A 54,251-nucleotide genomic window follows, 5' to 3' on the forward strand; every position below is an offset into this window, starting at 1 on the left:
TTGCTCGTCGTGCAGCGCGATGAAACCCGCCGCCCGGAGGATGGCCTTTCGCAACCAGCGCAGGCCGAACATCATGAGCAGCACGCCAATGACGAGTTGCAGGGCCTGCAGCGGCACCTGCGTGAGGGCCGGGCCGAGGAGCAGCACCAGCAAGGCGAGCACGCCGAGCGCGCAGCCGGTGCCAGCCAATGCCGGCCGCCAGCCGCGCACCGTGCCGACCGCGAGGACGATGGTGAAGGCCTCGACCACCTCGACCAGCGAGGCGAGGAAGGCGGCGGAAAGTGCCGGAGCAGCCACGGTCCAGCTCATCGGCCACCTCTTGTGAATGATCTCGCTCGCAGGCGACAGCAATCGCTTTTTCTGTCACGGTGGCTTCGTGCCCGAAGGGGCGCAGCAGGATAATATTTGTAACAGCGGTAACATTCAAGAGGTTCGGTGGTGTCGCTCGAATGGTTGCTGCTGACCTACAAGGTTCCGGCCGAGCCGGCGCGCAAGCGCGTTTCCATCTGGCGCAAGCTCAAGGGCATGGGCGCGGTCTATCTGCAGGGCGGGGTCTGCCTCCTGCCGAAGACGGACGACCATCTGCGGCGGCTCAAGATGCTCGAGAACGAGATCGCGGAGGCCGAAGGCGAGGCGCTGTTGCTGGCGACGGTCGGGCTGGACCAGAAGCAGCAGGAGAAGGTGGTCGCCCGCTTCAACGCCGATCGCGACGACGAGTACAAGGAATTCATCGAGAAATGCCTCGCCTTCGAGGCGGAGATCGCCGAGGAGACGCGGGTCTCGCATTTCACCTTCGCCGAGCTGGAGGAGAATGAGCAGGAGCTGATGAAATTCCGGAACTGGATCGAAAAGATCCGCAAGCTGGATTTCTACGGCGCGCCGCGTGCCGGCGAGGCGGCCGAGCGCCTGCAGCGTTCCGAAGCGATCCTCGACGCCTACGCGCATAACGTCTTTGCGGCGCAGGAGGAGAACCGCCCGCCCGACGCATCGAAGCGGCCTTGAACGCAGGAGCAGATCTGTTGCCGACAGGCTTGCGCTTCGCGTCGACATCCCCGATATAGCGCCCGGGAGGTTGGCGAGGGACGTCTCACTCGCCAACCGGGTCAGGTCCGGAAGGAAGCAGCCCTAACGAGACCGAACGGGTCTTCGTCCAGCCTCCCACCTCATGTGCGACGGATGTGCCGAAAGCCGGCGCCGCGCCATTGACCCTCGCCTTCCGATTGGCGAAACCAGCTTTCATGACCGACGCAATCGACGCCGCATCCTCAAACGAACCGGGATTCGCTGGCTTCGATCCGGCGCCCGCGCCGCAGCCTGCTTCCGCAGCTGCGCCGACGCCCTATCGCGTGCTTGCCCGCAAGTACCGCCCGGCGCATTTCGGCGACCTGATCGGCCAGGAAGCGATGGTGCGCACGCTGACCAACGCCTTCGCGGCCGGGCGCATCCCGCAGGCCTGGATGCTGACGGGCGTGCGCGGCGTCGGCAAGACCACGACCGCCCGCATCCTGGCGCGCGCGCTCAACTACCAGACGCCCGACGGGCAGGGCGCGCCGACCACGGATCTCAGCGAATTCGGCGTGCATTGCCGCGAGATCATCGAGGGGCGCCATATCGACGTGATGGAGATCGACGCCGCCTCCAACAACGGCGTGGAGAACATCCGCCAGATCAACGACGCCGTGCGCTACGCACCCGTGTCGGCGCGCTACAAGGTCTATATCGTCGACGAGGTGCACATGCTCTCGACCGGCGCCTTCAACGCCTTCCTGAAGACGCTGGAGGAGCCGCCGCCGCACGCGAAGTTCATTTTCGCGACGACCGAGATCCGCAAGGTGCCGATCACGGTGCTGTCGCGCTGCCAGCGTTTCGACCTGCGCCGCGTCGAGGCCGATGTGCTGGTCGAGCATCTCGCCGGCATCTGCAGGGCCGAGGGCGTCGACGCCGAGCAGGAGGCGCTGGCGGCGGTCGCCCGCGCTGCCGAGGGCTCGGTGCGCGACTCGCTCTCCATCCTCGACCAGGCCATCGCCCATGCGGCGGGCCGGATCACGCTGGACGAGATCCGCTCGATGCTCGGCCTCGCCGACCGGGCCCGCGTCATCGATCTGTTCGAATCGGTGATGAAGGGCGACATCGCCGCGGCGCTGGGCGAGCTGCGCGCGCAGTACGACGCCGGCGCCGATCCGGTCGTGGTGCTCAACGATCTCGCCGAGTTCACCCATCTGGTAACGCGCCTCAAGCTCGTGCCCGAGGCGGTGAAGGACAACAGCCTCGCCCAGGCCGAGCGCGTGCGCGGCGGCGATTTCGCCCAGCGTCTCTCGATCCGCGTTCTGGCCCGGACCTGGCAGATGCTGCTCAAGGGCATTGCCGAGGTGAAGCAGGCCGACCGGCCGGTGATGGCCGCCGAGATGGTGCTGGTGCGTCTCGCCCATGCCGCCGATCTGCCGACGCCGGACGAGGCGCTGAAGATGCTGCGCGACGGCATGGGTGCGGTTCCGGCCGGCAATGGCGGCGGCAACGGTGGTGGGATGCCGCGCCCGCCTTCCGGCGGCGGCAGCACCGCGCTCGCCGCCCGGCCGATCCTGGCCAGCGCCAACCCGGCGCCGGTGCCGGTCGCGCGCGTTGCCGCGGCGCCGGCCGCGATCGTCGCCTCGATCGAGGATGTCGTGGCGCTCGCTTCGCAGAACCGCGACATCACGCTGAAGATCGCGCTGGAGCGCGATGTCCGCCCGGTGCGCTTCGAGCCCGGTCGCATCGAATTCTCGCTCGCCGAGGGTGCCTCGCGCACCCTGGCGCAGGACCTTTCGCGTCGCCTCAAGGAGTGGACCGGCCAGACCTGGATGGTCGCGGTCGTCAATGACGAGGGCGGGGCCACGCTGCGCGAGCAGGCGGCGGCGGCGAAGGACCAGCGCGAGAGCGACGCCGCGGCTCACCCTTCCGTCAAGGCGGTGCTGGAGCGCTTTCCCGGCGCACGCATCGTCGATGTCCGGGACCCCCGCGCCATCGCCGCGGCCGAGAATGCCGCGTCGGTGCCGAACGAGGATGAATACCTGCCCGATGCCGAGCCGCTGTTCGACGATGCCGAACCGGATTTCGACGGCATCGATTTCTGACGATACCGAGGAGGATTTCCCATGCGCGACATGATGGGCCTGATGAAGCAGGCGCAGGCGATGCAGCAGAAGATGGCCGACATGCAGGCCGAGCTCGAGACCATCGAGGTCGAGGGCGCGGCCGGCGGCGGCATGGTTACGGTGACGATGACGGCCAAGGGCGCGCTCAAGGGCATCCGGATCGATCCCAGCCTGATGGTGCCCGACGAGCGCGAGATCCTCGAGGACCTGATCGTCGCTGCCGCCGCGGATGCGCGTGGTCGGTCCGAGCGGGTGATGCAGGAGCGCATGGCCGAGGTCACCAAGGGCCTGCCGATCCCGCCTGGCATGAAGCTGTTTTGACGAAGGGCCGTCATGCCCGGGGCTTGACCCGGGCATCTCATGCCACGAGGGCTTTCCGGCCAGAGATGGTCGGGTCCAGCCCGACCATGACGCTTCCGTCGACGAGTTCACATGTCCCGCGCCATCGCCGGTCCCGAGATCGAAAGGCTGATCCAGCTTCTGGCCAAGCTGCCGGGGCTCGGGCCGCGCTCCGCCCGGCGCGCGGCGCTGCATCTCGTCAAGAAGCGCGAACAGCTGCTCGGCCCCCTCGCCGAGGCGATGGCGGTGGCGCGCGAGCGCATCGTCGTCTGCTCGCGCTGCGGCAATGTCGACACCCGCGACCCCTGCGGCCTCTGCACCGATCCACGCCGCGACGACAGCCTGATCGTGGTCGTCGCCGATATCGCCGATCTCTGGGCGCTGGAGCGCTCCGGCGCGGTCTCCGGCCGCTACCATGTGCTGGGCGGCGTGCTCTCGGCGCTTGATGGCGTGCGGCCCGAGCACCTGACCCTCGATGCGCTGGTAGCGCGCGCCTCCGAACCGGCGGTGAAGGAGGTCATCCTCGCACTCAACGCCACGGTCGACGGCCAGACCACGGCGCATTTCATCACCGATCTCCTGACCCATCTCCCGGTCAAGGTGACGAAGCTCGCCCATGGCGTGCCGGTCGGCGGCGAGCTCGACTATCTCGACGACGGCACGCTCGTGGCGGCGATCCGCCAGCGCACCGGGTTCTGAGGCGGCGCCGCTCTTCGTCATTGCGAGCGTAGCGAAGCAATCCAGAGGACCGGGTGAGGCGTTCAGCCCAGTCCTCTGGATTGCTTCGTCGCTTCGCTCCTCGCAATGACGGCGAGTGGCAGCCGTCAGAACTTGTAGGCGATGCTGGCGCGGGCGCTGTGCGTCGACAGCTCCTGGTCGCCGGTCAGGCCCGGGAAGGCGCCGGAGGTCGCGAAGCGGTTGCGGCCGAAATCGGTGTAGCGGTACTCGGCGCCGAGGATGAGGTTGTCGGTAAAGGCGAAGTTGACGCCGGCGCCGATGTTCCAGCCGGTGCGCGCGCTGGTCAGCCGCTCGCCGAAGCCGGCGGGATCGAAGACGCGACGCTCATATTCGGTGAAGGAGGCGCCGCCGGCGGCATAGACCATCAGCCGGTCGAAGGCGTATCCGATGCGGGCGCGCGCCGATCCCTGCCAGTCGCGGCTGATGCGGCCGGCGATGCCGACGCCGTCGAAGCGGCTGCGCTCGCCGACGGCCTCGATGTCGCCCTCGACGCCGAGGACGACGGCGCCGAACTGATAGTTGAAGCCGAGATGGGCGCCACCGAAGGCAGAATCGTCGTCGACGCGGAAGCTCATTGGGAAGAAGGGGCCGGCCGGCGCGCCGATCCGGACCCGGTTGCTGCCCCAGGCGTAGCCGCCCTGCAGGCCCGCATAGACACCCGTCCAGGAATAGAGATCGGGCAGCGCCGGAGCCGGTGGCAGCGCCACGCCGCGCAGATCGGCCGCGCCGGCCGTCCCGCAGAACAGGGCGGCGAACGCCGTCAGGGTGAATCGGAGCTTCGTCATCGGGCTTTTCCAGGAACCGTGATGCGCCGCCGGTACCGGTCGGGCTCGCTCATAACGAAGCATTAAGGTTAACAATCGGCTAAGCGCCGGCCGGGCGGGAACGATTGCGGCGCGGCCGGGTTGCTCGCAAGCTGCGAGGCGCCCGAGCGGCAGGGTGCGGCAGCGGAGACCGAAACGCGACATGGCTTTCCTCAAACGGATCACGGGCGCCGCCGGGCTGGGGGTTGCGCTCGGCTATCTGTCGGGGGTGGTCTCCGGCCATCTCGGACGGCGCCGGAACGAGGCCGCGCGCGGGCGGCTGGCGCGGACGCCGCTGCAGATGACCTGGCTCGGCTGGAAGGACGTGCTGCTGCGCTTCGCCGGCAATGTCGCCGAGAACCGGCTGAGCTCGCTTGCCGGTGCGGTCGCCTTCTTCACTTTGCTCTCGCTGGTGCCGGCGCTGTCGCTTCTGGTCACGCTCTATCGCTATTTCACCGATCCGGCGTCGATCGCAGCCCAGCTCGATGCGATCACCACCATGTTCCCGCAGGCGGCCCGCGAGCTGATCCACGAGCAGGCGGTGCGGCTCGCCACCCAGTCCGGCGCCGGGCTGTCGCTGACCTTCCTGGTCAGCTTCCTGGTCGCGGTCTGGTCGGCGAACGCGGCGGTGAAGGCGCTGTTCGACGCGCTCAACATCATCTATCGCGAGAACGAGAAGCGCAGCTTCCTCAAGCTCAACGCGATTTCGCTGTTCACCACCGCAAGCGGCGTCGTCCTCCTCACCGCGGCGCTCACCGCCATCGCCAGCCTGCCGGTGGTGACCGCGCTGTTTCCGTTCCATTCGGAGCTGGAGCGGTTGATCCGCTGGATTCGCTGGCCCGCCTTCTTCGTCATGGCGACGCTGTCGATAGCGGTTCTCTACTGGATCGGGCCGAGCCGCGAGCGCATGCGCTTCGTCTGGGTGATGCCCGGCGCGGTCGCCGCGGCCCTGCTCTGGGGCGCGGCCTCCTATGCCTTCTCATGGTATGTCAGCACGCTCGGCAACTACACGGCCGCCTATGGCTCGCTCGCCACCGTGGTGGTGTTCATGACCTGGCTCTGGCTGTCGGCGACCGTCGTCCTCGCCGGTGCGGAGCTCAATGCCGAGCTCGAGCACCAGACCGCCCACGACACCACGACCGGCCGGCCGAGGCCGCTCGGCCAGCGCGGCGCCACCATGGCCGACCGCGTCGGCCCGCGGAGGGCCGAATGACGCTCGATCCGCAGGCGACGCGGCAGAACGATCTGCGCAGCGGCGCCGGCCCATGGCATGCCGGGCTGCCGCGTCCGCCGGGCCGCCCGCTCGAGCGCGATCTCCGTTGCGATGTCGCCATCGTCGGCAGCGGCATCACCGGGGCCTTGGTCGCCGAGCATCTGAGCGCGATGGGCCTCGATGTCGTGCTGATCGACCGCGAGCGCGAGGGCTTCGGCAGCACAGCGGCCTCGACGGCGATGCTCCAATGGGAGATCGACCTGCCGCTGCGCCGGCTCGCCGCCCTCTACGGATTCGCCTCTGCCACCGATATCTATCGTTTGAGCGTCGCTGCGGTCGACGGGCTCGCCCAGCTGGTCGCCGCGCTGGCGCTACCCTGTGGCTTCGCCCGTCGCCGGACGGTCTATCTTGCTGCGGGCGAGGCGGGTCCGCGCGAACTGCGCGACGAGGCGGATCTGCGCGAACGGGCCGGGCTGCCCGGCAGCTTCGTCGAGCATGCCGCCCTGCGCGATGCCTTCGGTTTCGACCGACAGGCGGCCATCGTCTCGCCGGGCTCGGCCGAGGCCGATCCCTTGAGCCTGTGCCATGCCTTGCTCGCTGTGGCGGCACAGCGCGGGACCCGCCTGATCCGGGACGAGGCGGTGGGCTTCGACGGCGCCGGCCGGTCGGCCGCGGTCAGCCTCGCCGGCGGCCATGTCGTCGAGGCGTCGCACGTCGTCCTGGCGACGGGCTATGTCATGCCCGACATCGTGCAGGACGATCTCCACCGGGTTTCCTCAAGCTGGGCGATCGCGACGCTGCCGCAGCCGGCCCAGGCGCTCTGGCCGGAGCGGGCGCTCGTCTGGGAGGCCTCGGAGGATTACTGCTACTGCCGGAGCACCGCCGATGGCCGCATCGTCTTCGGCGGCGAGGACGAGGAGGTCGACGACCCGGACCGGCGCGAGGCACTTGCCCTGCAGAAGACGCAGGCGCTGCTGCGCCGGCTCCATGCCTTGGTGCCGCGGGCGGTCCTCGATCTCGGTCGCGCCTGGTCGGGCGCCTTCGGGCAGACGGCGGACGGGCTGCCGCTGATCGGCCGCGTGCCGGGACGGCCGCGCCTTCTCGCCGCCTATGGCTATGGCGGCAACGGCATCACGTTCAGTTTCCTGGCCTCGCGGATGATCGGCAGGCTGGTGAGCGGCGGCGAGGAACGCTGGTTCCGTCATTTCGCGATCGATCGTCCGTGCCCCGGCTGAAGCCGGGTTCATTGCATGGGCGCAATCGCGATTTTGCGGGCAGAATGGAAGACATCCGGCGCATCCGGCCCCATCTAGAGGCGAGACGGCCGATGAGGCCGCTCCTGGAAGGATCATGCCATGTCTGCAATCGCGGAAACGACGGCGCCGGCTCGGCTGGAAGCCCATGATGCGCCCTATCACATCGGCGCGGTGACGCTGCGCGCGAACGATCTCGCGAAGCTCACGGCCTATTATCGCGATGCGATCGGGCTGCAACTCGTCGCCCAGGGTCCGGAAGAGGCGGAACTCGGCATCGCCGGGAAGACGCTGGTCCGCCTGCGCAGCGGCGCGACCCGGCCGAGCTCCGCCGCCGGGCTCTTCCACCTCGCCATTCTGCTGCCGTCGCGGCATGACCTCGCCAACTGGCTGCGGCATGCCGCCGAGGCGCGCGTCCCGCTCGAAGGCGCGTCGGACCATCTCGTCAGCGAGGCGCTCTATCTGTCCGATCCCGAGGGCAACGGCATCGAGATCTACCGCGACCGCGCGCGGGCCGAATGGCCGCGCCGCCCGGATGGCGGCATCGCCATGGCGACGGAGCGGCTCGATCTCGACAAGCTGCTCGGCGAGGCCGCCGACGGCTCCTATGCCGGCATGCCCGAGGGAACCGGCATGGGCCATATCCATCTGCGCGTCGGGGATACGGCGGCCGCCGAGGCCTTCTATCGCGACCTGCTCGGCTTCGACCTGATGGTGCGTTATCCGGGGGCGAGCTTCCTCGCCAGCGGCGGCTATCATCACCACATCGCCGGCAATATCTGGGGTAGCCGCGGCGCCGGGCCGCGCCGGCCGGGCGAGGCCGGTCTCGACCGCTTCGAGCTAGTGGCCCGCGGCGAAGCCGATTTCGCCGCCATGCGCGAGCGCATTCTCGCGGCCGGCGGCAGCGAGAGCGAAGGCATTCCGACCATTGCCGATCCCTGGGGCAACGGCCTGGTGCTGGTGCGCTGATCAGGCCTGCTGCCGGGCCGCAGCGTCATTGCGAGCGCAGCGAAGCAATCCAGGGAGACTGGGTTGAACCACTCACCCGGCCTTCCTGGATTGCTTCGTCGCTAACGCTTCTCGCAATGACGCTGGACTGGTCGGCAGCGCTGTTGTTCACGCTCCGCGCGAGAGCAGGTGGGAGCGGCGGGATCCGCCGCTGTCGGGCTGGAAGCCGCTGGCCTCCCAGAAGGCTGCCGCGCGCGGATCGGCGGCCCGCAGCGAAAGCCGCGGCGCCAGCGCCAGCCCTTGCTGAATCAGGGCGGCGGCGAGGCTGCGGCCGATGCCGGCGCTGCGATGCAGCGGCCGGACATAGACATGCCTGACGCGCAGCAGATCGGGCTCGGGATCGTAGGGGTCGGGCGTCACGGCGCCGATGCCGGCGAGCTCCCCCTGATGAAACGCGGCGAAGACCACGAAGCGGTCGTCGTCGCCGGCATAGCGGCCCGCCAGCCACTCCTCGCGCAGCCCCTCGACGAAGCGATAGCTTTCCGCGCTCGCCTCATGGCGCAGCGCCTCGAAATCGTCCGGCAGGCTTTCCGCCAGCCGGACGATCTGGATGCCCGTTCCGGTCACAGACCCTCGAACAGGGCGCTGGAGATGTAGCGCTCGGCGAAGGAGGGGATGATCACCACGATGGTCTTGCCGGCGTTCTCCGGCCGCGCCCCGACTTCGAGTGCCGCCGCGACGGCCGCGCCGGACGAGATGCCGGCCGGGATGCCCTCGCTCTTGGCGAGCGCGCGCGCCGTCTCGAAGGAGGTCTGGTTGCCGACGGTGACGACTTCGTCGATGACGGACCGGTCGAGCACGCCCGGCACGAAGCCGGCACCGATGCCCTGGATCTTGTGCGGGCCCGCCTGTCCGCCGGAGAGGACGGGCGAATCCTCCGGCTCCACCGCGATCATCTTCACACCCGCCTTGCGGGCCTTCAGCACCTGGCCGACGCCGGTGATCGTGCCGCCGGTGCCGACCCCGGAGACGACGATGTCGACCTGGCCGGCGGTGTCGTTCCAAATCTCCTCCGCCGTCGTCTTGCGGTGGATCTCCGGATTATGCGGGTTCTCGAACTGCTGCGGGATGATCGAGCCCGGGATCTCGTTCCGGAGCTCCTCGGCCTTGGCGACGGCGCCGCGCATGCCGCCGGGGCCGGGCGTCAGCACGAGCTCGGCGCCGAGCAAGGCGAGCATCTTGCGCCGCTCCAGCGACATCGTCTCGGGCATGACCAGGATCAGGCGGTAGCCGCGCGCAGCCGCCACGAAGGCGAGCGCGATGCCGGTGTTGCCGGAGGTCGGCTCGATCAGCGTGCCGCCGGGCTTCAGCGCGCCGGAGGCTTCCAGCGCATCGACCATGTTGACGCCGATGCGGTCCTTCACGCTCGAGATCGGGTTGAAGAACTCGAGCTTGGCAAGAATCGTCGCCTTGACGTCGCGCTCGGCGGGCAGGCGGTTGAGCTTGACCAGCGGAGTGTCGCCGATCGTGTCGGTGATCGAGTTGTAGATGCGCCCGCGACCCGGGGCTTTCGTCGACGTCTGTGCTTCAGCCATGGAATGACTCCTCTGGACGGGCTTTCGGTCGTGAAGCTAGGTCAATTCACAGAGATTGTCGATTAAAGAAATAAATAACATCCCTAAATTGTGAAATCGGCTCCGAGCCCCCTCGTGCCGAACACGGCCTTCGTCTGGGCGCGGCGGCACAGCTCCTCCACTGTGACGTCGTCGAGTGCCGCGAGGAAGGCGGCCGAGGCGGCCTCGACCTCGGGCCCGACCACCTCGTCGACCAGCCGCGATTGCGGCAGCGGCCCGAGGCCGTCCTCGCTGGCCTCCTGCATGGCGGCGCGCGCGATGTCGCCGGCCGTGATCTTGCGGCGCTCGCGCGCGAGCTCGTAGCCGCCGCGCGGGCCGCGCACGCCCTTGAGGATGCCGACCCGCACCAGCGTCTGCAGCAGCGTCTCGAGATGGCGCGGCGGCAGCTCATGACGCGCCGCCAGGAGCTTCGCCGCCACGGGCGAGGGCCGGGCATGCAGCGCGATGTCGACCACGGCCGCGATGGCGAGCAGGCTGCGGCGGGACATCAGCATCATGGCGCGTTTCCTTCCGGCCCGCCGGCGCGGCCGGTCGAACCGTAGCCGCCGGCGCCGCGCTCCGTCTCGTCCAGCAGGTCGGTGGCGACGAGCCGCGCATGGCTGACCGGGGCGATCACGAGTTGGGCGATGCGGTCGCCCCGCTCGATCCCGAACGGCTCCGCCCCGTGATTGATCAGCACGACCGAGACCTCGCCGCGATAATCGCTGTCGACCGTGCCGGGCGCGTTCAGCACGGTGACGCCATGGCGAAGGGCCAGGCCGGAGCGGGGCCGCACCTGGGCCTCGTAGCCGGCGGGCAGCTGCAGCGCGATGCCGGTCGGGACCAGCGCCCGCGCGCCCGGCGCAAGCGCCAGCGGCTCGCCGATCGCGGCGCGCAGGTCGAGCCCGGCCGCTCCTTCGGTCTCGTAGCGCGGCAGCGGCAGGTCGGCCCCGTGGGGCAGGCGCTTGAGGGGAACCGTGACCATCGCCGTTACCCCGCGCGGCCGGCCGGAACCAGCCCCGCGATATGCGCGATCAGCCGGGACGCGACCTCGTCCTTGGGCAGGGTCGGCCAGGTCTCGACGCCGTCGGCCGTGACCAGATGCACGGTGTTGGCGTCGCCTCCCATCACGCCGGTGCCGCCGACATCATTGGCGACGATCAGGTCGCAGCCCTTCTTCGCGAGCTTCGCCCTGGCATAGTCGATGACGTTCTGCGTCTCGGCGGCGAAGCCGACGACCAGCGGCGGGCGGCCGCTCTTGCGATGCGCGACGGTGGCGAGGATGTCGGGGTTCTCCACCAGCGCCAGCGGCGGCAGGGCATTGCCGTCCTTCTTCATCTTGTTGGAGGTGGCGTCGGCGACGCGCCAATCGGCGACCGCGGCGGCGAAGATCGCGATGTCGGCCGGCAGGGAGGTCTCGACCGCGTTGAGCATCTCGCGCGCCGATTCGACATGGATGGTCTCGACGCCGGGCGGGTCGGGCAAGGCGACTGGGCCGCTCACCAGCGTCACCCGCGCCCCGGCGGCGGCGGCCGCTGCGGCGATGGCGTGGCCCTGCTTCCCGGAGGAGCGGTTCGCGATGTAGCGCACCGGGTCGATCGGCTCATGCGTCGGTCCCGAGGTGATCAGTACGTGCCGGCCGGCCAGCGCGCCGTGCGGCACTTGATCGCCACCCGGCAGCCGCCCGAGGAAGCCGATCGCGCGCTGCGCGTTGGGCTTCTCGCCGGCCAGCGCGAGTTCGATCGCCGCCAGGAGCTCCAGCGGCTCGGCCATGCGGCCCGGCCCGCTCTCGCCGCGCTCCGCCATGGCGCCCGTATTGGGGCCGACGACGAGGATGCCGTCCTTTTCGAGCTGCGCCATGTTGCGCCGGGTCGCCGGGTGCTGCCACATCCGCGGATTCATCGCCGGGGCGATCAGCACGCGCTTGTCGGTGGCGAGCAGCGCCGTCGAGGCCAAATCGTCGGCAAGCCCGTTGGCCATCTTGGCGATCAGGTCGGCGGTCGCCGGCGCGACCACGATCAGGTCGGTCGAGCGCGACAGCTGGATATGGCCGATATCGGCTTCGTCGGTCAGCGAGAACAGGTCGGTGAAGCAGCGCTCGCCCGCCAGCGACGAGACCGCGAGCGGTGTGACGAACTGCGCGCCGGCCTTGGTCAGGATGCAGCGCGAGGCGATGCCGCGATCCTTCAGGCGGCGGATCAGCTCGAGCACCTTGTAGGCGGCGATGCCGCCGCCGATGATCAGCAGAACGGAGCGGGAAGCGGACAAGGCGGCTCCTCGGGCAGGTCAGGCGTCGGACTGACCGCTTCCTAGCATCCGCGGCGCGGCGCTGTCATGCGCCGCGCGCCCCGCCGCCTTCCTCAGCTGCGTGGCAGGTCCGGCACCTTGTAGGCCGTGGTCGCCTTGATCCGCTCCATGGCGAAGCGCGAGGTGACGTTCTTGAGCGGGATAGTCTCGATCAGCTTCTTGTAGAAGCCGTCATAGGCGGCCATGTCGGCGACGACCACGCGCAACATGTAGTCGACATCGCCGGCCATCCGGTAGAACTCCATGACTTCCGGCATCGCCGCGACCATCTGCGCGAATTTCTCCAGCCAGGGGCCGGAATGGTCCGCCGTCTCGATCTGCACGAAGACGGTGAGGCCGAGCCCGATCTTCTCGGGCGCCACCAGCGCGACGCGCTTCAGGATCACCCCGGCCTGCTCGAGCTTCTGGATGCGCTTCCAGCAGGGCGTCTGCGAAAGCCCGACGCGGTCGGCGAGCTCCGCGATCGAGATGTTCGCGTCGGCCTGCAGGACGGTGAGGATCTTCCGGTCGATGGCATCCATTCTCTCGATCTCGCTATCTGGAGGCGTTCGTTTCATCAATCGGCCATGAAAGAGATGAATTATCTTTTTCTGGCCGATCTATTGCATCCAGATAGAAAATCCTTTTCTCAATCTGTCAATGGGGACGTGTTCGCCCCTGTTTTCGAGAAGGATTCGATCAATGGATCGCCGCCAGTTCCTGCTTGCCGGTTCGAGCCTTGCGGCGACGGCGTCCTTTGCCGGCCTCGCCCGGGCACAGAGCGTCACCGCCCGCGTCGGCTATATTCCGATCGTCGGCACGGCGCCGTTCTTCGTCGCGGCCGGCGAGGGCTGGCTGAAGCAGGGCGGGATCGAGACCGCCGTCACCGTCTTCGAATCCGGCCCGAACATGATCCAGGCGCTCGCTTCCGGCACGATCGATGTCTATGTCGCCGGCGTCGCGCCGCTCGCCGTCGCACGCTCGCGCGGCGTCGACATCCGCGTCGTCGCCTCGACGGCGGTGGGCGAGAACGTCGTCGTCACCGCGCCCTCGCTGACCAGATACTTCACCGACGGCATCGCCCCTGCCGCCGCCTTCAAGGCGTTCCGCGCCGCGACCGGCAAGCCGGCGCGTCTCGCCACGCAGCCGCCGGGCTCGGTGCCGGATACGGTGCTGGAATACTGGCTCTGGGAGGTCGCCAAGGTCGACAAGGCCGATGTCGCGATCGTGCCGATGGGCATCGACGCGACCCAGCAGGCGATCCTGGCCGGCGCGGTCGATGGCGGCACCGTGCGCGAGCCGGCGCTGACGATCCTCCAGAGCCGCAACCCGCAGATCAAGCTCGTCGCCGGCGGCGAGGAGGTCTTCCCGGGCCAGCCCGGCACGGTCGTCGCCGTCTCGGGCGCCTTCGCCACGAAGAACCCCGACGCGGTCCAGGCCATCGTCGCCGGTCTCGTCAAGGCCGCCGCGCTGATCAAGTCCGATCCCGACAAGGCGGCGCCGCATGTCGCCGCCGCGCTCGGCAAGGGCATCGTCGATCCGGCTCTGATCCGTCAGGCGCTGGTCTCGCCGGCGAGCCGCTTCGAGATCGATCCGCGCAGGATCATCGAGCCGGCCCGCGCCATGCAGGCCTATCAGGTCAAGCTCGGCTCGCTCGACAAGGAAGCGCCCTTCGACGGGCTGTTCGAGACCCGGTATTACGAGCGCGCGGTCAAGGCGGGCGGCTGAGATCGTGGCGAAGCTGCGGGCTCCGGCCCTTGCCCTTCTGGGCCTCGTCGCCTTCCTCCTGCTCTGGGAGACGATGCCTTTCTTCGGATGGGTGAACCCGGCCTTCCTGCCGGGGCCGAGCGCCCTGCCGAAGGCCTTCATGCGGGAACTCTCCTCCGGCGCCTGGCTCGCGGCCGTGCTCGGCTCGCTTCAGCATTATTTCGTCGGCCTGTTCGTCGGTTCCGGCCTCGGCATCGCGCTCGGCGTGCTGGTCGGCATGTCGCGCATCGCCGAGGAGGCGACGGCCTGGGTCGTGCGCGTGCTGCGCCCGATCCCGGGCCTCGCCTGGGTTCCGTTCGCGATCATCTGGTTCGGCGTGACGCCGGGCGCCGCGGTCTTCATCATCGCGGTCGGCGTGTTCTGGATCAGCTTCTTCGCGGCCCAGGGCGCGATCCGCGGCGTCGACCGCGATCTCGTCGAGGTGGCGGATGCCTTCGGTTTCCGCTCGCCCTGGGCGCGGCTGTTCAAGATCCTGCTGCCGGCGGCGATGCCCGGCATCCTCGTCGGCTTCCGCACCGCGCTGGGCCAGGCCTGGATGGCCGTGGTCGCGGCCGAGATCTTCGGCGTCGCCGGTGTCGGCCAGCGCATGATGCAGGCCTCGAGCCTGCTCGCGACCGACATCGTCGTCGTCTACATGCTGACGATGGCGGCGCTCTACGGCCTGCTCGACACCGGCTTCGTCGCCTTCCAGACATGGGTGCTGCGTTGGAAAGCGTGATCGAGATTCGGGGCCTGTCGCTGACCTTCACCCGCGACGGCGAGGAGACCGAGGTGCTGCGCAAGCTCGACCTTTCGGTCGGCCGCGGCGAATTTCTCGCCATCGTCGGCCCCTCCGGCGTCGGCAAGTCGACGCTGCTGCGCGTCATCGCCGGCCTGGCCAGGCCGAGCGGCGGCGAGGTCGTCATCAACGCCAGGGACACGACGCGTCGCCCGGTCGCCCTGGTCTTCCAGGATTCGCGCCTGCTGCCCTGGCGCAAGGTCGTCTCGAATGTCGGCTTCGGCCTCGAAGGCCGCGCCTCGCGTCCCGAGCGGCTGGCGAAGGCTACGGCGATGCTCGATCTCGTCGGTCTCGCCCCGCTGGCCCAGCGCTGGCCGCACCAGCTCTCCGGCGGGCAGCGCCAGCGCGTCTCGCTGGCGCGCGCGCTTGCGGTCGAGCCCGAGATCCTGCTGATGGACGAGCCCTTCTCGGCATTGGACGCGCTGACCCGGGAGACCTTGCAGGACGAACTGATCCGGGTCTGGCAGCGCACCGGCAAGACCGTGCTCTTCGTCACCCACGACATCGACGAGGCAGCCTATCTCGCCGACCGGGTGGTGATCCTCTCCGGCGCGCCCGGCCAGATCATCGCCGAGCACCGCATCGACGCCGCTCGTCCCCGCCGTCGCGGCGCCGCGGCCGAGGCGGAGATCGTCCGGGCGGTCCGCCAGGGCCTCGGCGCCGATATCGTCGCGGCGATCTGATTTTCAGGATCTGCAGCTTCAGCGCCTTTCCGCAATTGTCATGCTCGCCCCTGTGGCGAGCGTCCACACCTTGAGCCCCGGGCTCGGTGAGAGAAGACGTGGATGGTCGGGACAAGCCCGACCATGACGGGAAGCATCTCCATCGGCGGCGACATCATGGCGCGCTGCCAGCCGCGGGCGGATCGCCGAGAATGTGTCGTGCACCCGCCTCACCGCCTTGTCATTGGTATGCGAGGCCGGATTGGGGCATGGGGTCCCAGGGTGCAATGGGCCCCGGATGTTGTGAAGGCGGCGACGAGATCATGCGGCGAGTGGACGGTAGGCGTTTCCTGAGCAGGGCCGTTCTGGCACTGGGGCTTCTGGCGCCGAGCCTGGGCCTCGCCGCGGAATCCGAAGCAGTGACCTCGCCGCGCGTGACCGCGACGCTGCTCTCGAGCCGCGACACGGTCGCGCCGGGCGAGCGCTTCCAGGTCGCGCTGGTCCAGAAGCTCGCGCCGCATTGGCATACCTACTGGCTCAATCCCGGCGATTCCGGCGAACCGACCCGGATCAACTGGGACCTGCCCGCCGGCGCTGCCGCCGGTGACATCCGCTGGCCCGCCCCGCAGGCGATCCGGGTCGAGCCGCTGGTCAATTTCGGCTTCGAGGGCACGGTGCTGCTGCCGGTCGAGATCACCGTGCCGGCCGATGCCAAGCCGGGCACGACCTTCGCGCTGAAGGCCGACGCTACCTGGCTCGTCTGCGAGAAGATCTGCATCCCCGAGGAAGGCTCGTTCTCGCTCGAGCTGCCGATCGCCGCCGCCGGTGTCCCCGACCAGTCGGCGCAGGAGCGGATCGATGCCGCACTGGCCGCCCTGCCCGGGCCGGCTCCGTTCCGCGGCAAGCTGCGCGGCGACGGCGAGAAGCTCGCGCTCGAGCTGCCCGGCCTGCCCGCGGGCGTGAGCGATCTGCGCTTCTTCCCCATCTCCGACACGCTGATCGAGCATGCCGCGGAGCAGTCCCTCGCCGCCGGTGCGGCGCCGGTGCTGACGCTGGTCCGTTCGGGCGTCTTCAAGCTTCCGCAGCCGGAGGTCTCCGGCGTGCTGACCTTCCGCGAGGATGGCGAGCCGCGCGCCTTCGCGCTGGCCGCCGATGCCGACCCGGCCCTGGTCGCGGCCGCCGCCCCGGCTGCGTCGGCGGCACGCCCCGCAGTTGTGAAGATCGCGACGCCGCCCGAAGGCGCCGACCTGTCGCTCTGGGCCGCGCTTGCCTTCGCCTTCGCCGGCGGGCTGATCCTGAACCTGATGCCCTGCGTGCTGCCGGTGCTGTTCATCAAGGCGCTCGGCTTCGCCCAGCTCGCCCATGCCAGCCGCGGCGAGGTGCGCGAGCAGGGGCTGCTCTTCCTCTGCGGCGTGCTGTTGACCTTCATGGTGCTGGCCGGAGCGGTGATCGCGCTCGGCGCGCTCGGCAACAGCGTCGGCTGGGGCTTCCAGCTCCAGTCGCCGCCGCTCGTCATCGCGCTGGCGGTGGTAATGGTGCTGATCGGGCTCAACCTGATCGGCGCCTTCGAGATCGGCGGCTCCGTCGTCGGCTTCGGCGACGGCCTCGCCCGCCGGGGCGGGCGCTTCGGCGCCTTCATGACCGGCGTGCTCGCGGTGGTCGTCGCCACGCCCTGCACGGCACCCTTCATGGGGGCGGCGATGGGCTATGCCGTGACGCAGCCGCCGGCGGTGGCGCTCTCCGTCTTCGCGGCCCTGGCGCTGGGCTTCGCGCTGCCGGTGGTGGCGCTCTCCTTCGCGCCCGGCCTGCTGCGCCTGCTGCCGAAGCCGGGCCGGTGGATGCTCGTGCTGAAGCAGGCTTTCGCCTTCCCGATGTTCGCGACCGCGATCTGGCTGATCTGGGTCGCCTCGGTCCAGAGCGGGCCTCAGGGGGTTCTCGCGGCGCTGGTCGCGGTCCTGGCGGCGGGCTTCGTCGTCTGGCTCGTCGGCGTGACGCGCGGCACCCTGCCGCGCCGCGTCTTCGGCGCCGTGCTGGCGGCGCTGGTCGCGCTCGGGGCCGGCTGGTTCACCGTACAGAACGCGGTTCCCGGCGCGACGACCGAGGCCCGCGCCGGCGAGACGGAAGCCTGGTCGCCCGAGCGCGTCGCGGCGCTGCAGGCGCAGGGCAAGCCGGTCTTCGTCAACTTCACCGCCGCCTGGTGCATCACCTGCCTCGCCAATGAGCGCGTCGCGCTCTCGCGGCAGGAGGTGAAGGATGCCTTCGCTCGGCTCGGCATCGTCTATCTCAAGGCCGACTGGACCAATCGCGATGCCCGCATCGCGCAGGCGCTCGGCGAGCAGGGCCGCGCCGGCGTGCCGCTCTACCTGGTCTATCCGGGCCGCGCGGGCGCGCAGGCCGAGGTGCTGCCGCAGCTCCTCACGGCCGACGCCGTGATCGCGGCTGCCGAGCGCGCCGCGGGCCGGGAGGCGAAGACGGCGGCGCCGTGACATCGGCGCCTCCTAGCTGAGGAACGGAACGCCGCCGCTCCGGGGCTCGCCGCTGCGCGATGTCCCGGAACGAGGGCGACGCTCTGTCTTGGGCTGTTACCTTACGAGCGGGGGCCGAGGTCGCGCGGCGCGGCGTTGATCGTGACGATCTGGCCGTTGCGCAGCTCGAGGATCGCCAGCCCGCGCTCCACCTGTCCGTCCGGCCGGAAGCGGAAGACGCCGTCGGCGCCGGCGAAGCCGGAGGCGTTGGTCAGCACCGATTCCGAGAAGCGCTGCGAACCCTGCGTGCGCGCCAGCGCGGCGGCGAGCGAAACGGCATCGTAGGCGAGCGTCGCGGTGCGCGTCGGGGCGCCGTTGAAGCGCTGCTGATAGCGTCCGGCGAAGGCGTTGAAGCCGGCGGTGTCGGGCGAGGCGAACCAGCCGCCCTGGATCGCCGGCACCCGCGCGATGCTGGCGTCGTTCCAGACGCCGGTGCCCAGCGGCTTCACCCGCGATGGGTTATAGCCGGCCTCCTGCAGGGCCTGGCCGAGCGCCGGCATCGTGTCCGCGGCCGCCGGCACGAACAGCGCATCCGCCTGCTGCAGCGACGGCACGAGGCGCTGGGCCGCGCTGCGCATCGCGTTGTGATCGGCGCCGAAGCGCTCGATCGCGACCACGCGCGCGCCTCGGGCGGCGACGGCCTGCTGGAAGGCGGCCTCGACGACCTTGCCATAGGCGGTGTCGGGGACGAGTGCGGCGAAGGATTTGCGCCCCTGCTGCGACGCATAGGCGATGACGCGGTTGACGTCGTTCTCGGGCGGGAAGGACAGCAGATAGACGCCGGGCGCGGCGACGCTGGAATCGCTGGAGAAGGCGATGACCGGGCGGTTGGCGCCGCGCGCCACCTGCCCCGCCGCCTGGACGGAGGGCGCGAAGAGTGGGCCGATGATGAGCTCCGCCCCTTCGGCGAGCGCCTGCTGGGCGGCGGCACGGGCGCCATCCGGCGTGCCGCGATCGTCCTTGACCAGCAGGGTCAGGTCGGCATTGGGGAACTCGGCCAGAGCCATCTCGGCGGCGTTCTTGAGCGAATTGCCGACGACGGCGCCCTGGCCTTCCGCCGTCAGCGGCAGGACGAGGCCGACCTTGACCTTGCCGTTGCCGATGACCTGCCCCGTGGGCGCGGCCGCGTCGGAGGCGGGGGCTCCTGAATCGAAGCCGGGCAGGCCGGAAGTGCCGCCGCCGCAGGCGGCCAGCGCGAGCGGCAGGGCGACCGCAAGCGCCCGTGCCTTGAACCGCAGGATCGGGGCGAAATGCCGATGATGCAACACGGGCGATCTCCAGTCGTGACCGGACCGGCGCGAAGCCCGCCCGGCGATAGGTCCCCATGGAACCGTTCTGCCCCTCGCGGGGACTCGTGCCAGTGCGGAATCCTATTTTCAAGTTGTTAACTATGGGTTGCATTCGTCGAAGACGCTCGCGCCGTGGCGCGACTGCCGCGGCTGTGGCAGCTTGGCGCCATGTCGCATGATGCCGCCGCCCGCTCTTCCAGCTACACCGCCTTCGGCCTGAGGGCCGAGGCCGAGCCGCTGGCGCCGGGGTTGCACATTGTCGCGACGCCGATCGGCAATCTGCGCGACATCTCCTTCCGGGCCCTGGCGACGCTCGCCGCCGCCGATGCGATCCTGGCCGAGGACACCCGCACCTCGAAGACGCTGCTGGCACATTACGGCATCTCGACGCCGCTCCTGCCCTATCACGAGCACAATGCCGCGCAGATGCGGCCCAAGGTGCTGGCGAAGCTCCGCGAGGGCGGCAAGCTCGCCCTGATCTCGGATGCCGGCACGCCGCTCGTCTCCGATCCCGGCTACAAGCTCGTCGCCGAGCTGGTGGCCGAGGGGCTGCCGGTCACCGGCATTCCCGGCCCATCAGCCGTGCTGGCGGCGCTGGTCCTCGCGGGCCTGCCGACCGATCGCTTCTTCTTCGAGGGCTTCCTACCGCCGAAATCGGCGGCGCGGCGCACGCGGCTGACGGAGCTTGCCGCCATTCCCGGCACGCTGGTCTTCTTCGAATCGCCGCGCCGTGTCGCCGAGATGCTGGCCGATGCCGCCGCCGTCCTGGGCGCGCGCACCGGCGCCGTGGCGCGCGAGCTCACCAAATATCACGAGACGGTCCAGCGCGGCACGCTGCCGGAGCTCGCGGCGCATTATGACACGCAGGAGGAGGCGCGGGGCGAGATCGTCGTCATCATCGGCCCGCCGGGCGCCGGCGAGCTGCTGCCCGCCGGAGACGTCATCGACGAGCGGCTGCGGGCCGCGCTCGCCAATGTCTCGCTGAAGGAGGCCGTGGCCCAGGTCGCGGCCGAGACCGGCCAGCCGCGCCGCAAGGTCTATGCCCGCGCCCTTGAACTGACCCGCGACGATCCGTGAGCGGAACGGCGGCCGATCCGGACAAGCGCAGCCGCCGGGCCCGGCGCTCCGGCCTGGCCGGGCGCCGCGCCGAATGGCTCGCCATCCTCTGGCTGTCGGCGAAGGGCTATCGCCTGCTCGAACGCCGCTATGGCGGCAAGGGCGGCGAGATCGACCTCGTGATGAAGCGTGGTCGCACCGTCGCCTTCGTCGAGGTCAAGGCGCGCGGCGAGCTCGATGCGGCGATGCTCGCGATCACGCCGGAGAAGCGCCGCCTCGTCGAGCGGCGGGTGCGGCACTGGCTCTCGCGCAACCCCTGGGCCTCCACCCACTATCTGCGGGCCGATGCGGTCTTCCTCGCGCCCTGGCGCCGGCCGCGCCATGTGCCCGCCGCCTTCGCGCTCCTCCTGTGACGCAACACGATCCCGCGGCCACCCTCTTGCCGGAACCCCGTTCGCGGTCCGATAAGAACCGGCCGCAACAGGAAGGCCTGCCATGACTCTCGCCATCGCCATCCAGATGGACCCGATCGAGCGCATCCGGATCGCCGGGGATACCGGCTTTGCCCTGATGCTGGAGGCGCAGGCGCGCGGTCATACGCTCTACACCTACACCCCCGACAAGCTCTCGATGCGCGACGGCAAGGTCACCGCGCCGATGCGTCCGGTCACGGTGCGCGACGTCGAGGGCGATCATTTCACGGCGGGAGCCGAGGAGAAGATCGATCTCTCGACGCTCGATGTGGTGCTGTTGCGGCAGGACCCGCCCTTCGACATGGCTTATGTCACCACCACCCATATGCTGGAGCGCATCCACCCGAAGACGCTGGTGGTCAACGACCCGACCTCGGTGCGCAACGCGCCGGAAAAGATCCTCGTCACCCATTTCCCCGAGCTGATGCCGCCGACGCTGATCACCCGCGACAAGGCGGAGATCGAGGCCTTCCGCGACGAGCATGGCGAGATCGTCATGAAGCCGCTCTACGGCCATGGCGGCGCGACCGTGTTCAAGACCAGCCGGACCGACCCGAATTTCGGCTCGCTCTTCGACCTGTTCAGCAACCTCTTCCGCGAGCCCTGGGTGGTGCAGGGCTTCATCAAGGAGGTCAGCGAGGGCGACAAGCGCATCATCCTGATCGACGGCAAGGCGGCCGGCGCGGTCAACCGCGTGCCGGCGGTCGGCGATCTGCGTGCCAACATGGTCCGCGGCGGCGCAGCGCGCCCGACCGACCTGTCGAAGCAGGAGCTGGCGATCTGCGAGGCGATCGGCCCGACTCTGCGCGAGCGCGGCCTGCTGCTCGTCGGCATCGACGTGATCCACGGCAAGCTGACCGAGATCAACGTCACCGCGCCGACCGGCGTGCGCGCCATCAAGAAGCTCGGCGGCCCGGACCTGGCGGCGCAGCTCTTCGACGTGATCGAAAGCAAGCGCTGAGCGCTGGGTTGCTCCCTGAGCCCTCATCCTGAGGAGCCATTCCGTTGGGAATGGCGTCTCGAAGGATGGTTCAGGAGGCTCTGGAACCCGCTGGAGCATCCCTCGAGACGCCGCTTTCGCGGCTCCTCAGGATGAGGGCTGCGAATGTCCAGCAGCTTCCGAGGGGGCGATCGCTCGCAATACCGGCGTCAGGCCGCCTTGCCGCTGCCGTTCAGCGAATTCGTCTCGTCCCAGCCATAGCGCAGCATCTCGAAGCGCATCGTCAGCGCATCGAGCAGCAGGAGCTTGCCGACGAGCGGTTCGCCGAAACCCGTGATCGCCCGCACGACCTCCAGCGCCATCAGCGAGCCGATGACGCCCGGCAGCGCGCCGAGCACCCCGGCCTCGGCGCAGGTCGGGATCGCGCCGGGCGGCGGTGCCTCCGGGAACAGGCAGCGCCAGGTCGGGTTGGGGCGCCCGTCCGGTCCGTTCTCATGGGCGCGCACCGTCGTCAGCGAGCCGTCGAAGCGCCCGAGCGCGCCCATGACCACCGGCTTGTGCTCATGGAAGCAGGCGTCGGAAACCGCATAGCGTGTGGCGAAATTGTCCGAGCCCTCCGCCACCACGTCGTAGAAGGCGATCATCGCGCGGGCATTGTGCGGGTCGAGCCGGGTGACATGCTCTTCGACCACCACGTTCGGGTTGAGGTTGCGCACGAAGCGGGCGGCGACCACCGCCTTGTGCGCCCCGATATCCTCGGTGGTGAAGATCGTCTGGCGCTGCAGGTTGGAGAGCGAGACGATGTCGTCGTCGACGATGCCGATCTTGCCGACGCCGGCCGCTGCCAGATACTGGATCAGCGGCGCGCCGAGGCCGCCGGCGCCGACCACCAGCACGCGCGCATTCTTCAGCCGCTGCTGGCCCGGTCCGCCAATCTCCGGCAGGACGATGTGGCGGGCATAGCGCTCGATCTCGTCGTCGTTCAGCATCATGGCGGAAAGGTAAGGCCGATTGCCGTCTTTCGGCAATCGGGACTGCCGCACGGCGGCCTGCGCATCTGACCTTTCGCCAGCTTGGCCGCGCGCTCAAGCCATGCCATCGTGTCCGGATCGAGGGCCGGACAACGGCGCCCGGCGGCTAACAGGGGATCGGTTCGATGCGTCTGGGGTCTTTTGCGGCCGCGCTGGCCGGGGTGGCGCTTTCGGCTGTGGCGGCGCTGGCGCAGCAGCCGATCAAGCCGGCGGTGGTCTACGACAAGGGCGGCAAGTTCGACAAATCCTTCAACGAGGGCGTCTTCATGGGCGCCGAGAAGTTCAGGCAGGAGACCGGGGTCGAGTTCCGCGACTTCGAGCCGACCAACGACGCCCAGATCGAGCAGGCGCTGCGCCGTTTCGCCCGCGACGGTCATTCGCCGATCATCGCCGTCGGCTTCAGCCAGGCGACGGCGCTCAAGAAGGTCGCGGCCGAGTTCCCGGATCTCAAATTCACCATCATCGACATGGTGGTCGAGCTGCCGAACGTGCAGTCGGTCGTGTTCAAGGAGCATGAGGGCTCCTATCTCGTCGGGTTGCTCGCGGCGATGGCCTCGAAGACCGGCAAGGTCGGCTTCGTCGGCGGCATGGATATCCCGCTCATTCGCAAATTCGCCTGCGGCTATGTCCAGGGCGTCAAGGCGGGCAAGGCCGATGCCGAGATCTTCCAGAACATGACCGGCTCGACCCCGGCCGCCTGGAACGACCCGGTCAAGGGCGGCGAGCTCGCCAAGTCGCAGATCGACCGTGGCGCGGACGTCGTCTATCACGCCGCCGGCGGCACCGGCATCGGTGTGCTCCGCGCGGTGGCGGACGCGGGCAAGCTCGGCATCGGCGTCGATTCCAACCAGAACGCGCTGCATCCCGGCAAGGTGCTGACCTCAATGCTGAAGCGCGTCGACGTCGCCGCCTATAACTCCTTCAAGGCGGCGCGCGACGGCGGCTGGAAGCCCGGCCTTTCCGTGCTCGGCCTCAAGGAGGAGGGCATCGACTGGGCGCTGGACGAGAACAACAAGGGCCTGATCTCGCCGGAGATGAAGGCCGCCGCCGACAAGGCCAAGGCCGACATCATCGCCGGCACCGTCAAGGTGCACGACTACATGTCGGACCAGAAGTGCACGATGTGAGGGCCCCGCGCCCGCGATGAACGTCACCATCCTCGGTTCCGGCGACGCCTTCGGCTCCGGAGGGCGCTTCAACACCTGCCTCCGGGTCGAGGCCGGCGGCGAGGCCATGCTGCTCGATTGCGGCGGCTCCAGCATGGTTGCGCTCAATCGGGCCGGCATCGCTCGCAACGGTCTCTCGACCCTGCTGTTCACCCATTTCCATGGCGATCATTTCGGCGGGCTGCCGGCCTTCCTGCTCGATGCGCAGTTCGTCTCCCGCCGTCGCGAGGCACTGACGATCGCCGGCCCGGCCGGCATCGAGCGCCAGGCGCTGCAGGCGCTGGAGGCCGCCTTTCCCGGCTCCTCCGGTAATGCCTGGCGTTTCCCGATCCGCTTCGTCGAGATCGCTCCCGGCCGGCCGGTGACGCTCTCCGGCATCGCGGTCACCGCTTTCCCGATGGTGCATGACGAGCGCGCCGGGCCGTGCCAGGGCTATCGGCTCGGCGCCGGCGACAAGGTCTTCGCCTTCTCCGGCGACACGGCCTGGACCGAGGCGCTGGTCCCGCTCGCCGCCGGGGCGGATGTCCTGCTGGTCGAGTGCTACAGCTACGACGCCAAGCTCCCCAACCATCTCGATTACGAGACCCTGGCCCGGCATCGTGCGAAGCTCGACACGCCGCGCATCATCCTGACCCATATGGGCCCGGGCATGCTGGCGCATGGCGGGGCTCTGCCGGAGGAGCGCGCCCATGACGGCATGCTGGTCACGGTATGACGCAGCCGCGCGCGCCCGCCATCGAACTCCGCGGCATCTCTAAGCGCTTCGGCGCGGTGGCGGCCAACAAGGACGTCTCGCTCTCGGTCGCCGCCGGCTCGATCCACGGCATCGTCGGCGAGAACGGCGCCGGCAAGTCGACGCTGATGTCGATCCTCTACGGCTTCTACGAGGCCGATGCCGGCGAGATCCGGATCGCCGGCGAAGCGCGGCGCATCCGCTCCCCGGCCGATGCGATCGCGGCCGGCATCGGCATGGTCCATCAGCATTTCATGCTGGTCGAAACGCTGAGCGTGGTCGAGAACGTGGTTCTCGGCGCCGAGGGTGGCGCGCGTCTGGGGGGCGGGCTCGCGCGGGCCCGCGCCGAGCTCACCCGGCTCTCGCAGCAATACGGCCTCGCCATCGACCCCGATGCGACCGTCGGCGATCTCTCGGTCGGATTGCAGCAGCGCGTCGAAATCCTCAAGGCGCTCTATCGCGGCGCCGGGATCCTGATCCTCGACGAGCCGACGGCGGTGCTGACGCCGGCCGAGGCCGACCAGCTCTTCGCCTTGCTGCGCGCCCTCAGGACCCAGGGCAAGACGGTGATCCTGATCACCCACAAGCTGCGCGAGATCATGGACGTCACCGACGCGGTCTCGGTGATGCGGCGCGGCGAGATGGTCGCCCATCTCCGCACGGCCGCGACCTCGCCGCCGGAGCTGGCCGAGGCGATGGTCGGCCGGCGCGTGCTGCTGCGGGTCGAGAAGCCGCCGCGCGAGCGCGGCACGCCGGTGCTGGAGGCCGTCGGCCTGTGCTGCCGGGACGCGCGCGGCACCGAGACCCTGCGCGACGTCGGCCTGACCCTCCATGCCGGCGAGATCGTCGGCATCGCCGGTGTCGCCGGCAATGGCCAGAGCGAGCTGCTCGAGGTGCTCGCCGGGTTGATCCAGCCGGATCGCGGCGTGATCCGGCTCGACGGGCAGATCCTCGCGACGGCCGACCGCGATCCGGCGCGGCTGCGCGAACGCGGCCTGATGCACGTCCCCGAGGACCGGCAGCGCAGCGGCCTCGTCGCCGCGTTCTCGGCCGCCGAGAGCGCGATCCTGGGCTATCAGCACGACCCCGCCTTCGGTGCCGGCCCGCTGCTCCAGCCGGCCCGGATCGAGGCCCATGCGCGCGAGGCCTTCGCGGCCTATGACGTGCGCCCGCCCGATCCCGCGCTGAAGACCGCGAAATTCTCCGGCGGCAACCAGCAGAAGATCGTGCTCGCGCGAGAGATCGAGCGGCGCCCGAAAGTGCTGCTCGTCGGCCAGCCGACGCGCGGTGTCGATATCGGCGCGATCGAGTTCATCCATCGCCGGCTGCTGGCGCTGCGCGATGCCGGCGTCGCCATCCTGCTCGTCTCGGTCGAGCTCGAGGAGGTGATGGCGCTCTCCGACCGGATCATCGCCATGTGCGGGGGCCGGATCACCGGCGAGCGCGCGGCGGAGGCCGCCGACGAGCGCGATCTCGGCCTGCTGATGGCCGGCGTCACGGGGGAGGCGGCGTGAGCGCAGCCCCTATCGAGCTGCCGCGCTGGGCCGATGTCGCGCTGGTGCCGCTGGTCTCGGTCGCGGCCGCCCTCCTCGTCGCGGGCCTCGTCGTCATCGGTATCGGCGAGAATCCGCTGGAGGCGACGGCACTGATGTTGCGCGGCGCGCTCGGCAGCGCCGAGGGCATCGGCTTCACCCTCTACTACGCGACGAACTTCATCTTCACCGGCCTCGCCGTGGCCGTCGCCTTCCATGCCGGGTTGTTCAACATCGGCGGTGAGGGGCAGGCGACGGCGGCCGGCATCGCGATGGCGTTCGCCTGTCTCGGCCTGTCCTGGGCGCCGGGCTTCATCGCCGTTCCGCTTGCGATCCTCGCAGCGGCGGCGGGCGGCGCGCTCTGGGCCTTCATCCCGGGCTGGCTGCAGGCGAAGCGCGGCAGCCATGTCGTGATCACCACGATCATGCTGAACTTCGTCGCCGCGACGCTGATCGTCTATCTGCTGCGCGAGGTCATCGGCAAGCCGGGCTCGATGCAGCCCGAGACGCCGGATTTCCCGGCCCAGGCCGTGTTGACGCCGATGCATCAGCTCCTCGCCCCATTCGGGCTCAGGCTGCCCCCGACCCCGCTGAACAGCGCCTTGCTGCTGGCGCTTCTGTCGCTCTTCGCCGTCTGGCTGCTGATCTGGCGCACGCGGCTGGGCTATGCCATCCGCACCGTCGGCGCCAATCCGCGCGCGGCCGCCTATGCCGGCATCTCCCCGGCGGCCGTGACGATGGTCGCCATGGCGATCTCGGGCGCCCTTGCCGGCGGCCTGGCCGTCAACGAGGCGCTCGGCGTGCAGCACCGGCTGGTCCTCGATTTCACCGCCGGCTACGGCTTCGTCGGCATCGCGGTCGCCCTGATGGGGCGCGGCCATCCGGTCGGCGTCGGCCTGGCGGCGCTGCTCTTCGGCGTGCTCTACCAGGGCGGGGCGGAGCTCTCCTTCGACAAGCCGGCGATCACCCGCGACATGGTGGTGGTGATCGGCGGGGTGCTCATCCTCTTCGCCGGCGCGCTCGACGGTCTGTTCCGCCGCCTTGTCGCCGGCGTGCTGCGCAGCGGCCGGAGCGGCGCCTGATGGACTGGCTCCAGACGCTCGCCGTGGTGCTCGATTCGACGATCCGGCTGTCGGTGCCGCTTATCTGCGCGGCGATGGCCGGCCTCTGGTCGGAGCGGGCCGGCGTGGTCGATATCGGCCTCGAGGGCAAGATGCTGATCGCCGCCTTCGCCTCGGCGGTCGCGGCCTTCGCCAGCGGCTCGGCCTGGATCGGGCTCGGGGCCGGCGTCCTCGCGGCGCTGGCGCTGGCGCTCGTCCACGGCTTCGCCGCCATCACCTGGCGCGGCAACCAGATCGTCTCCGGCGTCGCCATCAACATGCTAGCGGCGGGGCTCACCGTGATCCTCGGCAATGCCTGGTACGGGCAGGGCGGGCGCACGCCCTCGCTCGAAGGCGCCGCCCGCTTCGGCGAACTGACGCTGCCCTTCGCCCGCTGGGCGCGCGAGCACGTGCCCATCCTCGGCCTGTTCTATGACGAGGTGATCTCGGGCCACTCGGCGCCGGCCTATCTCGCCTTCCTCTGCGTGCTGCTCACGGCTTTCGTCCTGAAGCGCACGCGCTTCGGCCTGCGCATCCGTGCCGTCGGCGAGAATCCGGCGGCGGTCGATACCGCCGGCATCTCGGTGGCGCGGCTGCGCTATGGAGCGGTGGCGATCTGCGGGCTGCTCTGCGGGCTCGGCGGCACCTATCTCGCCGCCGCGCAATCGGCCGGCTTCCTGCCGCATATGACGGCCGGGCGCGGCTTCATCGCGCTCGCCGCCGTGATCTTCGCCAATTGGCGGCCCTGGCCTGCGCTCGGCGCCTGCCTGCTCTTCGGCCTGCTCGACGCGGTCGCGATCCGCCTGCAGGGCGTGACCCTGCCCGGCATCGGGCTGGTTCCGGTGGAAGCGATCCAGGCCCTGCCCTATGTCATGACCGTCGTGCTGCTCGCCGGCTTCATCGGCAAGGCGACGCCGCCCAGGGCGTCCGGCCTGCCCTATGTCAAGGAACGCTGACGAGGATCGCCATGGCGGACCAGCCCGATTTCGACGCCCTCTTCGCCGCCGCCGCGACGGTCCAGCCGCGAGCCTACGCGCCCTATTCGTGTTTCAAGGTCGGCGCGGCCCTGCTCGGCGATGACGGCGCCGTCTATGCCGGCTGCAATGTCGAGAACGCGGCCTACCCGGTCGGCGCCTGCGCCGAGGCCGGCGCGATCTCGGCGATGATCGCTGGCGGCGCGAAGGCGATCCGCGCCATTCTCGTCTTCGGCGAGGGCGGGGAGCTGGTCACGCCCTGCGGCGGCTGCCGGCAGCGCATCCGCGAATTCGCCGCCCCCGAGACCCCGGTCGCGATCGCCGGGCCCGGCGGCATCCGCGCGCGCTTCACCCTGGCGGAGCTGTTGCCAGCATCCTTCGGACCGGCCAATTTGCCGCGGTGATTTGCGAGCGGCCGCGGGGCGGCCGGGGAGAGAGGATCCGATGGCGGCCGATCCGGCCTTCGACGCGGCGGCATCCGTATTGGCCGAGCGCGGCATCGACACGATCGATTGCGCGCTCGTCCTTGGCACCGGGCTCGGCGCCATCGCCGAGGATGTGCAGGATGCCCTGCGTATCCCCTATGCCGATCTGCCCGGTTTCCCGCGTGGCGAGGTGTCCGGCCATGCCCGCCAGCTCTGCTACGGCACGCTGCATGGCCGCAAGGTGCTGATCTATCAGGGCCGCGCCCATTACTACGAGGGCGGCGATCCGGCGGTGATGCGCGTGCCGCTCGGTGTGCTGACGGCCTTCGGCTCGCCGCCGCTGATCCTGACCAATGCGGCAGGCTCGCTTTCGGCGGAGATGCGGCCCGGAAGCCTCGCCCTGATCACCGATCACATCAACCTGAACGGGCCCAACCCGCTGGTCGGCGACCATGGCGACGGCCGTTTCGTGCCGATGGTCGATGCCTATGACCCGCATCTGCGCGGCCGGCTGAAGCGCGCGGCACAGAAGGTCGCCGTGTCGCTCGGCGAGGGCGTCTATATGTGGTTCTCCGGGCCGAGTTTCGAGACGCCGGCCGAGATCCGCATGGCGAAGCTGCTGGGTGCCGATCTGGTCGGCATGTCGACCGTGCCGGAGGTGATCCTGGCGCGGCGGCATGACATCCGCGTCGCCGGGCTGTCGATCGTCACCAATATGGGCGCGGGCCTGCATGGCGGCGCGCCGCATCACGCCGAGACGCGCGATGTCGCAGCCGTGGCCGCCGGCGCGTTGCGGCGCCTGCTGCGCGCCTTTCTCTCGGAGCACTGAGCCATGTCGGACGCCGATATCGCCAGGCGCGCCCTGGCCTTGCTCGATCTCACCGATCTCGCCGATGACGCCACTACGGAGGGCGCGCGCGCGCTGTGTGGCCGCGCCGTCTCCGGCCCGGTTCCGGTCGCGGCGGTCTGCCTCTGGCCGCGCTTCGTCGCGACGGCGCGGGCCGAGCTCGGCGATGGGCCCGTCCGCATCGCGACCGTCGTCAACTTCCCCGATGGCGGCACCCCGATCGCGCCGGTGCTCTGCGAGACCGAGGAGGCGCTGGAAGCCGGCGCCGACGAGATCGACCTCGTCCTGCCCTGGCGCGCCGTCCTGGCCGGCCAGACCACGGCGGCGACGGCCATGGTCCGCAACGTCAAGATGCGCTGCGGCGACAGGTTGCTGAAGGTGATCCTCGAGACCGGGGAATATCCCGACCTCGACAAGGTCCGGGCCGCATCCGAGCTCGCCATCGGCGCCGGCGCCGACTTCATCAAGACCTCGACCGGCAAGACCGCCCGCTCCGCCAGCATCCCGGCGGCGCGCGTCATGCTCGGCGTGATTGGCATGACGGCGCGGCCGGTCGGGCTCAAGCCATCCGGCGGCATCCGCACGCTTGCCGATGCGAAGAGCTATCTCGACCTGGCGGATGCGATCATGGGCTCCGACTGGGCGACGCCGGCCACGTTCCGCTTCGGCGCCAGCGGCCTGCATGCGGCGCTGGTCGCCGCGATCGGCGGTTCCGCGCCGGACGCCGCACCCCAGGGGAACTACTGAATGCGCCTGACCCAGGAGATCATCGCCGCCAAGCGCGACGGTGCCGAACTGCCCGATGACGATATCCGCCAGCTCATCGCCGGGCTGACCGACGGCTCGGTCAGCGAAGGGCAGGCCGCCGCTTTCGCCATGGCGGTCTATTTCAACGGCATGAACGCCAGGGAGCGCGTCGCCCTCACCCTCGCCATGCGCGATTCGGGCACCGTGCTGCGCTGGGACGACCTGCCCGGGCCGGCGCTCGACAAGCATTCGACGGGCGGCGTCGGCGATACGGTCAGCCTTCCGCTGGCGGCTGCGGTCGCGGCCTGCGGCGGTTATGTGCCGATGATCTCCGGTCGCGGTCTCGGCCATACCGGCGGAACGCTCGACAAGCTCGACGCCGTGCCGGGCTATGTGACGCAACCGGGTGTCGGGTTGTTCCGGGAGGTCGTTCGCGAGGTGGGCTGCGCCATCATCGGCCAGACTGCCGATCTCGCTCCGGCGGACAAGCGGCTCTATGCGATCCGGGACGTCACCGCGACGGTGGAGACGATCCCGCTGCTGGTCTCCTCCATCCTGTCGAAGAAGCTGGCTGCCGGCCTCCACGGCCTGGCCATGGATGTGAAGTTCGGCTCCGGCGCCTTCCTGCCGGATTATGCCAAGGCGCAGGCCCTGGCGCAGGCCCTGGTCGAGGTCGCCAATGGCGCCGGCCTGCCGACCACCGCCCTGCTGACGCATATGGGCGAGCCGCTTGCTTCCGCTGCCGGCAACGCGCTCGAGGTCGCCTATGCGCTCGACCATCTCACCGGGCGCAGGCGCGAGCCGCGCTTCCACGAGGTCACGGTCGCGCTGGGCGCCGAGATGCTGGTGCTGGGCAGGCTCGCTCCCGATCTGGATGCGGCGCGCGCCAGGATCGAGGAGGCCTTCGCCTCCGGCGCCGCCGCCGAGCGTTTCGCCCGTATGGTCACGGCGCTCGGAGGGCCGGCCGATCTGCTCGAGAAGCCTGAACGTCATCTCGCCGCCGCGCCGATCGTGAAGCCGGTCTTCGCCGAGGCGGCCGGGGCGGTTGCCGAGATCGACACCCGCGCGGTCGGGCTCGCCGTCGTCGCGCTCGGCGGCGGCCGCGTCCGTCCGCAGGACCCGATCGACCATGCCGTGGGCATCGTCGAGCTGGCGGGGCTCGGCGACCGTATCGGCTCCGACCGCCCGCTCGGCATCGTCCATGCCCGCGACGAGGCGGCCTGGGCTGCGGCGAGTGCGCGCTTGCGCAAGGCCTATCGGATCGGAGAGGCTGCGCCGCGCGGCGCTCTCGTCGCGGAACGGATCAAGGAGAGGTTTTCGGCATGAGTCTGCTTCTGGCCATGACGAGCTGGCATGTCGAGGATTGGCGGGCGCGCTTCCAGGCGCTGCTGCCGGAGATGCCGATCGTCGTCCTTGGCGAGCCGTTCGATCGCCGCGCCGTCCACTACGTCGCGAGCTGGAAGCATCCGGCCGGCAGCCTGACCGGCCTGCCCAACCTCGCCGCGATCTTCTCGCTCGGCGCCGGCGTCGACTTCCTCTTCGCCGACGACAAGCTGCCGGCCGCGCCGATCGCGCGCGTCGTCGATCCCGACCTCACGGCGCGGATGAGCGAATATGTCGTGCTGCACTGCCTGATGTATCTGCGCCAGCAGCACCGCTACGACCGGCAGCAGGCGCAGGCGCTCTGGGAGGACGACCGCAGCCAGCCGGCCGCCGGCGCGATCCGCGTTGGCATCATGGGGCTGGGCGAGCTCGGCCAGGACGCCGCCCGCAAGCTGCGGGTCATGGGTTTCGATGTCGCCGGCTGGAGCCGCTCGCCCAAGGCGCTCGACGGGCTGCCGAGCTTCTCCGGCGAGGACGGCATGAAGGCTTTCCTCGCCCGCACGGATATTCTCGTCAGCCTCCTGCCGCTGACGCCGGAAACGCGCGGCCTCATCAATTCCGAGCTGCTCTCCGGCCTGGCACGGGACGGGCGCCTGGGCGGGCCGTTCCTGATCAATGCCGGGCGCGGCGGCCTGCAGGTCGAGGCCGACATCCTGGCCGCGCTCGATGCCGGCACGCTGAAGGGCGCGACACTCGACGTCTTCGAGACCGAACCGCTGCCCTCGGACTCGCCGCTTTGGCTCCACCCGGCCGTGACCGTCACCCCGCATAATGCGGCGATGTCGGAGCCCGAGGCGATCGCTGGGCTGATCGCGGCGCAGGTCAGGCGGCTTGAGGCCGGCGAGCCTCTGCAGAACGTGGTCGACCCGGCGCGGGGTTACTGAGCCGGTTCCCAGGCGCCGCAGGGGGGCGGCGCGAGCCGGATTCTTGGCCTGTTCTTGAAATATTCCCGGTTCGGCGTAGAATAATGGCACCAGCGCCTCGTGCGCGAGGCGTAGTGGTTGGATGATCGTCACCGATGGAGGTGATCATGTTGACCGCGAATACGAACGCCAGGCGACCACAGGACTGGTGTAATCTGATCCTTGCCGGGCTGTTGTTCTTCTCGCCATGGTTCATGGGCTTTGTCGGCGACTTCATGCCGACGCGCAATGCATGGATCGTCGGTGTGGTGCTCGCGCTGGTCGCGGTCGCCGCGCTTTCGGCCTTCGCCGAATGGGAGGAATGGCTCAATCTCGCGCTCGGACTGTGGCTGGTGGCAGCGCCCTGGATGCTCGGCTTCACCAGTAACTTCGCCGCTTTCTGGAGCCATGTCGTCCTCGGTCTGCTGACCGCGGCGGTGTCGGCCTGGGCGGTGTGGGACTATCGGCACGAGCCGCACGCGACGGCCTGACGGGCCGATCGCCGTCCCGGGCAATGCCGGTCCCGGCGTCAGCTGCGTAGCGCGCCGGGGCCGGCTACCGCCATGGGCGGGCACTTCCCCGAAATGATCATGCCCAGCACCTCGTCCTGGGCGACGTCGACGGTGCGCGCCGTGCCGACGACCTTGCCGTTCTTCATCACGGTCACGCGGTCGGCGAGGTCGAAGACGTCGTGCAGGTCGTGGCTGATCAGGAAGATGCCGATGCCCTGCTTCTTCAGCTGCAGGATCAGCTCCGCCACCTGCTTGGTCTCGGCTGGGCCGAGCGCAGCCGTCGGCTCGTCCATGATCAGCACCCGCGCATTGAAATAGATCGCGCGGGCGATCGCGACCGATTGGCGCTGCCCGCCGGAGAGCGCCTTCACCGGTTCCTTGAAGCGGCGGAAATGCGGGTTGAGCCGGCCCATGACCTTGCGGGTCTCGGCCTCCATCGTCGCATCGTCGAGCGTGCCCCAGCCGGTCAGGAGCTCGCGGCCGAGGAAGATGTTGGCGGCGGCGTCGACATTGTCGGCGAGCGCCAGCGTCTGGTAGATCGTCTCGATGCCGTGGCGCTTGGCGTCGCGCGGGCTCGCGATCGCGACATCCTCGCCATTGACCCGGATCGTGCCGGCATCGGCGCGGTAGGCGCCGGAGAGGATCTTGACCAGCGTCGACTTGCCGGCGCCGTTATGCCCGAGCAGGCCGACGACCTCGCCCGGCATCAGGTCGATGTCCGCCCCGTCCACCGCCTTGATGCCGCCGAAGGCGATCGAGATGTCGCGCATCTCGATCAGCGGCGTGCCCTGGCCGGGATGGGTCGCGGAGAGATCAGCCGGTTCCGCGGCGCTCATGGAACCCTCCTCAGCTCAGCCGCTTGCGGTAGACTCCGTCGAGCCAGACCGCGACGACGAGGACGATGCCGACGACGATATTCTGCAGCGGCGCGTCGACGCCGATCAGCACCATGCCGGATTGCAGCGACTGCATCACCAGCGCGCCGAGCATGGCGCCCGCGATGGTGCCCACGCCGCCGGCGAGCGAGGTGCCGCCGATGACGGCGGCGGCGATGACATAGAGCTCGTCGAGCGTGCCGGCGGAGTTGGTCGCCGCGTTGAGCCGCGCCGTGGAAATGCAGGCGGAAATGCCGACGAGGACGCCCATCAGCCCGAACACCAGCATCAGCACCTTGCGCGTGTTCACGCCCGACAGCTGCGCCGCCTCCGGATTGCCGCCGATGGCGAAGACGTAGCGGCCGAAGCGCAGCCTGTTGGCGATGAAGGTGATGGCGGCGCCGACGGCCAACGCCATCAGCACCGGCACGGCGAGTCCGTGGCCGATGGCGATGCCGCCTTCCGGCCAGGTGCCGCCCTTCGCCTCGATGAGGCGCCGCGCGATGCTGGCCGGCAGCGTATAGGCATTCGCCACCATCACCATCGCCAGCACGGCGGCGCAGGCGAGCCCGGCGATCGCGATCTCGGCCCAGAGCGGGCGCAGCCCGAAGCCGAAGCGCTTGCGCCGCCGGCGGATCAGCACGGCTCCGGCGCAGATCACCGCGCAGAGCGCGATACCGATGGCCCAGGAGGCGCTGGTGCCGATCGCGCCGTCGACGCCGCCGCCGAGCGGGCGGAAGCGCGAATCCATCGGCGCGATGGTCTGGCCCTGCGTCACCCACCAGGCGGCACCGCGCCAGACCAGGAGTCCGCCGAGCGTGACGATGAAGGAGGGGATGGCGAGATAGGCGATCAGCGCGCCTTGCAGAAGGCCCACGAACCCGCCGAGCCCCATCGCCACGAGCAGGCTGACGAGCCAGGTCAACGGATGCTCGAAGCCCCAGATCCCGGGCAGCAGCCGGACCTGCACCAGCCCGACGACCATGCCGACGAAGCCGAGCATCGAGCCGACCGACAGGTCGATGTTGCGAGTGACGATGACCAGCACCATGCCGCAGGCCATGATCGCGACCGAAGCGGTCTGGACCAGCAGGTTCCACAGGTTGCGCGGCGTCAGGAAGGCGCCTTCCGACAGCCAGTCGAAGCCGAGCCAGATCACGGCGAGCGCCGCGACCATGCCGATCATGCGCGGATCGAACTCGATCTCGCGCAGACGGTCGGCGAGGCTGCGCGCATCCTGTACCGGGCCGGTCGGCGCAGGGGCGGCTTCGGAGCCGGATGATCTCAGATCGGATCGCACGGCGACCCCATCCGAGATCTGGATCCGTCTCTCACCAAGGATCTGGAGCAGGCTTCTGGCGGAAAACGGGTTCCCGTTTTTTCGCAACCTGCCTTAGTCACAGGCCTTGACCTTGCCGGCGGCGACGCCCTGGCAGACCGCCGATTTCGGCGCCCAGCCGGCCTCGATGACGACGTTGAGATTGTCCTTCGTCACCGGCACCGGCTTGAGGAAGAGCGCGGTCATCTTCTGCTTGCCCGGGCCCTGGTCCCATGCGGCGGAGCCGGCGATCTCGGAGAGCTTGGCGCCGCCGGCGAGCTTGATCGCGATCTCGGCGGCGTTGCGGCCGAGTTCGCGGGCGTCCTTCCAGATCGTCACGGTCTGGGTGCCCAAAGCGACGCGGTTGAGCGCCGCCCGGTCGGCATCCTGCCCGGAGACCGGGACCGAGCCGGCCAGGCCCTGCGCTTCCATCGCCGCGATGGCGCCGCCTGCCGTGCCGTCATTGGCGGCGACCACGGCATCGACCTTGTTCTGGTTGCGCGTCAGGATCTGCTCCATGTTGCGCTGGGCATTGGCCGGCAGCCAGCCATCGGTGAAGGCTTCGCCGACATTCTTGATCTTGCCGGCGTCGATCGCGGCTTTGAGCACCTCGATCGAGCCCTGATAGAGGAAGTTGGCGTTGGGATCGGCGCTCGAGCCCTTGATGAAGACGTAGTTGCCCTCCGGCTTCGCCTTCTGGATCTCGCGCGCCATCATGCGGCCGACCTCGACATTGTCGAAGGTCAGGTAGAAGGCCTGCGGGATCTCGATCAGGCGATCATAGCCGACGACGGCGATGCCTTCGTTCACCGCCTTCTCGACGGCGGGGCGGATCGCCTGCGCATCCTGCGCGAGTACGATGAGCGCCTTGGCGCCGCGCGCGATCAGGCTTTCGACATCGGTGAGCTGCTTGGCCGGCGACGACTGCGCATCGGCGGAAAGATAGGTGCCGCCGGCCTTCTCGATCGCCGCCTTGATCGCGGCCTCGTCGGTCTTCCAGCGCTCTTCCTGGAAATTCGACCAACTGACCCCGATGACCGGGCCCTTCGACTGGGCGAAGGCGCCCGCATGGATGGAAAAGGCGGCAACGGCGATGCTCGCCGCAAGGACGAAATGCTTCATCACACTGACCTCCTGAGCTTCCCCGCCGCAGACTCTCAGGCTTCTCCGAGCCTCGAAGGCGTCCGGCACCGGAAGCTCATCCCAGCGGCCGGAAGCTGTCAAGCAGACCAAGGGCCAAGGCGGGAGGTTCAGGTGGTGCGCTTGTCCGGGGAGTCGCAGAGGTCGCTCTGGATGCAGCGGCCGCATTCGGGCCTGAGCGCCTTGCAGGTGTAGCGCCCGTGCAGGATCAGCCAGTGATGCGCATGGCGGCCGAACTCGTCGGGGATCGCCTTCTCCAGGCCGAGCTCGACCTGCAGCACGTTCTTGCCGGGCGCGATCCGCAGCCGGTTGGAGACGCGGAAGACATGGGTGTCGACCGCATGGGTGATCTCGCCGAAGGCGATGTTGAGCACGACATTCGCGGTCTTGCGGCCGACGCCCGGCAGGCTTTCCAGCGCCTCGCGCGTCGTCGGCACCTCGCCGCCGAACGCGGCGATCAGCTTCTCGCTGAGCGCGATGACGTTCTTGGCCTTGTTGCGGTAGAGCCCGATCGTCTTGATGTGCTCGCGCACTGTCTCCTCGCCCAGCGCCAGCATCTTCTCCGGCGTGTCGGCGAGGGCGAAGAGCTTGCGCGTCGCCTTGTTGACGCCGGCGTCGGTCGCCTGCGCCGAGAGCACGACCGCGACCAGGAGCGTGAAGGCGTTCACCGATTCCAGCTCGCCCTTGGGCTCGGGGTTGGCGGTGCGGAAGCGCTCGAAGATCTCGCGGATCTCGGCCGGCTTGCGGGCACGCGCCATCGTGATGCGCTTGCTGGGGGCGCGGGTGCGGGCAGGCCTGTTCTGCTGGTCCATGACGGCGTTATAATCTGCGGATGGACCCCGGCAAGAGCCCAGAGAGCGAGAGTATGGACGCCGCCCGGCGACCGGTCTTCGACGCGACGATCACGCCGCATCGCTCGCTCGGCCAGAATGGCTTCCGCATCGTGATGACGCTGGTCTGCCTGGCGAGCGTCATCTCCTCGATTCCCTTCGTCGTGCTCGGCGCCTGGCCGGTCGCCGGCTTCTTCGGCCTCGACGTGCTGGCCCTCTTCGTCGCCTTCCACGTCAATTTCCGCCATGCCCGCGCCTTCGAGCGGATCATCGTGACGCCGCTGGAGATCCTGCTGCGCAAGGTCTCCCATCACGGCCGCGAGGCCGTCTGGCGTTCCAATCCGATCTGGACCCGGCTCGAGCGCCAGACCGACGAGGATTACGGCCTGCTCGCCCTCAGGCTGGTCTCGCGCGGGCGCAGCGTCGCCGTCGGCGCCGCGCTCTCGCCGCTGGAGCGCGCCGGCTTCGCCGATGCGCTCGGCTCGGCGCTGGCGAGCGCCCGCCGCGGGCCGGATTACGGCGCGCCCTGAGCCGCGCCCTCGCGTTGCGCGAGCCAGATCGTATGGCCGCCGCAACTCTCGTCCTCGGCGGCGTGCTCCAGGACGGCGAAACCGTTCTCGGCCAGCAGCGAGCGGTATTCCTCCGGCGCCAGGCTGGCGTGATAGAGCGGTTCGCCTTCGAAGCTGCCGATCGCCTCGCCATCCGAAGGTCCGCTGGTGAACATCAGGGCCGCGTTCGCGCCGGCATGGGCGGCGAAGACTTGGAACATCGCGCGCTGGTCCGGTGCGGTCAGGTGGAAGAAGCTGTCCCAGGCGATCACGCCGTCGAAGCGGCGCCCGAGCGCCAGGCGGCGCATGTCCTGCACCTCCCAACTGGCCTGGGGGAAGCGCTCTTGGCACAGCGCGATCAGCGAGGGAGCGGAATCGATGCCGGTGACGGCATGCCCCTTTTCCAGGAAGTGCCGGGCGATCGGCTCGCCGGAACCGCAGCCGATGTCGAGGATGGCGGCCCGTTCCGGCACGAGCGCCAGGAAACGGTCGAGCCAGGCGCGTTCGAACAACGTCTTGCCGCGCAGTCCGTCATAGGTGGCGGCATGGCGTTGGTAGAGATCGATGACGGCATCGGCGGGAGAGGTCATGGCACTATGAACCCTCATCCTGAGGAGGCCCGCAAGGGTCGTCTCGAAGGATGCTCCAGGAGGCTCCCGAACCATCTGGAACATTCTTTCGAGACGCCACCGACGCAGCGCCTCAGGACGAGGACTGATTGTTTCGGGGCGGAAACGCGAGAGCGAGGGCCGCCCCGCCCTTGTCAGCTTTCGGGTGGGAACGTCATGGTGCAGCCCCTAGATTCGCATCATGACGAATGATGCGAGGTTCACCCCATGAATGCTCATGCTCCGATGAAAGCGGCCATGAAGACGGCGATGACCCCGACGCGCTTCTCCAATGCGGTGCTGGCGCGCGCCGCCGAGGCCATGCCCTCGGAGGCCGATTTCCCCGCCGTCGTGCCGGGCTCCGACTACGACACGGTGCGGCGGATTCTCGCCTTCATCACCCATAACTGGCGCGAGCAGCCGACGATCGAGGCGATCGCGGAGGCGGCCGGCGCGACGCCGACCGACGTCCACCATCTCTTCCGGCGCTGGTGCGGGCTGACGCCCAAGGCCTTCCTGCAGGCGATCACGCTCGACCATGCCAAGGGCCTGCTTGCCTCCTCGGCCAGCCTGCTCGACACCGCGCTCGAGGTCGGGCTTTCCGGCCCGGGCCGGCTGCACGATCTCTTCGTGACGCATGAGGCGATGTCGCCCGGCGAGTGGAAGCTCGGCGGCGAGGGGCTGAAGCTCTCCTACGGCTTCCATCCCTCGCCCTTCGGCGAGGCGCTGGTGGTGATCACCGATCGCGGCCTCGCCGGTCTCGGCTGGGTCTCGACCAGCGTCGATGGCGGCAAGGTCGTGGGCGGCCGGGCCGAGGCGCTGGCTGACATGATGCGGCGCTGGCCCCATGCCGATTATCATTACGACCCGGTGCTGACGGCGCCCTATGCGGCCCGCATCTTCGAGCCCAAGGCGTGGACGTCGGAGACGCCGCTGCGCGTCGTGCTGATCGGCACGGATTTCGAGGTCCGGGTCTGGGAGACGCTGCTGAAGATCCCGGTCGGCTGCGCCACCACCTATGGCGACGTCGCCAACCATATCGGCCGGCCGAGCGCCGCGCGCGCCGTCGGCATGGCGGTCGGCAAGAACCCGATCTCCTTCGTGGTGCCCTGCCATCGCGTCATCGGCAAGTCCGGCGCCCTGACGGGCTATCACTGGGGCCTGACGCGCAAGCGCGCCATCCTCGGCTGGGAGGCGGGCCAGACGGCGGCCGGCTGAGCCGGCCGCTGCTCAACAGGTCATGCTCGCCCTTGCGGCGAGCATCCATGTCTTGAACACCGTATTGCATCGACGAAGACGTGGATGGTCGGGACTGGCCCGACCATGACGGGTGTTTCGTGGCCTGCGCTTCTAGAGCAGGCCGCGCTTCGCCAGATGGCGCATCAGATGCGAGGCGCCGAAGGTCCAGGGCTCGCAGGCGTCGGTGCGCTTCATCCGGTTGACCAGGCTGCCGAGCTCCGGCGCGGCGATGGTGACGATGTCCCCGTATTTGTGGGTGAAGCCGCCGCCGGGCGCGTCGCGGTCCTTGATCGGCGCGAACATGGTCCCGAGATAGAGCGCCGCTCCGTCCGGGTACTGATGGTGCGGGCCGATCATCTGCGCGGCGAGATCGGCCGGGTCGCGGCTGATCTTGCCGATCGAGGACGAGCCCTCCAGGGTGAAGCCGTCCTCGCCCTCGACGGTCAGCGTCACGGTCGTCCGGCGGACATGGTCGAGCGTGAAACCCGCGTCGAAGAAGCGGATGAAGGGGCCGACCGCGGCGGCGGCGTTGTTGTCCTTCGCCTTGCCGAGCAGGAGCGCCGAGCGGCCCTCGACGTCCCGCAGGTTGACGTCGTTGCCGAGCGTGGCGCCGACGATGGCGCCCGTCGAGGCGACGATCAGCACGATCTCCGGCTCGGGATTGTTCCAGCTCGAGGCCGGGTGCAGCCCGGCATCGGCCCCGGTGCCGACCGTCGACATCGGCGGCGCCTTGGTGAAGATCTCCGCGTCCGGACCGATGCCGACCTCGAGATACTGGCTCCAGGCGCCCTGCTTGATCAGCACTTCCTTGAGATGCATCGCCTCGGGCGAGCCGGGCTTCAGCTTGGAGAGGTCGTCGCCGATGAGCTTGCCGATCTCTTCGCGGATCGTGGCGGCGGCGGCCGGGTTGCCGCGGGCCTTCTCCTCGATCACGCGCTCCAGCATCGAGACGGCGAAGGTGACGCCGGCCGCCTTCACGGCCTGCAGGTCGAGCGGGGAGATGAGCCAGGGGCGCTTCGGATCGCGGCCGTCGACGGCGGTGTTGGCGAGAATCTCGGCGAGCGAGCCTAGAACCTCGCCCTTCGCGGCGCGCAGGGCGGCGGCGGGGTCGGCGCTCTCGCAGAGGTCGCGGCTGGTCGGGAAGGCGGCGGTGATGTCGAGGACCTGCCCGTCGCGCAGCGTCACCACCGCGGGGCCGCCGAGATCGGGGCGCCAGACGCGGCCGGCGAGTGCCGCAGCGGCGGCGTCCTGCGGCAGGGTTGCGGTCACGGAAAGGTCGAGGCTCGGCATGGTGCGGTCCGGGAACGAGAACGGGTGGGAGGCGCAGATCAGCCGGTTATGCGCGAATGCGCAAGCCGGACCGCGACCATAGGCGGATTGCGATCCGTGTCATTGATTTGTCATTGAACTGTCGCCTGCGCTTCATGCTAGCTTGCGCACCAACGACAAGAACCGCGGCGGCGACCGCCCGCGGAAGGGAGATACTTCCATGACGTTCAAAACGCGTATCCTGATGTCGGTGGCGGCCTTTGCGCTCGCCGGCGCCTCGCCTGCCCTCGCCCAGACCGAGATCCAGTGGTGGCACGCGCTGACCGGCGCCAACAACGACGTCGTCGTCAAGCTTTCCGAGGACTTCAACGCCTCGCAGAAGGATTACAAGGTCGTCCCGGTCTATAAGGGCTCCTACCCGGATACGCTGAACGCCGGCATCGCCGCTTTCCGCGCTGGTCAGGCGCCGCACATCCTGCAGGTCTTCGAAGTCGGCACCGGCACGATGATGTCGGCCAAGGGCGCGATCAAGCCGGTCCACGAGATGATGAAGGAAGCCGGCGAGAAGTTCGATCCGAACGCCTATCTGCCCGCCATCACCGGCTACTACTCGACGGCCAAGGGCGAGATGCTCTCGATGCCGTTCAACTCCTCGTCGATGGTGATGTGGTACAACAAGGACGCCTTCAAGAAGGCGGGCCTCGACCCCGAGAAGCCGCCGAAGACCTGGCCCGAGACCTTCGAGGCCGCCAAGAAGCTGAAGGCCGCCGGCTACGACAAGTGCGGCTTCTCGAACGCCTGGGCGCCCTGGGCCAATATCGAGCAGTTCGGCGCCTGGCATAACGTGCCGCTCTCGACCAAGGTCAACGGCATGGCTGGCTTCGACGCCGTGCTGAACTTCAACAAGAGCCCGGCCTTCCTCAAGCACTGGACCAACCTGGTCGAGTTGCAGAAGGACAAGACCTACGACTACTCCGGCCGCACCAACAACGGCGAGGGTCGCTTCACCTCCGGCGAATGCCCGATCTTCCTGACGTCCTCGGGCTTCTTCGGCAACGTCAAGGCCAACGCCAAGTTCGACTGGGGCAATGCCCCGATGCCGTATTATGCCGATGTGCAGGGCGCCCCGCAGAACTCGATCATCGGCGGTGCTTCGCTCTGGGTGATGGGCGGCAAGAAGCCGGCTGAATACAAGGGCGTCGCCAAGTTCTTCACCTTCCTCTCGGATGTCGACCGCCAGGTGAAGCTGCACACCGAGTCGGGCTATCTGCCGATCACCAAGGCGGCCTATGAGAAGGTCAAGGCCTCCGGCTTCTACAAGGACAAGCCCTATCTCGAGACCCCGATCCTCGAGCTGACCAACAAGACCCCGACCGACAACTCGAAGGGCCTGCGCTACGGCAGCCTCGTCCAGATCCGCGACATCTGGTCGGAGGAGCTGGAGGCGGCGCTGAACGGGCAGAAGTCGCCGCAGGCGGCGCTGGACGCGGCGGCCGATCGCGGCAACCAGATGCTGCGCCAGTTCGAGCGTACCGCCTCGCGTTGAGCGGATAGTCCTTGCAACTTCGGGCCATCCCGGACAATCCGTCCGGGGTGGCCGTCTCGTCCAAGGAAGCCGATGCAGAAGAACGCCTACTTCAAGGGGTTGACCATCCCCTTCCTGCTGCTTCTGCCGCAGCTCGCGATCACCGTCGTGTTCTTCTACTGGCCGGCGAGCCAGGCGGTCTGGCAGAGCTTCCTGCTCGAGGACGCCTTCGGCACCTCGACCGAGTTCGTCTGGTTCGAGAACTACCAGCTGCTCTTCTCCGATCCCGGCTATCTCAAGGCCTTCATCAATACCGTCGTCTTCTCGACCTTCGTCTGCGTGCTGTCGCTGTCGATCGCGCTGCTGCTGGCGGTGATGGCTGACCGGCAGATCCGCGGCGCCGAAATCTACAAGACGTTGCTGATCTGGCCCTATGCGGTGGCGCCCGCCATCGCCGGCGTGCTCTGGATCTTCATGTTCGACCCCTCGCTCGGCATGCTGGCGCGTGGCCTGCAGTCGCTCGGCATCCCCTGGAACCCCCGCCTCGAGGGCAGCCACGCCATGCTGCTCGTCATCCTGGCGGCGACCTGGAAGCAGATCAGCTATAATTTCCTGTTCTTCCTCGCCGGCCTGCAGTCGATCCCGAAGAGCGTGATCGAGGCGGCGGTGATCGACGGCGCCCGGCCGATGCGCCGCTTCTGGACCATCGTCTTCCCGCTGCTCTCGCCGACGACCTTCTTCCTCCTCGTGGTCAACATCGTCTACGTCTTCTTCGACACCTTCGGCATCATCGACACCGTCACCGGCGGCGGGCCCTCGGGCGCGACCGAAACCCTGGTCTACAAGGTCTTCTCGGACGGCAAGGGCGGCTCCAACCTCGGCGGTTCGGCGGCGCAGTCCGTGGTGCTTCTCGTCATGGTGATCGCGCTGACCGCGATCCAGTTCCGCTTCATCGAACGCAAGGTGAGCTACTGATGGCCTCCGTGCTCTGGCAGGATCTGACCGCCGAGGAACTGCGCGCCAAGGCGGCGGCGGACGCGATCGTCGTGCTCCCCGTCGCCTCGATCGAGCAGCACGGGCCGCATCTGCCCGTCGGCGTCGACACCATTCTCTGCGGCGGCGTCTGCAAGGCGGCGGCGGAGCGCGCTGATGATGTCGAGGTCGTCGTCGCGCCGACCTTGTGGTGCGGCATGGCCGAGCACCACATGGCCTTCGGCGGCACCTTCACCTTCGATATCCCGACCTACCGCGCCGTGCTGCTCTCCTTCCTTGGAAGCATCGAGCGCCACGGCTTCCACCGCGTGCTGATCGTCAACGGCCATGGCGGCAACATCGCCGCGCTGACCGCCTTCCTGCCCGATTTCGCCCGCGAGACGCGGCTGCAGATCGAGGCGACCACCTATTTCCTGCTGGCGCAGGAAGCACTCGCTCCCCTGCTCGAAGACCAGAAGGGCGTCCAGCATGCCTGCGAGGTCGAGACCTCGATGATGATGGTGCTGGCACCGGGTTCCGTCCGTGAGCCTCGTCTGAACGAGGCCTTTGGCGCCCGCGACGGCCTGCCCGGCCGCCCGGCCGTCTCGCGCCACCGCTCCTTCCGGGAGATGACCGAGACCGGCGTCGTCGGCGACGCCCGTCGCGCCAGCGTAGCGAAGGGTCAGGCCTGCCTCGATGCCTGCGCCGAGGCGCTGGCCGGGCTGCTGCGCGAGATGGGGAAGGTCGGCTGATGGTCGAGGACCGGCGCCTGGGCGACGCGATCGCCTATGTCATCCTGACGATCGGCGTGCTGATCGTCGCCTTCCCGGTCTGGCTGACCTTTGTCGCCTCGACCTGGGACGCCGCGACCGTGATCAACGGCCAGATGCCGCTCTATCCCGGCCCCTATTTCTTCGAGAACTACAACCGCATCCTCTTCATCGGAAGCTCGCGCACCACACGCGAGCCGGTGATCGGGATGATGCTCAACTCCTTCGTCATGGCGATGGCGATCGCGCTGGGCAAGATCTTCATCTCGGTGCTGTCCGCCTATGCGGTGGTCTATTACCGCTTCCCGTTCCGCATGGCGGCGTTCTGGATCATCTTCGTCACGCTGATGCTGCCCGTCGAGGTCCGCATCTTCCCGACCTTCAAGATCGTTTCCGATCTGAACATGCTCGACACCTATCAGGGCCTCGCCATCCCGCTGATCGCCTCGGCGACCGGCACGCTGCTCTTCCGGCAGTTCTTCATGACGGTCCCCGACGAGCTGCTCGAAGCCTCGAAGATCGACGGCGCCGGCCCGTTCAAGTTCTTCAAGGACACGCTGCTGCCGCTCTCGATGACGACCATCGCGGCGCTCTTCGTGATCCAGTTCATCTATGGCTGGAACCAGTATCTCTGGCCGCTTCTGGTGACGACGAAGGACTCGATGCAGACCATCGTCATCGCCATCAAGAAGATGATCGTCACCGCCGACGCCCTGACCGAATGGCAGCTCGCCATGGCGACCGCCATGCTCGCGATGCTGCCTCCCGTCCTCGTCGTCATCGCCATGCAGAGGCTCTTCGTGAAGGGCCTGGTCGAAACCGAGAAGTAATCCGCGAATGGCCCAGGTCACTCTCAACAGCGTCAAGAAGGTCTATGCCGGCGGCGTCGAAGCCGTGAAGGGCGTCTCCTTCGACATCCCGGACGGCGGCTTCTGCGTCCTCGTCGGCCCTTCCGGCTGCGGCAAGTCGACCTTGCTGCGCATGGTCGCTGGCCTGGAGACGATCTCGGCGGGCGAGGTCGCGATCGGCAGCCGCGTCGTCAACCAGGTCGAGCCGGCCGACCGCGACATCGCCATGGTGTTCCAGAACTACGCGCTCTATCCGCATATGAGCGTCTACGAGAACATGGCCTATGGCCTGCGCAACCGCGGCACGCCGAAGGAGGAGATCGAGAAGCGGGTCAAGGAAGCCGCGAAGATCCTCGCCATCGAGGCGCTGCTGGAGCGGCGCCCGCGTCAGCTTTCCGGCGGCCAGCGCCAGCGCGTCGCCATGGGCCGCGCCATCGTGCGCAAGCCGCAGGTCTTCCTCTTCGACGAGCCGCTCTCCAATCTCGACGCCAAGCTGCGCGTCCAGATGCGCGTCGAGATCAAGAAGCTGCAGCGCTCGCTCGGCGTCACCTCGATCTACGTCACGCATGACCAGGTCGAGGCGATGACGCTTTCCGACAAGCTCGTGGTGATGAATGCCGGCCAGGTCGAGCAGATCGGCCTGCCGGCCGAGGTCTACCGCAAGCCCGCCAGCAAGTTCGTCGCGACCTTCATCGGCTCGCCGCCGATGAACATCCTGCCCGGCGCGGTGGACGGCCACGGCATCGTCGCCCTCGGCGATACGATCATCGAGGCGCGCGACCTGCGCGAGGATCTGGCGGCGCAGACGTCGGTCGAGGTCGGCCTGCGTCCCGAGGATGTCGAGATCGCTTCGGAGGGGCAGGCCGGCTCGCTGCCCTTTGACGTCGAGTTCATCGAGGAGCTCGGCGCCACCCAGCTTTTCCACGGCAAGCTCGGCGGCCAGCCCTTCGTCATGCAGGCCGCGACCGGCGACGTCGCGGCGCAGGAGGGCCGCCTCTGGATCACCGTCGATCCCGACAAGGTTCATGTCTTCGATCCGAAGACGGGGACGCGGCTGGGCAAGGAGTAAGCGGCGCATTCTGCGCTGTCCGTCATGGTCGGGCTTGTCCCGACCATCCACGTCTTCGCTGCTCGAAGGTCGTGTTCAAGACGTGGATGCTCGCTGCAAGGGCGAGCATGACGGCGATGTTCAGCCGCTCGTGATTCCGCTCAAGCCGCCAGATCGGCCACCAGCGCGTCGAGCAGCAGCGCGCCTTCCGGCGTTACCGCGAGGCGGCCGCCGGCGCGGCGCATCAGCAGCTTTTCATCGATCAGATTGGCGACGCGGCCGGGATTGAGCTCGCGGCCGGCAAGCCGTGCGAACACGGCCGGGTCAATCCCTTCGACGAGCCGAAGCCCCATCAGCAGGTATTCGTCGCCCTGCGCTTCCTGGTTCAGGCGGTCGTCCTCGACCAGGGCGTGGCCCTCGGTCTCGACGCGTTCCAGCCAGATTTCCGGCCGCTTCTCCGTCGAATGCGCCATGCGGCCTTGCGCCGTCACCAGCCGGCCATGGGCGCCGGGGCCGACGCCTGCATATTCGCCATAGTGCCAGTAGACGAGGTTGTGGCGGCACTCGGCGCCCGGCCGGGCATGGTTCGAGATCTCGTAGACCGGCAGGCCGTGCTTGGCCGTCACCTCCTGCGTCGTCTCGTAGAGCGCCGCGCCGGCCTCATGGTCGGGGATGGCGAGCTTGCCCGCCCGGAACAGGCGCTCGAAGGCGGTGCCGGGCTCGATGGTGAGCTGGTAGAGCGAGAGATGCTCGACCGCGTGGCTGATCGCGAGCTCGAGCTCGGCGCGCCAGAGCGCCGGCGTCTGCAAGGGCGAGCGGGCATAGATCAGGTCGAAGGAATAGCGCTCGAAATATTTCCGCGCGATCGCGACCGCGGCCAGCGCCTCCTCGGCCGAATGCATCCGGCCGAGCGCCTTCAGATCGGCGTCGTTCAGCGCCTGCACGCCGAGCGAGACGCGGTTGACGCCCGCCGCGCGGAAATCGCGGAAGCGGCCGGCCTCGACGCTGGTCGGGTTGGCCTCGAGCGAGACCTCGCAATCGGGATCGACCGCCCAATGCTCGCCGATCGCATCGAGGATCGCGCCGACGGTGCGGCCCTCCATCAGCGAGGGCGTGCCGCCGCCGAAGAAGATCGAGGAGACCGTGCGTCCCGGCACCAGCGCGGCCCGATGCGCGATCTCGCGGCGGAAGGCGGCGATGTAGCGTTGCTGGTCGGGCGGCTGCAGCCGGACATGGCTGTTGAAGTCGCAATAGGGGCATTTGGCCAGGCAGAACGGCCAATGCACATAGACGGCGAAGCCCGCATCCGCGGTCGGATGCGAGAGGGCGGGCCGCTCCACAAGGGCGGCCGGGGCGCTCACGCCGGCTTCCTCAGGCAGGCGGCGGCGAGCGCATGGAAGGCGCGCGCGCGATGCGACAGGCCGGGCGAGCCATCGGCCGGGATGCCGTGCTTCTCCTCCGCGCTCATCTCGCCGAAGGTCTTGGCATGGCCGTCCGGCAGGAAGATCGGGTCGTAGCCGAAGCCACCCAGGCCGCGTGCCTGCTCCGTCACCGTGCCGAAGACGCGGCCCTCGAACAGCTCCTGATGGCCGTCCGGCCAGGCGATCACCAGCGCCGAGACGAAATGCGCCTTGCGCTGCGCGGGCGTCAGCGCGCCGCGCTTGGCGAGTTCGATCTGCACGCGCGCGATCGCCGGGGCGAAATCCTTGCCCGGCCCGGCCCAATTGGCCGAGAACAGGCCGGGCGCGCCATCGAGCGCATCGATGCAGACGCCGGAATCGTCGGAAAGCGCCGGCAGGCCGCTGGCCTTGGTCGCGGCGACCGCCTTGATCGCCGCGTTCTCGGAGAACATGGTGCCATCCTCGACCGGCTCCGGCAGGCCGAGCTCCCCGGCCGAGACGAGCTCGATGCCATAGGGTGCCAGCAGCTCGCGCATTTCGCGCAGCTTGCCTGGGTTATGGGTCGCGATCACGACCTTGCCGGCGAGGAGGCGATGCGGGCTCATCGTCAGGCCACCGCCGCTTTCTGCAGCGCGACGAGCTTGGTGACGCCGTCCTTGGCGAGCTTCAGCAGCGCGAGCAGCTCCTCCTCCGAGAAGGGCGCGCCCTCGGCCGTGCCCTGCACCTCGACGAGGCCGCCCGAGCCTGTGATGACGAAATTAGCGTCGGTCTGCGCGCCGGAATCCTCGACATAGTCGAGATCGATCACCGGCTGGCCGGCGACGATGCCGCAGGAGACGGCGGCGACATGGTCCTTCAGCGGATTGGTGCCCTTGAGCAGGTTGCGGCCTTCCATCCATTTCAGCGCGTCGTGCAGGGCGACCCAGGCGCCGGTGATCGAGGCCGTGCGCGTGCCGCCATCGGCCTGCAGCACGTCGCAATCGACGACAATCTGGCGCTCGCCGATCGCGGTCAGGTCCACGACTGCGCGCAGGCTGCGGCCGACCAGGCGCTGGATTTCCTGGGTGCGGCCGGAAGGCTTGCCGGAGCTGACCTCGCGGCGCGTGCGCTCATGCGTGGCGCGCGGCAGCATCGAATATTCGGCGGTGACCCAGCCCTTGCCGGTGCCGCGCAGCCACGGCGGCCCCTTTTCCTCGACGGTCGCGGCGCAGAGCACCTTGGTCTCGCCGAACGTGACCATGCAGGAACCCTCGGCATAGCGCACCACGCCGCGTTCGAGCGTGACCTTGCGCATCTCGTCGGCGGCGCGTTTGGAGGGTCGCATGAAAAGATCCTGTCTTGCGGAGAAGTGGCGGCTTGTAGGCGCTCCCGCCCCTTACGGCAAGGCGGGGCGGCCGTCCCGCCTCTTGATCCATGCGCATCGCATGACGACAATAGAGGGAAGGAACGGTTCGTCCGCAAAGGTTCATGAGCGCCCATACCCCCCGCCCCGAGACGATGAGCAGCCTGGTCGAGACCGATCAGCGTTCGCGCGAGATCTTTCGCCAGATCGTCGACGGCTATCTCGCGACCGGGGAGCCGGTCGGCTCGCGCAACATCGCCCGCCTGCTGCCGATGACTCTGTCGCCGGCGACGGTGCGCAATGTCATGACCGATCTCGAGCTGGCCGGGCTGATCTATGCGCCGCACACCTCGGCCGGGCGCCTGCCCACCGAGCGCGGCCTGCGCTTCTTCGTCGACGCGATGATGGAGGTCGGCAACCTCACCTCCGAGGAGCGCAAGCGCATCGAGGCGCAGATCCGGGCCGCCGCGACGAACCGCAACCTCGACCAGACGCTGACCGAAGCTTCGGCCCTGTTGTCCGGCCTGTCGCGCGGCGCCGGGGTGGTGGTGACGACCAAGGCCGATCCGGAGCTCAAGCATATCGAATTCGTGCGGCTCGATCCGGCGCGTGCGCTCGTCGTGCTGGTGTCGGAGGACGGCACGGTCGAGAACCGTCTGCTGGCGCTGCCGCCGGGCCTGCCCGCCTCGGCGCTCAGCGAGGCGGCGAATTTCCTCAACGCCCGCATCCTCGGCAAGACGCTTGCCGAATTGCGCGGCGAGATCGCCCGGCAGCGCGCCCAGATGGAGCGCGAGCTCGACGCCCTGACGGCGCGCCTGGTCGAGAGCGGCATCGCGACATCGGCAGGCCCCGGGCATGACCGGCATCTGATCGTCCGCGGCCAGGCCAACCTGCTCGAGGACCTCAGGGCGCAGGAGGATCTCGAGCGCATCCGCATGCTCTTCGGCGATCTGGAGACGCAGACCGACGTGATCGATCTCCTGACGCGCGCCGAGCAGGGCGACGGCGTGCGCATCTTCATCGGCTCCGAGAACAAGCTGTTCTCGATGTCGGGCTCCTCGATGGTGGCCGCGCCCTTCCGCGATGCCGAGCAGAGGATCGTCGGCGTCGTTGGCATCATTGGCCCGACGCGGCTGAACTATGCCCGCATCGTCCCGATGGTGGACTACACCGCCAAGGTCGTCGGCCGGCTCCTCGACGGCGAGCGCTGACGGGAACATGGCGCGAAGTCGCGGAAGCCGGCTTTTCGCGACGATCCTGCTCTGAGCTTTCGAAGAGGGATTTGGCTTCCGGCGCGGATGCGGCTACCTCTGCGCGCGAAAGCGACCCGTTCGCGCCGGAACATCCAAGGCCAGACCCATGTCAGAGCAGCTTCCCGACCGTCTCTCCGTCAACCCGGAAAGCCCCTTTTACGACGCCGACGTGCTGGCGCGCGACATCGGCATCCGCTTCAAGGGTGTCGAGAAGACCAATGTCGAGGAGTATTGCGTCTCCGAGGGTTGGGTGAAGGTCGCGGCCGGCAACGCCAAGGACCGCTTCGGCCGCCCGATGACGATCACGCTCAAGGGCCCGGTCGAGCCTTACATCCGCGGCAACGCCGAGGGCTGATTAAGTCGCTTCCACCGCCGTCATTCTCGGGCTTGACCCGAGAATCTCAGGCAGGAAACGCGCCGGACCCTCCATCGGCATGAGATGCTCGGGTCAAGCCCGGGCATGACGCCTGTCACTCAGGCGAGGCTCTTGTAGAAGAAGGTCGAGCCGCAATCGGCTCCGTCAGGCATCAGCGCGTAGCGCGGGATGGTGCCGGCCTCGGTCCAGCCCAATCGATTGTAGAGCCGGCGCGCCGCGCCGTGCTCGTCGGTATCGAGCACGAGCAGGTCGCGGCCCTTCTCCCGCGCGACCGCCTCGGCGCGCTGCATCAGCGCCTCGCCGATGCCCTGTCGCCTCGCCCGCGAATGCACCAGCACCTTGGCGATCTCGGCCCGGTGCGGCTGGTTTGGTTTGCCGATCAGATGGAGCTGCGCCGTCCCGACAATGCCGTCGCCGATCCGCGCCGTCAGCAGCACGACCTGCCCGCCGGCGACAGCCGCCGCGACATCTCGCCAGAAGTGCTCGTAATCGGCCGGCGTGTTCCAGTTCATGAAGCCGACCGAGGCGCCGTTGGCGACGCAGTCGCGCAGGATCTCCGCCAGCTCCGGGACGGCGGCCCTCGCGGCCTCGGCATCGAGCATCTCGACGGCGACGGAGAGCGTGGTCGCGTTCATGCTATATGTCCCGGAAATGCGCCGCTGCTGGCGGCGAGGATGACGGCGTAGCGAACGGGCGTGGCGCCCGGATTGCGATAGATGATCGGGCCGCGCAGATGCATCTGCAGGCAGTCGCCTTCCGCGAGGTCGTGGCGGACGCCCTCGACCGTCAGATCGAGCCGGCCCTGCAGCACCCAGATCTGCTGATCGAGCGCCGGCGCGCCCTGTGCGCTGTCGAGGCGGACTTCCGCGCCGGCCGGCAATTCGACCTCGACGATCTCGAAGCCGGATCCCGTGCCGCGCGGCGAGACGTTGCGACGCAGATAGCCGCTCGCCGGGTCGCGCCAGACCGGCTGCGCGGCGCGCCGCGCCAGCGGCCCGGTTCCGGCATCCTCCAGCAGGGCCGAGAGGGAGAGGCCGAGCCCGGAGCCGAGCCGCACCAGCAGGGCGGCGGTCGGGCTGGATTCGCCGCGCTCGACCCGCGAGATCATGGCCCGGCTGACGCCGCTGCGTTCTGCGACGGCGTCGAGCGTCAAGCCATGCCGCTGGCGGGCCGCCTTGAGACGCTGCCCCAGCAGCCGGTCGATCTCGATATCGTTCTCGAATTCCATGTAGGGAGAATAATTCTTGTATATTGGAATCACAAGCCTGTCCGGTGGAATTGCTTTTGCGGACCGACGCTTGGCGGCAGGCGGCTTCACTGCTATGGCGCGCGCATGAGCACCCGCACCATCGACAATATCCGCAACTTCTCGATCGTGGCGCATATCGACCACGGCAAGTCGACGCTGGCCGATCGCCTGATCCAGCAGACCGGCACGGTCGCGGCGCGCGACATGAGCGAGCAGATCCTCGACTCGATGGATATCGAGAAGGAGCGCGGCATCACCATCAAGGCGCAGACGGTGCGGCTGGATTACCAGGCGAAGGATGGCAAGAGCTACATCCTGAACCTGATGGACACGCCCGGCCACGTCGACTTCGCCTATGAGGTCTCGCGCTCGCTGGCGGCCTGCGAGGGCTCGCTCCTGGTCGTCGATGCCTCGCAGGGCGTCGAGGCGCAGACGCTCGCCAACGTCTACCAGGCGCTCGATGCCAATCACGAGATCGTCACCGTCCTCAACAAGATCGACCTGCCTGCCGCCGAGCCGGAGCGCATCAAGGAGCAGATCGAGGACGTGATCGGCCTCGACGCTTCCGACGCCGTGCCGATCTCGGCCAAGACCGGCCTCAACATCGAGGGCGTGCTGGAAGCGATCGTCGAGAAATTGCCGCCGCCGAAGGGCGATCCCGACGCGCCGCTCAAGGCGATGCTGGTCGACAGCTGGTACGACACCTATCTCGGCGTCGTCGTGCTCGTGCGCATCATCGACGGCGTGCTCAAGAAGAACATGACCATCCGCATGATGCGCGCCAACGCCTCCTACGGCGTCGACCGCGTCGGCGTGTTCAAGCCGAAGATGACCGAGGTCAAGGAGCTCGGACCCGGCGAGGTCGGCTTCTTCACGGCCTCGATCAAGGAGGTGGCGGATACCGCCGTCGGCGACACCATCACCGACGAGAAGAAGCCGGTGGCCGAGCCGCTGCCGGGCTTCAAGCCGGTGCAGCCGGTGGTGTTCTGCGGCATCTTCCCGGTCGACGCCGCCGATTTCGAGGATCTGCGCAGCGCCATGGCGAAGCTGCGGCTGAACGATGCCAGCTTCTCCTACGAGATGGAGACCTCGGCCGCGCTCGGCTTCGGCTTCCGCTGCGGCTTCCTCGGGCTGCTGCATCTGGAGATCATCCAGGAGCGGCTGGAGCGCGAGTTCAACCTCAACCTGATCTCGACGGCGCCGTCGGTCGTCTACCGCATGCGCCTGCGCGACGGCACGGTGCAGGAGCTGCACAACCCGGCCGACATGCCGGACGTGATGAAGATCGAGGTGATCGAGGAGCCCTGGATCCGCGCCACCATCTTCACGCCGGACGAGTATCTCGGCTCGGTGCTGAAGCTCTGCCAGGACCGGCGCGGCCTGCAGATCGACCTCGGCTATGTCGGCTCGCGCGCCAAGGTCGTCTACGACCTGCCGCTCAACGAGGTCGTCTTCGACTTCTACGACCGCCTCAAGTCGATCTCGAAGGGCTATGCCTCCTTCGACTACCAGATCACCGACTATCGCGAGGGCGACCTCGTGCGCATGTCGATCCTGGTCAATGCCGAGCCGGTCGATGCGCTCTCGATGCTGGTCCACCGGACGCGGGCCGAGGCGCGCGGCCGCGCCATGTGCGAGAAGCTCAAGGAACTGATCCCGCCGCACATGTTCCAGATCCCGGTCCAGGCCGCGATCGGCGGCAAGATCATCGCCCGCGAGACCATCCGCGCCCTGCGCAAGGACGTCACCGCCAAGTGCTATGGCGGCGACGCGACCCGCAAGCGCAAGCTTCTGGAGAAGCAGAAGGAAGGCAAGAAGAAGATGCGGCAGTTCGGCAAGGTCGAAATCCCGCAGGAAGCCTTCATCGCCGCCCTCAAGATGGACGATTGAGCCGACGGCCCTGAGTTCTCCGAACACCGAAAAAGCACGGTGATCCCGGACAAGCCGCGATAGCGGCGACGATCCGGGATCCATGCCCGAGCCGTTCCGGAATGGAGCCCGGGTCTTCGCTTCGCTCCGCCCCGGATGCCCGCGAGGACGGGGGCGGGTTGGGCTTGATCAGAGCGCTTCGGCGCCGAGCTTCGCCTGCCAATGGGCGAGGCGCTCCTTCAGCACGCGATCCTGCACATAGGCGAGATCCTCGTCCTTCAGTCTTTCGAGCGCCTCGAACCGGAAGGCGTCGGGGCCATGCGCGTTCCAGGCCGCCTGCAGGCTGCGCTGCCGGTGGCTGCCATGGCGCAGCGTGAAGCGCAGGCGGTTCTCGATCGTCGCCAGATCGGGCGCGCGGCCGATCCAGAGCTGTCCGCTCGCCTGGCACCGAAAGCCATAGATGCCGGCGACCGTCTTTCGTTCCTTGTAGGCCGCTGTGGCCGCCTTCCTGTCTTCGTGGCGCATCGCTTCTTGTCGTCCGTTGAACGGCAGTAGCAAATATCACCCGGATAAAAATAGTGCAACCATATCCGAATTGCGGTGAAC

At 68.8% G+C, this 54,251-nt stretch carries 57 protein-coding genes and 1 other RNA gene (1 of these 58 only partly in view); 36 read left to right on the plus strand and 22 right to left on the minus strand.

Annotated elements, in window-relative coordinates; genetic code table 11:
* Nucleotides 1-309: the start of a COG4280 domain-containing protein gene (locus B5Y19_RS19400; protein ID WP_055728311.1), read on the minus strand. Its footprint begins 438 nt before the window's first position; 309 of the gene's 747 nt are visible here — the first part of the coding sequence; its start codon is at nucleotides 307-309; the stop codon falls past the left edge of the window.
* Between the two features lie 129 nt (nucleotides 310-438).
* On the opposite strand from B5Y19_RS19400, the gene B5Y19_RS19405 reads away from it, so the two are divergent.
* The 5 genes from B5Y19_RS19405 to recR all read left to right on the plus strand — a co-directional run bounded on the left by B5Y19_RS19405 (nucleotide 439) and on the right by recR (nucleotide 4,169).
* Entirely contained in the window at nucleotides 439-1,002 is a 564-nt protein-coding gene (locus tag B5Y19_RS19405; protein WP_342060162.1) for a Chromate resistance protein ChrB, read from the plus strand.
* A gap of 64 nt (nucleotides 1,003-1,066) precedes the next feature.
* Nucleotides 1,067-1,163: signal recognition particle sRNA small type (gene ffs, locus B5Y19_RS19410), an RNA gene on the plus strand.
* 75 nt (nucleotides 1,164-1,238) lie between these two features.
* Nucleotides 1,239-3,110, plus strand: coding sequence for a DNA polymerase III subunit gamma/tau (locus B5Y19_RS19415; RefSeq protein WP_055728313.1), 1,872 nt, complete (start codon nucleotides 1,239-1,241; stop codon nucleotides 3,108-3,110).
* Between the two features lie 21 nt (nucleotides 3,111-3,131).
* Nucleotides 3,132-3,452 (plus strand): YbaB/EbfC family nucleoid-associated protein, encoded by a 321-nt coding sequence (locus B5Y19_RS19420; protein WP_055728314.1) that lies wholly within the window; start codon nucleotides 3,132-3,134, stop codon nucleotides 3,450-3,452.
* 111 nt (nucleotides 3,453-3,563) lie between these two features.
* Nucleotides 3,564-4,169, plus strand: coding sequence for a recombination mediator RecR (recR, locus tag B5Y19_RS19425; RefSeq protein WP_055728315.1), 606 nt, complete (start codon nucleotides 3,564-3,566; stop codon nucleotides 4,167-4,169).
* A 125-nt stretch (nucleotides 4,170-4,294) separates the two neighbouring features.
* On the opposite strand, the gene B5Y19_RS19430 is transcribed toward recR, so the two are convergent.
* Nucleotides 4,295-4,993 carry an outer membrane protein gene (locus B5Y19_RS19430; protein ID WP_055728316.1) on the minus strand — a complete coding sequence of 233 codons (699 nt, stop codon included), beginning with the start codon at nucleotides 4,991-4,993 and terminating at the stop codon, nucleotides 4,295-4,297.
* Nucleotides 4,994-5,174: 181 nt separating this feature from the next.
* Between B5Y19_RS19430 and B5Y19_RS19435 the strand changes: the two genes are divergently transcribed.
* The 3 genes from B5Y19_RS19435 (at nucleotide 5,175) to B5Y19_RS19445 (ending at nucleotide 8,446) form a co-directional block, all read left to right on the plus strand.
* A complete protein-coding gene (locus B5Y19_RS19435) occupies nucleotides 5,175-6,224 on the plus strand; it encodes a YihY/virulence factor BrkB family protein (protein WP_055728317.1) in 1,050 nt (349 codons plus the stop codon).
* On the plus strand, nucleotides 6,221-7,459 hold the full coding sequence (locus B5Y19_RS19440; protein ID WP_055728318.1) for an NAD(P)/FAD-dependent oxidoreductase: 1,239 nt from the start codon (nucleotides 6,221-6,223) through the stop codon (nucleotides 7,457-7,459). The genes B5Y19_RS19435 and B5Y19_RS19440 overlap by 4 nt, the downstream gene beginning before the upstream one ends.
* Nucleotides 7,460-7,579: 120 nt before the next feature.
* Entirely contained in the window at nucleotides 7,580-8,446 is an 867-nt protein-coding gene (locus B5Y19_RS19445; RefSeq protein ID WP_055728319.1) for a VOC family protein, read from the plus strand.
* A 147-nt stretch (nucleotides 8,447-8,593) separates the two neighbouring features.
* Here the strand turns inward: B5Y19_RS19445 and B5Y19_RS19450 are convergent, their stop codons facing one another.
* The 6 genes from B5Y19_RS19450 to B5Y19_RS19475 form a co-directional block, all read right to left on the minus strand.
* Nucleotides 8,594-9,052 (minus strand): GNAT family N-acetyltransferase, encoded by a 459-nt coding sequence (locus B5Y19_RS19450; protein WP_055728320.1) that lies wholly within the window; start codon nucleotides 9,050-9,052, stop codon nucleotides 8,594-8,596.
* Nucleotides 9,049-10,020: a cysteine synthase A gene (gene cysK, locus B5Y19_RS19455; RefSeq protein WP_055728321.1), complete on the minus strand. Its 972-nt coding sequence runs from the start codon at nucleotides 10,018-10,020 to the stop codon at nucleotides 9,049-9,051. Before cysK ends, B5Y19_RS19450 begins: the two co-directional genes overlap by 4 nt.
* 83 nt (nucleotides 10,021-10,103) lie before the next feature.
* The gene (locus B5Y19_RS19460; protein WP_055728322.1) at nucleotides 10,104-10,556 is read right to left on the minus strand and encodes an RrF2 family transcriptional regulator; all 453 of its coding nucleotides are present in this window, start codon (nucleotides 10,554-10,556) and stop codon (nucleotides 10,104-10,106) included.
* A complete protein-coding gene (gene dut, locus B5Y19_RS19465) occupies nucleotides 10,553-11,023 on the minus strand; it encodes a dUTP diphosphatase (RefSeq protein ID WP_055728323.1) in 471 nt (156 codons plus the stop codon). Before dut ends, B5Y19_RS19460 begins: the two co-directional genes overlap by 4 nt.
* A gap of 5 nt (nucleotides 11,024-11,028) precedes the next feature.
* Nucleotides 11,029-12,306, minus strand: a complete 1,278-nt coding sequence (locus B5Y19_RS19470; protein WP_055728324.1) for a phosphopantothenoylcysteine decarboxylase domain-containing protein — start codon at nucleotides 12,304-12,306, stop codon at nucleotides 11,029-11,031.
* Nucleotides 12,307-12,398: 92 nt separating this feature from the next.
* Nucleotides 12,399-12,902, minus strand: a complete 504-nt coding sequence (locus B5Y19_RS19475) for an Lrp/AsnC family transcriptional regulator (RefSeq protein ID WP_055728325.1) — start codon at nucleotides 12,900-12,902, stop codon at nucleotides 12,399-12,401.
* Between the two features lie 124 nt (nucleotides 12,903-13,026).
* On the opposite strand from B5Y19_RS19475, the gene B5Y19_RS19480 reads away from it, so the two are divergent.
* The 4 genes from B5Y19_RS19480 (at nucleotide 13,027) to B5Y19_RS19495 (ending at nucleotide 18,017) form a co-directional block, all read left to right on the plus strand.
* Nucleotides 13,027-14,052 (plus strand): ABC transporter substrate-binding protein, encoded by a 1,026-nt coding sequence (locus tag B5Y19_RS19480; protein ID WP_411914163.1) that lies wholly within the window; start codon nucleotides 13,027-13,029, stop codon nucleotides 14,050-14,052.
* Nucleotides 14,053-14,125: 73 nt separating this feature from the next.
* Nucleotides 14,126-14,809, plus strand: coding sequence for an ABC transporter permease (locus B5Y19_RS19485; protein WP_079591981.1), 684 nt, complete (start codon nucleotides 14,126-14,128; stop codon nucleotides 14,807-14,809).
* Complete coding sequence (locus B5Y19_RS19490) at nucleotides 14,785-15,552, plus strand: ABC transporter ATP-binding protein (RefSeq protein ID WP_055728327.1); 768 nt, start codon at nucleotides 14,785-14,787, stop codon at nucleotides 15,550-15,552. Before B5Y19_RS19485 ends, B5Y19_RS19490 begins: the two co-directional genes overlap by 25 nt.
* Before the next feature lie 311 nt (nucleotides 15,553-15,863).
* A complete protein-coding gene (locus B5Y19_RS19495) occupies nucleotides 15,864-18,017 on the plus strand; it encodes a protein-disulfide reductase DsbD family protein (protein WP_055728328.1) in 2,154 nt (717 codons plus the stop codon).
* Between the two features lie 101 nt (nucleotides 18,018-18,118).
* Here the strand turns inward: B5Y19_RS19495 and B5Y19_RS19500 are convergent, their stop codons facing one another.
* On the minus strand, nucleotides 18,119-19,324 hold the full coding sequence (locus B5Y19_RS19500) for a penicillin-binding protein activator (protein ID WP_342060163.1): 1,206 nt from the start codon (nucleotides 19,322-19,324) through the stop codon (nucleotides 18,119-18,121).
* Between the two features lie 189 nt (nucleotides 19,325-19,513).
* Between B5Y19_RS19500 and rsmI the strand changes: the two genes are divergently transcribed.
* The 3 genes from rsmI (at nucleotide 19,514) to gshB (ending at nucleotide 21,835) form a co-directional block, all read left to right on the plus strand.
* Nucleotides 19,514-20,422, plus strand: a complete 909-nt coding sequence (gene rsmI, locus B5Y19_RS19505; protein ID WP_055728408.1) for a 16S rRNA (cytidine(1402)-2'-O)-methyltransferase — start codon at nucleotides 19,514-19,516, stop codon at nucleotides 20,420-20,422.
* Nucleotides 20,419-20,814, plus strand: coding sequence for a YraN family protein (locus B5Y19_RS19510; protein ID WP_055728329.1), 396 nt, complete (start codon nucleotides 20,419-20,421; stop codon nucleotides 20,812-20,814). Before rsmI ends, B5Y19_RS19510 begins: the two co-directional genes overlap by 4 nt.
* 82 nt (nucleotides 20,815-20,896) lie before the next feature.
* The gene (gshB, locus tag B5Y19_RS19515) at nucleotides 20,897-21,835 is read left to right on the plus strand and encodes a glutathione synthase (RefSeq protein ID WP_055728330.1); all 939 of its coding nucleotides are present in this window, start codon (nucleotides 20,897-20,899) and stop codon (nucleotides 21,833-21,835) included.
* Nucleotides 21,836-22,023: 188 nt separating this feature from the next.
* On the opposite strand, the gene B5Y19_RS19520 is transcribed toward gshB, so the two are convergent.
* Nucleotides 22,024-22,806: a HesA/MoeB/ThiF family protein gene (locus B5Y19_RS19520; protein ID WP_055728331.1), complete on the minus strand. Its 783-nt coding sequence runs from the start codon at nucleotides 22,804-22,806 to the stop codon at nucleotides 22,024-22,026.
* Between the two features lie 164 nt (nucleotides 22,807-22,970).
* Here B5Y19_RS19520 and B5Y19_RS19525 point away from each other — a divergent pair, with 164 nt between their 5' ends.
* The 11 genes from B5Y19_RS19525 to B5Y19_RS19575 all read left to right on the plus strand — a co-directional run bounded on the left by B5Y19_RS19525 (nucleotide 22,971) and on the right by B5Y19_RS19575 (nucleotide 33,145).
* Nucleotides 22,971-23,972, plus strand: coding sequence for a BMP family lipoprotein (locus tag B5Y19_RS19525; protein WP_055728332.1), 1,002 nt, complete (start codon nucleotides 22,971-22,973; stop codon nucleotides 23,970-23,972).
* A 16-nt stretch (nucleotides 23,973-23,988) separates the two neighbouring features.
* Nucleotides 23,989-24,726 carry an MBL fold metallo-hydrolase gene (locus tag B5Y19_RS19530; protein WP_055728333.1) on the plus strand — a complete coding sequence of 246 codons (738 nt, stop codon included), beginning with the start codon at nucleotides 23,989-23,991 and terminating at the stop codon, nucleotides 24,724-24,726.
* Entirely contained in the window at nucleotides 24,723-26,258 is a 1,536-nt protein-coding gene (locus B5Y19_RS19535) for an ABC transporter ATP-binding protein (protein WP_055728334.1), read from the plus strand. Before B5Y19_RS19530 ends, B5Y19_RS19535 begins: the two co-directional genes overlap by 4 nt.
* Nucleotides 26,255-27,358: an ABC transporter permease gene (locus B5Y19_RS19540; RefSeq protein ID WP_055728335.1), complete on the plus strand. Its 1,104-nt coding sequence runs from the start codon at nucleotides 26,255-26,257 to the stop codon at nucleotides 27,356-27,358. The genes B5Y19_RS19535 and B5Y19_RS19540 overlap by 4 nt, the downstream gene beginning before the upstream one ends.
* Nucleotides 27,358-28,332, plus strand: a complete 975-nt coding sequence (locus B5Y19_RS19545) for an ABC transporter permease (RefSeq protein WP_055728336.1) — start codon at nucleotides 27,358-27,360, stop codon at nucleotides 28,330-28,332. The genes B5Y19_RS19540 and B5Y19_RS19545 overlap by 1 nt, the downstream gene beginning before the upstream one ends.
* Nucleotides 28,333-28,343: 11 nt before the next feature.
* Entirely contained in the window at nucleotides 28,344-28,754 is a 411-nt protein-coding gene (locus B5Y19_RS19550; protein ID WP_055728337.1) for a cytidine deaminase, read from the plus strand.
* Nucleotides 28,755-28,794: 40 nt separating this feature from the next.
* Nucleotides 28,795-29,604 (plus strand): purine-nucleoside phosphorylase, encoded by an 810-nt coding sequence (locus tag B5Y19_RS19555; protein ID WP_079591964.1) that lies wholly within the window; start codon nucleotides 28,795-28,797, stop codon nucleotides 29,602-29,604.
* A 3-nt stretch (nucleotides 29,605-29,607) separates the two neighbouring features.
* The gene (gene deoC / locus B5Y19_RS19560) at nucleotides 29,608-30,369 is read left to right on the plus strand and encodes a deoxyribose-phosphate aldolase (RefSeq protein ID WP_079591965.1); all 762 of its coding nucleotides are present in this window, start codon (nucleotides 29,608-29,610) and stop codon (nucleotides 30,367-30,369) included.
* On the plus strand, nucleotides 30,370-31,695 hold the full coding sequence (gene deoA, locus B5Y19_RS19565; protein WP_055728339.1) for a thymidine phosphorylase: 1,326 nt from the start codon (nucleotides 30,370-30,372) through the stop codon (nucleotides 31,693-31,695).
* Nucleotides 31,692-32,636, plus strand: a complete 945-nt coding sequence (locus tag B5Y19_RS19570; RefSeq protein ID WP_055728340.1) for a 2-hydroxyacid dehydrogenase — start codon at nucleotides 31,692-31,694, stop codon at nucleotides 32,634-32,636. Before deoA ends, B5Y19_RS19570 begins: the two co-directional genes overlap by 4 nt.
* A 146-nt stretch (nucleotides 32,637-32,782) precedes the next feature.
* Entirely contained in the window at nucleotides 32,783-33,145 is a 363-nt protein-coding gene (locus B5Y19_RS19575) for an SPW repeat protein (RefSeq protein ID WP_055728410.1), read from the plus strand.
* A gap of 38 nt (nucleotides 33,146-33,183) precedes the next feature.
* Here B5Y19_RS19575 and B5Y19_RS19580 read toward each other — a convergent pair whose 3' ends face one another.
* From B5Y19_RS19580 to nth, 4 genes are all read right to left on the minus strand, one after another.
* A complete protein-coding gene (locus tag B5Y19_RS19580; protein ID WP_055728341.1) occupies nucleotides 33,184-34,002 on the minus strand; it encodes an ATP-binding cassette domain-containing protein in 819 nt (272 codons plus the stop codon).
* Nucleotides 34,003-34,012: 10 nt separating this feature from the next.
* On the minus strand, nucleotides 34,013-35,341 hold the full coding sequence (locus tag B5Y19_RS19585) for a sugar ABC transporter permease (protein ID WP_411914164.1): 1,329 nt from the start codon (nucleotides 35,339-35,341) through the stop codon (nucleotides 34,013-34,015).
* A 93-nt stretch (nucleotides 35,342-35,434) separates the two neighbouring features.
* On the minus strand, nucleotides 35,435-36,481 hold the full coding sequence (xylF, locus tag B5Y19_RS19590) for a D-xylose ABC transporter substrate-binding protein (RefSeq protein ID WP_055728342.1): 1,047 nt from the start codon (nucleotides 36,479-36,481) through the stop codon (nucleotides 35,435-35,437).
* Between the two features lie 128 nt (nucleotides 36,482-36,609).
* On the minus strand, nucleotides 36,610-37,257 hold the full coding sequence (nth, locus tag B5Y19_RS19595; protein WP_244555657.1) for an endonuclease III: 648 nt from the start codon (nucleotides 37,255-37,257) through the stop codon (nucleotides 36,610-36,612).
* Between the two features lie 107 nt (nucleotides 37,258-37,364).
* On the opposite strand from nth, the gene B5Y19_RS19600 reads away from it, so the two are divergent.
* Nucleotides 37,365-37,859 (plus strand): DUF2244 domain-containing protein, encoded by a 495-nt coding sequence (locus tag B5Y19_RS19600; protein ID WP_244555647.1) that lies wholly within the window; start codon nucleotides 37,365-37,367, stop codon nucleotides 37,857-37,859.
* On the opposite strand, the gene B5Y19_RS19605 is transcribed toward B5Y19_RS19600, so the two are convergent.
* Entirely contained in the window at nucleotides 37,844-38,467 is a 624-nt protein-coding gene (locus B5Y19_RS19605) for a class I SAM-dependent DNA methyltransferase (RefSeq protein WP_055728345.1), read from the minus strand. The genes B5Y19_RS19600 and B5Y19_RS19605 overlap by 16 nt on opposite strands.
* A gap of 339 nt (nucleotides 38,468-38,806) precedes the next feature.
* Between B5Y19_RS19605 and B5Y19_RS19610 the strand changes: the two genes are divergently transcribed.
* Nucleotides 38,807-39,703, plus strand: a complete 897-nt coding sequence (locus B5Y19_RS19610) for a methylated-DNA--[protein]-cysteine S-methyltransferase (RefSeq protein WP_055728412.1) — start codon at nucleotides 38,807-38,809, stop codon at nucleotides 39,701-39,703.
* Nucleotides 39,704-39,835: 132 nt separating this feature from the next.
* On the opposite strand, the gene B5Y19_RS19615 is transcribed toward B5Y19_RS19610, so the two are convergent.
* On the minus strand, nucleotides 39,836-41,014 hold the full coding sequence (locus B5Y19_RS19615; protein WP_055728346.1) for a fumarylacetoacetate hydrolase family protein: 1,179 nt from the start codon (nucleotides 41,012-41,014) through the stop codon (nucleotides 39,836-39,838).
* A 199-nt stretch (nucleotides 41,015-41,213) separates the two neighbouring features.
* On the opposite strand from B5Y19_RS19615, the gene ugpB reads away from it, so the two are divergent.
* The 5 genes from ugpB (at nucleotide 41,214) to B5Y19_RS19640 (ending at nucleotide 46,177) form a co-directional block, all read left to right on the plus strand.
* Nucleotides 41,214-42,539: a sn-glycerol-3-phosphate ABC transporter substrate-binding protein UgpB gene (gene ugpB, locus B5Y19_RS19620; protein WP_055728347.1), complete on the plus strand. Its 1,326-nt coding sequence runs from the start codon at nucleotides 41,214-41,216 to the stop codon at nucleotides 42,537-42,539.
* 72 nt (nucleotides 42,540-42,611) lie between these two features.
* A complete protein-coding gene (gene ugpA, locus B5Y19_RS19625) occupies nucleotides 42,612-43,493 on the plus strand; it encodes a sn-glycerol-3-phosphate ABC transporter permease UgpA (protein WP_055728348.1) in 882 nt (293 codons plus the stop codon).
* On the plus strand, nucleotides 43,493-44,242 hold the full coding sequence (locus B5Y19_RS19630) for a creatininase family protein (protein WP_055728349.1): 750 nt from the start codon (nucleotides 43,493-43,495) through the stop codon (nucleotides 44,240-44,242). Before ugpA ends, B5Y19_RS19630 begins: the two co-directional genes overlap by 1 nt.
* The gene (gene ugpE, locus B5Y19_RS19635; protein ID WP_055728350.1) at nucleotides 44,242-45,090 is read left to right on the plus strand and encodes a sn-glycerol-3-phosphate ABC transporter permease UgpE; all 849 of its coding nucleotides are present in this window, start codon (nucleotides 44,242-44,244) and stop codon (nucleotides 45,088-45,090) included. Before B5Y19_RS19630 ends, ugpE begins: the two co-directional genes overlap by 1 nt.
* Nucleotides 45,091-45,097: 7 nt before the next feature.
* Nucleotides 45,098-46,177 (plus strand): sn-glycerol-3-phosphate import ATP-binding protein UgpC, encoded by a 1,080-nt coding sequence (locus tag B5Y19_RS19640; RefSeq protein ID WP_055728351.1) that lies wholly within the window; start codon nucleotides 45,098-45,100, stop codon nucleotides 46,175-46,177.
* A 140-nt stretch (nucleotides 46,178-46,317) separates the two neighbouring features.
* Here the strand turns inward: B5Y19_RS19640 and hemW are convergent, their stop codons facing one another.
* The 3 genes from hemW to rph are packed head-to-tail and all read right to left on the minus strand — an operon-like array spanning nucleotide 46,318 to nucleotide 48,880.
* Complete coding sequence (hemW, locus tag B5Y19_RS19645; RefSeq protein WP_244555648.1) at nucleotides 46,318-47,517, minus strand: radical SAM family heme chaperone HemW; 1,200 nt, start codon at nucleotides 47,515-47,517, stop codon at nucleotides 46,318-46,320.
* Nucleotides 47,514-48,161, minus strand: a complete 648-nt coding sequence (gene rdgB, locus B5Y19_RS19650; protein WP_079591966.1) for an RdgB/HAM1 family non-canonical purine NTP pyrophosphatase — start codon at nucleotides 48,159-48,161, stop codon at nucleotides 47,514-47,516. The genes hemW and rdgB overlap by 4 nt, the downstream gene beginning before the upstream one ends.
* A gap of 2 nt (nucleotides 48,162-48,163) precedes the next feature.
* Nucleotides 48,164-48,880, minus strand: coding sequence for a ribonuclease PH (gene rph / locus B5Y19_RS19655; protein ID WP_055728353.1), 717 nt, complete (start codon nucleotides 48,878-48,880; stop codon nucleotides 48,164-48,166).
* 143 nt (nucleotides 48,881-49,023) lie between these two features.
* On the opposite strand from rph, the gene hrcA reads away from it, so the two are divergent.
* Together hrcA and B5Y19_RS19665 are read left to right on the plus strand one after the other, a co-directional pair.
* Nucleotides 49,024-50,109, plus strand: coding sequence for a heat-inducible transcriptional repressor HrcA (hrcA, locus tag B5Y19_RS19660; RefSeq protein ID WP_055728354.1), 1,086 nt, complete (start codon nucleotides 49,024-49,026; stop codon nucleotides 50,107-50,109).
* Nucleotides 50,110-50,257: 148 nt separating this feature from the next.
* Nucleotides 50,258-50,506: a DUF3297 family protein gene (locus tag B5Y19_RS19665; RefSeq protein WP_055728355.1), complete on the plus strand. Its 249-nt coding sequence runs from the start codon at nucleotides 50,258-50,260 to the stop codon at nucleotides 50,504-50,506.
* A 119-nt stretch (nucleotides 50,507-50,625) separates the two neighbouring features.
* Here the strand turns inward: B5Y19_RS19665 and B5Y19_RS19670 are convergent, their stop codons facing one another.
* Complete coding sequence (locus tag B5Y19_RS19670; RefSeq protein ID WP_055728356.1) at nucleotides 50,626-51,162, minus strand: GNAT family N-acetyltransferase; 537 nt, start codon at nucleotides 51,160-51,162, stop codon at nucleotides 50,626-50,628.
* Nucleotides 51,159-51,755: a helix-turn-helix domain-containing protein gene (locus B5Y19_RS19675; RefSeq protein ID WP_055728357.1), complete on the minus strand. Its 597-nt coding sequence runs from the start codon at nucleotides 51,753-51,755 to the stop codon at nucleotides 51,159-51,161. The genes B5Y19_RS19670 and B5Y19_RS19675 overlap by 4 nt, the downstream gene beginning before the upstream one ends.
* A gap of 105 nt (nucleotides 51,756-51,860) precedes the next feature.
* Between B5Y19_RS19675 and lepA the strand changes: the two genes are divergently transcribed.
* Nucleotides 51,861-53,666: a translation elongation factor 4 gene (lepA, locus tag B5Y19_RS19680; RefSeq protein WP_055728358.1), complete on the plus strand. Its 1,806-nt coding sequence runs from the start codon at nucleotides 51,861-51,863 to the stop codon at nucleotides 53,664-53,666.
* Between the two features lie 168 nt (nucleotides 53,667-53,834).
* Here the strand turns inward: lepA and B5Y19_RS19685 are convergent, their stop codons facing one another.
* Nucleotides 53,835-54,170 carry a GIY-YIG nuclease family protein gene (locus B5Y19_RS19685; RefSeq protein WP_055728359.1) on the minus strand — a complete coding sequence of 112 codons (336 nt, stop codon included), beginning with the start codon at nucleotides 54,168-54,170 and terminating at the stop codon, nucleotides 53,835-53,837.
* Nucleotides 54,171-54,251 lie beyond the last annotated feature (81 nt).

This window comes from Allobosea thiooxidans, from assembly GCF_900168195.1.
Lineage (GTDB): Bacteria > Pseudomonadota > Alphaproteobacteria > Rhizobiales > Beijerinckiaceae > Allobosea > Allobosea thiooxidans.

Bases quoted from the DNA above. Each gene is read 5' to 3' on its own strand.
- B5Y19_RS19490 (WP_055728327.1), top strand. From the start codon at position 14,785: ATGGGTGCTGCGTTGGAAAGCGTGATCGAGATTCGGGGCCTGTCGCTG.
- B5Y19_RS19600 (WP_244555647.1), top strand. From the start codon at position 37,365: ATGGACGCCGCCCGGCGACCGGTCTTCGACGCGACGATCACGCCGCAT.
- hrcA (WP_055728354.1), top strand. From the start codon at position 49,024: ATGAGCGCCCATACCCCCCGCCCCGAGACGATGAGCAGCCTGGTCGAG.
- B5Y19_RS19555 (WP_079591964.1), top strand. From the start codon at position 28,795: ATGGCGGCCGATCCGGCCTTCGACGCGGCGGCATCCGTATTGGCCGAG.
- B5Y19_RS19570 (WP_055728340.1), top strand. From the start codon at position 31,692: ATGAGTCTGCTTCTGGCCATGACGAGCTGGCATGTCGAGGATTGGCGG.
- B5Y19_RS19460 (WP_055728322.1), bottom strand. From the start codon at position 10,556: ATGATGCTGATGTCCCGCCGCAGCCTGCTCGCCATCGCGGCCGTGGTC.
- B5Y19_RS19550 (WP_055728337.1), top strand. From the start codon at position 28,344: ATGGCGGACCAGCCCGATTTCGACGCCCTCTTCGCCGCCGCCGCGACG.
- B5Y19_RS19535 (WP_055728334.1), top strand. From the start codon at position 24,723: ATGACGCAGCCGCGCGCGCCCGCCATCGAACTCCGCGGCATCTCTAAG.
- B5Y19_RS19435 (WP_055728317.1), top strand. From the start codon at position 5,175: ATGGCTTTCCTCAAACGGATCACGGGCGCCGCCGGGCTGGGGGTTGCG.
- B5Y19_RS19475 (WP_055728325.1), bottom strand. From the start codon at position 12,902: ATGAAACGAACGCCTCCAGATAGCGAGATCGAGAGAATGGATGCCATC.
- B5Y19_RS19580 (WP_055728341.1), bottom strand. From the start codon at position 34,002: ATGAGCGCCGCGGAACCGGCTGATCTCTCCGCGACCCATCCCGGCCAG.
- B5Y19_RS19485 (WP_079591981.1), top strand. From the start codon at position 14,126: ATGCCTTTCTTCGGATGGGTGAACCCGGCCTTCCTGCCGGGGCCGAGC.
- deoC (WP_079591965.1), top strand. From the start codon at position 29,608: ATGTCGGACGCCGATATCGCCAGGCGCGCCCTGGCCTTGCTCGATCTC.
- nth (WP_244555657.1), bottom strand. From the start codon at position 37,257: ATGGCGCGTGCCCGCAAGCCGGCCGAGATCCGCGAGATCTTCGAGCGC.
- cysK (WP_055728321.1), bottom strand. From the start codon at position 10,020: ATGGCTGAAGCACAGACGTCGACGAAAGCCCCGGGTCGCGGGCGCATC.
- B5Y19_RS19430 (WP_055728316.1), bottom strand. From the start codon at position 4,993: ATGACGAAGCTCCGATTCACCCTGACGGCGTTCGCCGCCCTGTTCTGC.
- B5Y19_RS19610 (WP_055728412.1), top strand. From the start codon at position 38,807: ATGCCCTCGGAGGCCGATTTCCCCGCCGTCGTGCCGGGCTCCGACTAC.
- B5Y19_RS19675 (WP_055728357.1), bottom strand. From the start codon at position 51,755: ATGGAATTCGAGAACGATATCGAGATCGACCGGCTGCTGGGGCAGCGT.
- B5Y19_RS19525 (WP_055728332.1), top strand. From the start codon at position 22,971: ATGCGTCTGGGGTCTTTTGCGGCCGCGCTGGCCGGGGTGGCGCTTTCG.
- rsmI (WP_055728408.1), top strand. From the start codon at position 19,514: ATGTCGCATGATGCCGCCGCCCGCTCTTCCAGCTACACCGCCTTCGGC.
- ugpE (WP_055728350.1), top strand. From the start codon at position 44,242: ATGGTCGAGGACCGGCGCCTGGGCGACGCGATCGCCTATGTCATCCTG.
- B5Y19_RS19575 (WP_055728410.1), top strand. From the start codon at position 32,783: ATGTTGACCGCGAATACGAACGCCAGGCGACCACAGGACTGGTGTAAT.
- B5Y19_RS19605 (WP_055728345.1), bottom strand. From the start codon at position 38,467: ATGACCTCTCCCGCCGATGCCGTCATCGATCTCTACCAACGCCATGCC.
- B5Y19_RS19530 (WP_055728333.1), top strand. From the start codon at position 23,989: ATGAACGTCACCATCCTCGGTTCCGGCGACGCCTTCGGCTCCGGAGGG.
- rph (WP_055728353.1), bottom strand. From the start codon at position 48,880: ATGCGACCCTCCAAACGCGCCGCCGACGAGATGCGCAAGGTCACGCTC.
- B5Y19_RS19545 (WP_055728336.1), top strand. From the start codon at position 27,358: ATGGACTGGCTCCAGACGCTCGCCGTGGTGCTCGATTCGACGATCCGG.
- B5Y19_RS19440 (WP_055728318.1), top strand. From the start codon at position 6,221: ATGACGCTCGATCCGCAGGCGACGCGGCAGAACGATCTGCGCAGCGGC.
- ugpB (WP_055728347.1), top strand. From the start codon at position 41,214: ATGACGTTCAAAACGCGTATCCTGATGTCGGTGGCGGCCTTTGCGCTC.
- B5Y19_RS19665 (WP_055728355.1), top strand. From the start codon at position 50,258: ATGTCAGAGCAGCTTCCCGACCGTCTCTCCGTCAACCCGGAAAGCCCC.
- lepA (WP_055728358.1), top strand. From the start codon at position 51,861: ATGAGCACCCGCACCATCGACAATATCCGCAACTTCTCGATCGTGGCG.
- deoA (WP_055728339.1), top strand. From the start codon at position 30,370: ATGCGCCTGACCCAGGAGATCATCGCCGCCAAGCGCGACGGTGCCGAA.
- gshB (WP_055728330.1), top strand. From the start codon at position 20,897: ATGACTCTCGCCATCGCCATCCAGATGGACCCGATCGAGCGCATCCGG.
- rdgB (WP_079591966.1), bottom strand. From the start codon at position 48,161: ATGAGCCCGCATCGCCTCCTCGCCGGCAAGGTCGTGATCGCGACCCAT.
- B5Y19_RS19445 (WP_055728319.1), top strand. From the start codon at position 7,580: ATGTCTGCAATCGCGGAAACGACGGCGCCGGCTCGGCTGGAAGCCCAT.
- B5Y19_RS19630 (WP_055728349.1), top strand. From the start codon at position 43,493: ATGGCCTCCGTGCTCTGGCAGGATCTGACCGCCGAGGAACTGCGCGCC.
- dut (WP_055728323.1), bottom strand. From the start codon at position 11,023: ATGGTCACGGTTCCCCTCAAGCGCCTGCCCCACGGGGCCGACCTGCCG.
- recR (WP_055728315.1), top strand. From the start codon at position 3,564: ATGTCCCGCGCCATCGCCGGTCCCGAGATCGAAAGGCTGATCCAGCTT.
- xylF (WP_055728342.1), bottom strand. From the start codon at position 36,481: ATGAAGCATTTCGTCCTTGCGGCGAGCATCGCCGTTGCCGCCTTTTCC.
- B5Y19_RS19420 (WP_055728314.1), top strand. From the start codon at position 3,132: ATGCGCGACATGATGGGCCTGATGAAGCAGGCGCAGGCGATGCAGCAG.
- B5Y19_RS19670 (WP_055728356.1), bottom strand. From the start codon at position 51,162: ATGAACGCGACCACGCTCTCCGTCGCCGTCGAGATGCTCGATGCCGAG.
- B5Y19_RS19615 (WP_055728346.1), bottom strand. From the start codon at position 41,014: ATGCCGAGCCTCGACCTTTCCGTGACCGCAACCCTGCCGCAGGACGCC.
- B5Y19_RS19685 (WP_055728359.1), bottom strand. From the start codon at position 54,170: ATGCGCCACGAAGACAGGAAGGCGGCCACAGCGGCCTACAAGGAACGA.
- B5Y19_RS19520 (WP_055728331.1), bottom strand. From the start codon at position 22,806: ATGATGCTGAACGACGACGAGATCGAGCGCTATGCCCGCCACATCGTC.
- B5Y19_RS19640 (WP_055728351.1), top strand. From the start codon at position 45,098: ATGGCCCAGGTCACTCTCAACAGCGTCAAGAAGGTCTATGCCGGCGGC.
- B5Y19_RS19480 (WP_411914163.1), top strand. From the start codon at position 13,027: ATGGATCGCCGCCAGTTCCTGCTTGCCGGTTCGAGCCTTGCGGCGACG.
- B5Y19_RS19415 (WP_055728313.1), top strand. From the start codon at position 1,239: ATGACCGACGCAATCGACGCCGCATCCTCAAACGAACCGGGATTCGCT.
- ugpA (WP_055728348.1), top strand. From the start codon at position 42,612: ATGCAGAAGAACGCCTACTTCAAGGGGTTGACCATCCCCTTCCTGCTG.